The 45,892-nt window shown below is 71.0% G+C and carries 36 protein-coding genes; 9 read left to right on the top strand and 27 right to left on the bottom strand.

What is annotated here, in order from left to right:
• The coding region (locus IEZ31_RS48010; RefSeq protein WP_190256824.1) for an endo-1,4-beta-xylanase at positions 1–295 on the bottom strand (295 nt) is incomplete at its 3' end.
• 315 nt (positions 296–610) lie between these two features.
• Positions 611–1,594: a PaaX family transcriptional regulator gene (locus IEZ31_RS48015; RefSeq protein ID WP_190256825.1), complete on the bottom strand. Its 984-nt coding sequence runs from the start codon at positions 1,592–1,594 to the stop codon at positions 611–613.
• Between the two features lie 211 nt (positions 1,595–1,805).
• On the opposite strand from IEZ31_RS48015, the gene IEZ31_RS48020 reads away from it, so the two are divergent.
• On the top strand, positions 1,806–3,122 hold the full coding sequence (locus IEZ31_RS48020; protein ID WP_190256826.1) for an extracellular catalytic domain type 1 short-chain-length polyhydroxyalkanoate depolymerase: 1,317 nt from the start codon (positions 1,806–1,808) through the stop codon (positions 3,120–3,122).
• A gap of 80 nt (positions 3,123–3,202) precedes the next feature.
• Here the strand turns inward: IEZ31_RS48020 and IEZ31_RS48025 are convergent, their stop codons facing one another.
• Positions 3,203–4,000, bottom strand: a complete 798-nt coding sequence (locus IEZ31_RS48025) for a GNAT family N-acetyltransferase (protein WP_190256827.1) — start codon at positions 3,998–4,000, stop codon at positions 3,203–3,205.
• Positions 4,001–4,036: 36 nt separating this feature from the next.
• The gene (locus IEZ31_RS48030; protein ID WP_190256828.1) at positions 4,037–5,899 is read right to left on the bottom strand and encodes an elongation factor G; all 1,863 of its coding nucleotides are present in this window, start codon (positions 5,897–5,899) and stop codon (positions 4,037–4,039) included.
• A gap of 203 nt (positions 5,900–6,102) precedes the next feature.
• On the opposite strand from IEZ31_RS48030, the gene IEZ31_RS48035 reads away from it, so the two are divergent.
• Positions 6,103–6,987 carry a helix-hairpin-helix domain-containing protein gene (locus tag IEZ31_RS48035; RefSeq protein ID WP_229836994.1) on the top strand — a complete coding sequence of 295 codons (885 nt, stop codon included), beginning with the start codon at positions 6,103–6,105 and terminating at the stop codon, positions 6,985–6,987.
• 47 nt (positions 6,988–7,034) lie between these two features.
• Here the strand turns inward: IEZ31_RS48035 and IEZ31_RS48040 are convergent, their stop codons facing one another.
• The 6 genes from IEZ31_RS48040 to IEZ31_RS48065 all read right to left on the bottom strand — a co-directional run bounded on the left by IEZ31_RS48040 (position 7,035) and on the right by IEZ31_RS48065 (position 17,613).
• Positions 7,035–8,033, bottom strand: a complete 999-nt coding sequence (locus IEZ31_RS48040; RefSeq protein WP_190256829.1) for a hypothetical protein — start codon at positions 8,031–8,033, stop codon at positions 7,035–7,037.
• Between the two features lie 56 nt (positions 8,034–8,089).
• Entirely contained in the window at positions 8,090–8,440 is a 351-nt protein-coding gene (locus tag IEZ31_RS48045; protein ID WP_190256830.1) for a PadR family transcriptional regulator, read from the bottom strand.
• 126 nt (positions 8,441–8,566) lie between these two features.
• Positions 8,567–9,295, bottom strand: coding sequence for a DinB family protein (locus IEZ31_RS48050; protein WP_190256831.1), 729 nt, complete (start codon positions 9,293–9,295; stop codon positions 8,567–8,569).
• A 228-nt stretch (positions 9,296–9,523) separates the two neighbouring features.
• A complete protein-coding gene (locus IEZ31_RS48055) occupies positions 9,524–9,727 on the bottom strand; it encodes a cold-shock protein (RefSeq protein ID WP_190256857.1) in 204 nt (67 codons plus the stop codon).
• A 365-nt stretch (positions 9,728–10,092) separates the two neighbouring features.
• The gene (locus IEZ31_RS48060) at positions 10,093–14,895 is read right to left on the bottom strand and encodes a family 43 glycosylhydrolase (RefSeq protein WP_190256832.1); all 4,803 of its coding nucleotides are present in this window, start codon (positions 14,893–14,895) and stop codon (positions 10,093–10,095) included.
• Positions 14,896–15,075: 180 nt separating this feature from the next.
• On the bottom strand, positions 15,076–17,613 hold the full coding sequence (locus IEZ31_RS48065) for an Hsp70 family protein (RefSeq protein WP_190256833.1): 2,538 nt from the start codon (positions 17,611–17,613) through the stop codon (positions 15,076–15,078).
• Positions 17,614–17,854: 241 nt separating this feature from the next.
• Here IEZ31_RS48065 and IEZ31_RS48070 point away from each other — a divergent pair, with 241 nt between their 5' ends.
• A complete protein-coding gene (locus IEZ31_RS48070; protein ID WP_190256834.1) occupies positions 17,855–18,586 on the top strand; it encodes an IclR family transcriptional regulator in 732 nt (243 codons plus the stop codon).
• Positions 18,587–18,661: 75 nt separating this feature from the next.
• Here IEZ31_RS48070 and IEZ31_RS48075 read toward each other — a convergent pair whose 3' ends face one another.
• The 3 genes from IEZ31_RS48075 to IEZ31_RS48085 all read right to left on the bottom strand — a co-directional run bounded on the left by IEZ31_RS48075 (position 18,662) and on the right by IEZ31_RS48085 (position 22,919).
• Complete coding sequence (locus tag IEZ31_RS48075) at positions 18,662–20,350, bottom strand: hypothetical protein (RefSeq protein ID WP_190256835.1); 1,689 nt, start codon at positions 20,348–20,350, stop codon at positions 18,662–18,664.
• A gap of 55 nt (positions 20,351–20,405) precedes the next feature.
• Complete coding sequence (locus tag IEZ31_RS48080; protein WP_229836995.1) at positions 20,406–21,989, bottom strand: FAD-binding oxidoreductase; 1,584 nt, start codon at positions 21,987–21,989, stop codon at positions 20,406–20,408.
• Between the two features lie 240 nt (positions 21,990–22,229).
• Positions 22,230–22,919, bottom strand: coding sequence for a TetR/AcrR family transcriptional regulator (locus IEZ31_RS48085; RefSeq protein WP_190256837.1), 690 nt, complete (start codon positions 22,917–22,919; stop codon positions 22,230–22,232).
• A gap of 138 nt (positions 22,920–23,057) precedes the next feature.
• On the opposite strand from IEZ31_RS48085, the gene IEZ31_RS48090 reads away from it, so the two are divergent.
• The gene (locus IEZ31_RS48090) at positions 23,058–23,519 is read left to right on the top strand and encodes a hypothetical protein (RefSeq protein ID WP_190256838.1); all 462 of its coding nucleotides are present in this window, start codon (positions 23,058–23,060) and stop codon (positions 23,517–23,519) included.
• Between the two features lie 26 nt (positions 23,520–23,545).
• Here IEZ31_RS48090 and IEZ31_RS48095 read toward each other — a convergent pair whose 3' ends face one another.
• Positions 23,546–24,388, bottom strand: coding sequence for a hypothetical protein (locus IEZ31_RS48095; RefSeq protein WP_190256839.1), 843 nt, complete (start codon positions 24,386–24,388; stop codon positions 23,546–23,548).
• Between the two features lie 404 nt (positions 24,389–24,792).
• The gene (locus IEZ31_RS48100) at positions 24,793–25,914 is read right to left on the bottom strand and encodes a TDT family transporter (protein WP_190256840.1); all 1,122 of its coding nucleotides are present in this window, start codon (positions 25,912–25,914) and stop codon (positions 24,793–24,795) included.
• 71 nt (positions 25,915–25,985) lie between these two features.
• Between IEZ31_RS48100 and IEZ31_RS48105 the strand changes: the two genes are divergently transcribed.
• From IEZ31_RS48105 to IEZ31_RS48115, 3 genes are all read left to right on the top strand, one after another.
• Positions 25,986–26,897, top strand: a complete 912-nt coding sequence (locus tag IEZ31_RS48105; protein ID WP_190256841.1) for a LysR family transcriptional regulator — start codon at positions 25,986–25,988, stop codon at positions 26,895–26,897.
• Positions 26,898–27,144: 247 nt separating this feature from the next.
• Entirely contained in the window at positions 27,145–28,356 is a 1,212-nt protein-coding gene (locus tag IEZ31_RS48110) for an MFS transporter (RefSeq protein WP_190256842.1), read from the top strand.
• Between the two features lie 209 nt (positions 28,357–28,565).
• The gene (locus tag IEZ31_RS48115; protein ID WP_190256843.1) at positions 28,566–29,144 is read left to right on the top strand and encodes a TetR/AcrR family transcriptional regulator; all 579 of its coding nucleotides are present in this window, start codon (positions 28,566–28,568) and stop codon (positions 29,142–29,144) included.
• A gap of 46 nt (positions 29,145–29,190) precedes the next feature.
• Here the strand turns inward: IEZ31_RS48115 and IEZ31_RS48120 are convergent, their stop codons facing one another.
• The 4 genes from IEZ31_RS48120 to IEZ31_RS48135 form a co-directional block, all read right to left on the bottom strand.
• The gene (locus tag IEZ31_RS48120) at positions 29,191–30,225 is read right to left on the bottom strand and encodes a DUF2804 domain-containing protein (RefSeq protein WP_190256844.1); all 1,035 of its coding nucleotides are present in this window, start codon (positions 30,223–30,225) and stop codon (positions 29,191–29,193) included.
• A gap of 4 nt (positions 30,226–30,229) precedes the next feature.
• Positions 30,230–31,012: a carbohydrate ABC transporter permease gene (locus IEZ31_RS48125; protein WP_229836996.1), complete on the bottom strand. Its 783-nt coding sequence runs from the start codon at positions 31,010–31,012 to the stop codon at positions 30,230–30,232.
• A 122-nt stretch (positions 31,013–31,134) separates the two neighbouring features.
• Complete coding sequence (locus IEZ31_RS48130) at positions 31,135–32,058, bottom strand: carbohydrate ABC transporter permease (RefSeq protein WP_190256845.1); 924 nt, start codon at positions 32,056–32,058, stop codon at positions 31,135–31,137.
• A gap of 6 nt (positions 32,059–32,064) precedes the next feature.
• Positions 32,065–33,441: an ABC transporter substrate-binding protein gene (locus IEZ31_RS48135; protein ID WP_229836997.1), complete on the bottom strand. Its 1,377-nt coding sequence runs from the start codon at positions 33,439–33,441 to the stop codon at positions 32,065–32,067.
• Positions 33,442–33,647: 206 nt separating this feature from the next.
• Here IEZ31_RS48135 and IEZ31_RS48140 point away from each other — a divergent pair, with 206 nt between their 5' ends.
• Positions 33,648–34,721, top strand: coding sequence for a LacI family DNA-binding transcriptional regulator (locus tag IEZ31_RS48140; protein WP_190256846.1), 1,074 nt, complete (start codon positions 33,648–33,650; stop codon positions 34,719–34,721).
• 211 nt (positions 34,722–34,932) lie between these two features.
• Complete coding sequence (locus IEZ31_RS48145; RefSeq protein ID WP_190256847.1) at positions 34,933–36,768, top strand: glycoside hydrolase family 2 protein; 1,836 nt, start codon at positions 34,933–34,935, stop codon at positions 36,766–36,768.
• Between the two features lie 94 nt (positions 36,769–36,862).
• Here the strand turns inward: IEZ31_RS48145 and IEZ31_RS48150 are convergent, their stop codons facing one another.
• The 8 genes from IEZ31_RS48150 to IEZ31_RS48185 form a co-directional block, all read right to left on the bottom strand.
• Positions 36,863–37,576 carry an N-acetylmannosamine-6-phosphate 2-epimerase gene (locus IEZ31_RS48150; protein WP_190256848.1) on the bottom strand — a complete coding sequence of 238 codons (714 nt, stop codon included), beginning with the start codon at positions 37,574–37,576 and terminating at the stop codon, positions 36,863–36,865.
• Positions 37,573–38,568 (bottom strand): ROK family protein, encoded by a 996-nt coding sequence (locus IEZ31_RS48155; protein ID WP_190256849.1) that lies wholly within the window; start codon positions 38,566–38,568, stop codon positions 37,573–37,575. Before IEZ31_RS48155 ends, IEZ31_RS48150 begins: the two co-directional genes overlap by 4 nt.
• Positions 38,565–39,536 (bottom strand): dihydrodipicolinate synthase family protein, encoded by a 972-nt coding sequence (locus IEZ31_RS48160; protein WP_190256850.1) that lies wholly within the window; start codon positions 39,534–39,536, stop codon positions 38,565–38,567. The genes IEZ31_RS48155 and IEZ31_RS48160 overlap by 4 nt, the downstream gene beginning before the upstream one ends.
• A complete protein-coding gene (locus IEZ31_RS48165) occupies positions 39,533–40,582 on the bottom strand; it encodes an oligopeptide/dipeptide ABC transporter ATP-binding protein (RefSeq protein ID WP_190256851.1) in 1,050 nt (349 codons plus the stop codon). Before IEZ31_RS48165 ends, IEZ31_RS48160 begins: the two co-directional genes overlap by 4 nt.
• Positions 40,575–42,524, bottom strand: coding sequence for a dipeptide/oligopeptide/nickel ABC transporter permease/ATP-binding protein (locus tag IEZ31_RS48170; RefSeq protein ID WP_190256852.1), 1,950 nt, complete (start codon positions 42,522–42,524; stop codon positions 40,575–40,577). The genes IEZ31_RS48165 and IEZ31_RS48170 overlap by 8 nt, the downstream gene beginning before the upstream one ends.
• Positions 42,521–43,483 (bottom strand): ABC transporter permease, encoded by a 963-nt coding sequence (locus tag IEZ31_RS48175; RefSeq protein WP_190256853.1) that lies wholly within the window; start codon positions 43,481–43,483, stop codon positions 42,521–42,523. Before IEZ31_RS48175 ends, IEZ31_RS48170 begins: the two co-directional genes overlap by 4 nt.
• A 109-nt stretch (positions 43,484–43,592) precedes the next feature.
• A complete protein-coding gene (locus IEZ31_RS48180) occupies positions 43,593–45,179 on the bottom strand; it encodes an ABC transporter substrate-binding protein (protein WP_190256854.1) in 1,587 nt (528 codons plus the stop codon).
• A gap of 287 nt (positions 45,180–45,466) precedes the next feature.
• Positions 45,467–45,892, bottom strand: a 426-nt coding sequence (locus IEZ31_RS48185; RefSeq protein WP_190256855.1) for a FadR/GntR family transcriptional regulator, incomplete at its 5' end; no start/stop codon positions are given.

Raw genomic sequence — 45,892 nt, forward strand, 5'->3', positions numbered from 1 at the left:
AGTTGAACTGCCCCCGCTGGGGCTCCGTCGCGTCCGGCTTCATCTCGTTCTCGGCCGTCACCATGTTGAACTCACGGCCGGCGATCGTGCTGTACGTCGAGTCGCCGAGCCGGCTTGCGGCGATCGCCGTGCCGAAGTAGCGGCCCGACTGCGCGGCTGCCGCACCGAGCGTGCTGGCCGCGGCGTTCGCGTTGGGGATCATCATCATCACCGTGCCGGCCGCGACGACGGCGACGGCACCGCCGATCGCGGCTCTGAGCCGCAACGATCGTCTCCGCGGGGTGTTGGTTGCCACGAGGGCCTCCTTCTCGATGCTGCGGTCCGGACCGCCGGCCACCGCCCGCGCGGCAGGCGGGAGCCGCTACGTGAGCAGAAGGGTGTCGGCGGGATCGCACGGCCCGGACCGCAAGAGTGGTGGGCTTCAATGCCGAGCAATGCTGGCACGGCGGCATCGACGAGACAACATTTTTCGAAAAGATTCCGGAAGCTGTACCGCCATGACTCGCTGGCGAGTGCGTTCTCCTGAAGCATCGGCCGCCTGTCAGGGCTGGCAGGCGGCGTACGAACCGCCGGTACTTTCGGAGAATTCCCGGAAGTGCTTCGCGGCTGTTCACGGCGCGGACGCGGACGGTGCCGGGACGGACTCCACGCCGGCGAGGAGGTCGGCGACCGTGTGCGCCCGGACGCCGTCCGGCGATCCCATCGCATGGCTCGCGGCGACGGCACGGACGTGCTGCTCGGCGGTCCCGACCAGGCCGTCGTAGACCGCGGTGAACACCTCCAGGGCGGCCGGGCGCTGCCACCCCGGCGGCAGCAGGCGGACGGGCAGCCGTGGGTCGAGCACCGCGAAGCGCCGGAAGGTGTCCATGATCTCGGTGCGGGCCCGGATCGCCTCCGCCCCGCCGACGCGCCCGCCGCGAATCCGCGGCAGCAGCGAGCGCCATCGCCGGACGAAGGCGTCGTACTGCTCGGCGATGCCCGCGATGTCCCAGGCCTGCAGCGGATCGCGACCGGCGCCCGCGTCGAGCTCGACGTGCCGGGCCCGGAACACGGTCATCGCTCCCCCGGCGACCTGCGCGAGCTGCTCGGCGGCCGGCGCGGGGAGCGGATGCGGCGAGACCCACAGGCCGTCGTACAGCGGCGCGTACCCCTGCCACCGCAGCTGGCCGCGCAGCGCCCGGCGGCGCGTGCGCTCCTCCTGCGGCAGCGAGAAGGCGATGAGCGTCCACCACTCGTCCCACGGTTCGGCGCCGGCCATCGACGACACGATCCAGCGTCCGCCGGCCGAGATCTGGGCCGCGGCCGCCGGAGCCAGCCGGTACGAGCTGTGCTTGCCGTGCCGGCTGCCCTCCAGCACCCCGCGGCGCGCGAGCCGGCTGATCGCCGCCCGGGCGCCCGCCTCGCTCACGCCGGCCTCGGTGAGCAGCGCCACGACGGCCGCTGACGGCAGCCGCGCCCCGGTGCGCAGGGTGTAGTCGGCGAGCAGGGTGACCGCCAGGCCCTGCGGGGCCGCGCCCGCCTGCCGCCGGGGAAGCCGGACCGCCGCCGCGTCCTCGTCCGGGAAGATCTCCTCGATGTCGAACGCGTTGGCCACGGACGCTCCGGCGGTGTCAGGTCGGTCGGTCGCCCCGACTGTAGCCCTCTCCGGGAGTTAACAACATCGATTGACACTTTCGCGCTCCGGGGGCACACTATGTGCCGCGCGATAGGTGGGAGCCGCGCCGTTCTCGTCGATCGGACCCGCGGGCCGCACGTGCAGGCCCGCCGGTCCCTGCTGCCGTCCACGGCAGCGAAGGAGGAGGCGTATGAGATCCAAGCGGACCATCGTGCTCGGATCGGCCGCGTTGCTCGTGGTCGCCGGGCTGACCCTCGCCGCGCTGCGGCCCGCCTACGCGGCCACACTCACCGAGGTCACCAACTTCGGCACGAACCCGGGCGGCATGCGTATGCACGTCTACGTGCCCACGTCCCGGCCGCCCAACCCGGCCATCGTCGTGGCCATGCACGGCTGCGGCGGATCGGGACCCGGCTTCTACTCCGGCAGTGAGTTCGCCGGCCTGGCCGACCGGCACGGGTTCATCGTCATCTACCCGACCGCGACCCAGCAGGCCGGCTTCGGCAACTGCTTCGACACCTGGTCCGAGGCGGCCAAGCGGCGCGGCGGCGGCAGCGATCCGGTGTCGATCGTGTCGATGGTGACGTACGTGCAGCGGCAGTACGGCGGCGACCCGGACCGCGTCTACGCCACCGGCAGTTCGTCCGGCGGCATGATGACCAACGAGATGCTGGCCCTCTACCCCGACGTGTTCAAGGCCGGCGCGGCGTTCATGGGCGTGCCGTTCACCTGCTTCGCCAACGCCGCCGACTACCCGCCCGGCAGCAGCCGGTGCACCGGCGGCAGCATGGACCGCACGCCGCAGCAGTGGGGCGACGCGGTCCGCCAGGCCTACCCCGGCTACACCGGGCCCCGGCCACGCGTCCAACTCTGGCACGGCACCGGCGACACGCTCGTGCCCTACCGGCTGCTGCAGGAAGAGATCGAGCAGTGGACCGACGTGTTCGGCATCAGCCAGACACCGACCGCCACGGACACCCCGCAGGCCGGCTGGAACCGGCACCGCTACGCCGACGCGTCCGGCACCGTCCAGGTCGAGGCGTACAGCATCCAGGGCGCCGGGCACAGCCTTCCGTCCACGGGCATGGCCGCGTCCGCGATCGCGTTCTTCGGCCTCAACGGTACCGGTGGCACGCCGAGCGCCACCGCCTCGTCCACGCCGCCGGCGTCGAGCCCGCCTCCGGCCACCAGCGCGTGCCGCGTCAGCGACACCGTCAACGCCTGGAACACCGGGCTGACTGCGAGCATCACCATCACGAACACCGGCAACGCCGCCGTCAACGGCTGGACCCTGGCGTTCACGCTGCCCGCCGGGCAGACCATCACCTCCGGCTGGAACGCCCAGTTCAGCCCGACCAGCGGGGCGGTGACCGCGCGGAACGTCAGCTACAACGCCACCATCCCACCGGGCGCGTCGACGACCATCGGCTTCCAGGCCACACACACCGGCAACACCGGCCGGCCGGCGACGTTCACCCTCAACGGCGCCGCCTGCGCCGTGAGCTGACGACACGAGCCGCCCGGCCTCGGCGCCCGATCCCCTCCCTGGTGGGAGGCGACGGCCGAGCCGGGCGGTCCGCCGGCAGCTCAGCCGAGGCCGGGTGAGTAGACCCAGGTGACCGGCAGCTGCACGTCGGGAGTGTGCATCGCCAGGTCGTAGTCCTCGATCCGGAACCCGGCGCGGAGCAGCGCGTTCACGGCCGGATGCGGGCCGGGCAGGCAGAGGGCGACCGCCGCGGTGCCGAGGCATCGCAACGCGGCGGTGAGGGTCTCCGCCGCGTCCGGTCCGCCCGGGCAGGTCAGATGGGTGAGCGTACCGCCTTCCGCGACGCCCGCGGCCACCAGCTGCGAACCTCGGTGCACGAGCACGCCGGCGCCGGACCAGTAGTCGTAGGCGGCGGCACGCACGCCGCCGGTCAGCTCCCGGTCCGCTGCGGCCACGGCCGCGGCCTCGACGGCCGTCGCGACACACGACCCGTCGCCGCGGGCGGGCGCCGGCCCCGTGAGGTACAGCAACGGCCACGCCGGCCGCAGCCCGGCACGCACGTACAGCGGCAGTGCATGCGGGTGCCGGGAGCTGAACGTGAAACGCCCACCGGCCCGCTGGTCCGGCCACAGCTCGCGCAGCAGCGCTCCGCCGAGGCCGCGGCCGTGATGGTGCGGGTCGACGAAGAGGTCGGTGAGCATCCAGCCCAGCGGGCCGGTCGCGGTGGCGCCCCAGCCGAGCACGTTGCCGCCCTCATCGCGGGCCACCCGGACGGTACCGTTGCGCAGCAGATGCGACACGTACGCCGGGTCGGCGCCCGAACCGGCCTCCACCTGGCCAACCGCCCGGCTGATCCGGGCAATGGACGCCAGGTCGCCGGGCGTAGCCAGCTCGATCAACACCCGTTCCTTCTACCAGACTGCGCAGCACGCGGGTCATCCACGGCGCGGTGGCTTTCCGCGGACCGGGCGGTGACCGGCGAACGCGGCCTCGAGCACCCCTTCGCCGCCGGTCACCTCCGGCAGCATCCGGTGCAGCTCCTGAGCGTCCGCCGCGGTCAGCACCGCCACGATCACCATCTCGTCCGCCCGAACCACCTGGTCCTCCACCGTCGCCCCCAGCTTGCTGAGCAGGCTCAGCACTCCGCTGGTCGCCCGTGCGGGCACATCGAGGGTCACCCGGGCCAGCGGTTCGCAGACCACCGTCCCACCGGCGGCCAGCGCCTGCGCCACGACGATCGGCGTGAGCTTGCGGAAATCCTGCGCCGTGCTCGTCGGCCCGCGCAGCGACGGCGGCCCGTCGGCGACGCTGTAGCCCGAGTCGGTCATCGTCACCACGCAATCGGTCACCGGCCACCCGTGCGGACCGGCGGCGAGCGCGTCGCGTACGTAGCCGCCCATCGCCTCCTGGAACAGCTCCAGCGTCCGGTAGACGTACAGCGGCGCCAGCCGGTAGTCCACGGGCACGTGCACCGTCACGCCCGAGCCGGACGGCCCCGGCTCGACCCGCAACCCGATCGTGGCCTGATAGGGATTCGACGGCGTGTTCAGCCGCTGCAGCCCCTCGCCGGTCGCGTTCGGCCGCTCCACGCACAGGGTCGTGGTCTGCAGGAAGTCTGCGTCGACGCCGAAGTCGGCGGCCAGGGTGGTCTGGATGACCTCCTTCTGCACCTCGCCGTAGAGCGACACGGCCGTGCCGTCACGCTCGTCCGCGCGTACGTTGATCAGCGGATCCTGCTCGGCCAGCAGCATCAGCGCCGAGCGCAGCCGCCCGCCGTCCCCCGGGCGGCGGGCAACGGCGAGCGCTTCCAGCATCGGCGGCGCGAAGTGATGGTCCGTCTGCCTGGCGCCGTCGCCCAGGGTGTCTCCGACGCGAACGCCCGCGAGGCCGCGCAGCGCCGCGATCTGGCCCGCTGCCACCGTGTCGCGCCGCACCCACACGCCGCTGTCGAGCATGTGGATCGCCGTGATCCGGTCGCGGCCGCCGGTCGGATGATCGCGTACCTGGAGCTGGCCGTCGAACATACGCACGTAGGCCACCTTCTCGCCGGCGGGTCCTCGCTCCACCTTGAAGATCCGGCCCCGCAGCGGCCGGGCGGGCTCGCCGGCGGCCGTGGGCAGCAGCTCCGCCAGGCCCGCCATCAGCTCATCCACCCCGGCGCCGGTCATCGCCGAACCCTCGAACACCGGGTGCACGGCGCACCGGGCCGTCTGGGCCGCCAGCTCGGCGCGCAGCCGCCGGGCCGTGAGGCTCGCCTCATCCTCCACGTACTCCCGTAGCAGCGCATCGTCCGCACTGGTCAATGCGTCGGCCAGAGCCGCGGTGGGCGCGGTGGCGGGCACCACCGTCACGTCCAGGCGCCGCGCGATCTCCGCGTAGACGCGCTGCGCGTCGGCGCCGCGCCGATCCGTCTTGTTGATGAAGATCAGTGTGGGTACGCGCAGCCGCCGCAACGCCCGCATCAACAGGCGGGTCTGCGGCTGGACGCCCTCGACGGCGGACACGACCAGCACGGCCCCGTCGAGCACGCCGAGAACCCGGTCGACCTCGGCGATGAAATCCGGGTGCCCGGGAGTGTCGATGATGTTGACCTCGGTGCTGCCGATGCGCAGCGATGCGACGGCCGAGCGAATGGTGATGCCCCGCTGGCGCTCCAGCGCCAGCGAGTCGGTCTGGGTCGTGCCGGAGTCAACGCTGCCGAACTGGTCGATGACCCCGGCCGCGTGGAGCAGCCGTTCGGTCAGCGTGGTCTTACCGGCGTCGACATGTGCCAGAATCCCGAGGTTGAGCGTGCGCACAGCGCGCAGCGGATGCGAAGACAAACGTCACGTCCTTCGAGCGAATGGGCAACAGAGCTCCGAAAGAGATGAACGTCGCTCGCATGTCTGCTCCTTGCTCGATGGATGTGCTCGCGCGCCAGGAAATCACATCGAGTTTCCCGGGCACGACCGAATTATCCATCCGCCCGTGAGTTGAGTGGTACTTGAAGCTCCAGTGCGTCATGGCTGCCAACGCGCGGTGGCGTGTGCTGAACTGGGGCGTGCAGATTCGTCCCGAAGAACTGGCGGCGATCCGTGCCGGCGATGTCGACGTGGCGTTCCGCCGGTGGGAACGGCCTCGTGTCAGGGTCGGCACCCGGATGCGCACCGCGGTCGGCCTGGTCGAGGTCACGTCCGTCGATCGCGTGCTGGAGAGATCGCTGACCGCCGCGGACGCCCGCCGGGCCGGCGCGGCGTCGCTGGCCGCGCTCCGGCAGGGGTTGGACCGCCTCCACCCCGAGCGGCCGGTGTACCGGATCGGGCTACGGTACGCGGGCGTCGACCCGCGGCACGCGCTGCGGGAGGCGGTACCCGACGCTGCGGAGATCGACGCGATCGTCGCGTGGCTCGACCGGCTCGACCGCGCCTCGCCGACCGGGCCTTGGACCCGGGCGACGCTCCTGCTGATCGACGAACTGCCGGCTACCCGGGCACCCGACCTCGCACAACGGATGGGGCGCGACACCCCGTCGTTCAAACAGAACGTGCGCAAGCTGAAGGAGCGCGGCCTGACCGAGTCGCTCGACATCGGGTACCGGCTCTCGGCACGCGGCGCCGCCGTCCTGGACCACGAGGGCCATCCCCGGTTGGCCCAGCGCGGGTCGGCACCGGAGCCGGGCATCCCGCTGCCACACCTCGGCGCAGCCGCGACACGTGCGCTCAACGCGCTCGGCGTAGTCCGGCTCGAACAGGTGGCCGGACTCAGCGAGGGCGAGGTGCAGGCACTGCACGGAGTCGGGCCCTACGCCATTCGCCACCTACGAGCGGCGATGGACGCGGCCGGACTGGCGTTCCGCGACGATCCTGGCGCGTCCCGGCAGGCCGGCATCACACCGGAGACGTCCTGAATCCGCGCCACGGTCGTGGTTCGTGACCGCCGTCCGGCGCCGGAGTATTACGCCGACGCTGAGGGCGCGCCGCAGGTTGGGCAACGACCCGCGTCGGTGCGGACCGGCCGGCCGCCTGACGGCAGTCGGCCCCGCGCCGCGATGGCCAGCGGCATCGAAACCAGGCCGACCGCCATTACCAGCACTGACGCGGCCACCATGGATGACCACGCCGGGGTGACGGGCCTGCCGGGGCCGCTGTCGTCGAGCATCGCACCGAGCGAGTTCAATGCCAGCATTCCGATCGGCGTGAGCAGGATCAGCAGCGCCCAGACGCCGCGGTAGTCGTGCCGGGCGGCCAGGCCGAGCGCGAGCAGCGCCCCGCCGATCAGCAGTGTCACCGCAGCGGCAGGCAATGCCGTCGCGGCGGCTTCGTAGTAGTAGCCGCCGGCGAAGACGAAGCGCGGCGCGGCGCTGGCGGCGACCGGCACGCTCGCTGCCGCGGCGGCGAGCGGTATCAGCCGAACCCACCAGGGTTGCCGTCCGGCCGCGCCGAGCGCGACGATACCGAGCACGACCTGGGGCAGCAGCACCAACAACGGCGGCCGGGGCATTCCGGTCAGCACGACGCCCGCAGTCACCAACACGGCGAGGCCGACCGCCCACCGGAACCACCGGCCGGGCGCGACAACGTACACGACGACGGCCAGCAGCCAGGCTGCCCACACTGCGACGCCGAGCGACAAGAAAGGCCTGCGATACGGAAACCACGGCGCCCAGGGCACCACCGCCTCGAAGATCGCCCACCCAGTCGCGAGCGCGGCCAGCGTGGCCAGCGCGAGCACGCCGGCGAGCCGGAAACCGGGACCGAGGCCTTGCGCGACCCGCAGGTGCTGGCGCAGCCCACCGACCGCGAGGTCCGCGACGTCGTCTGCCGAGGGTCTCTTGCGGTCGGGCGCGGCCAGGGACAGGTAGGTGTCCACCAACTCCGAACCACGCTCCCGCCGATAGCCGGCCGGGTAGAACAGCGCCGCCCAGCGCGCATAGCGGCGTTCCAGATCGGTCATGGTCGAGCCTCCCTGGTCCTGCCCTTCCGGGCGATCATGCCGGCGTTCCGCCGGGCTCATGCGACCCCTCCACTGAGGCGGGGCGCAGCCTGGAAGGCGCGCAACCGAGCGGTTGCGGCATCGACGTTGCGGCGCATGCGTTCGGTCTCGGCGGCCAGCACCTCGCCGCCGGACTCGGCGAGCCGGTAGTAGCGGCGCAACCGGCCCTCGACGATCTCCTCGTGGTCGACGCGCACCAGGCCGGCGTCGACCAGCCGGTCGAGCGCCCCATACAGCGTGCCGGGCCGCAGCGAGATGCGGCCGCCGGACAACCGGTCCACCTCGGCAATCAAGCCGTACCCATGCAAAGGCTCGCCGGCCAGGGCAGTGAGGATCAAGAACGTGGGCTCGCGCAGCGGGGTCTCCACGCGAGCCAATATATCGGCTGCGAAGGTATGACGGAAGCTGGCCCCACCGCCGGACACAACCCGGATACAGCTGCGTCGTCACCGCAGGGTATCCACATGACCGCGACTGTCACGCTCAGAGTTCGCTCATGAACCCTGTAAAGAGCCCTGATGCGACAGTTTGTCCAGGTCACGCTTGCAGAACCGGTGGTGAGCCCATTCCTCGTCGAGCACAGTGCCGAGACATTGCCGCACTGTCCGCCCCTTGGCGTACGGGGGCCATCTGTCGTCGTCCGGGACCGGCGCGGTCTTCGCGAGCTGATCCGGCGTGACCTCGGCCAGCCAGGTCTCGATCTCTGAAGCCTGCCGGACTCGCACGGCGAGCACCTCGTCGAGGCTCGGCTGGGCGGACGGGTCGAGCCCGTCCGCCTGGTCCATGACGAACGGTGGACCCAGTCCCATGGCCGTGAACGGCTCGGTGAGCCCGAGCACGCAGCGCCGGAACCAGGAGTCGTGCACGAAGACAAGGTGGCGCAAGGTTTCGACCATTGACCACTCGCCGTCGACGCCGTGATGTTCGCTGTTCTCGGGCATGGACCGAACTCGCCCGGTAGTCGTCGCCCAATCGTCCCGCAGTTGCTGCCAGGCCTCTCGCAGGTCGTCCGGCCGATCTGAGCGGATCAGCAGCCGAACCGGGTGACGACGGTCGAGCTCCGCCTCGACGTACGACATCACCTCGACCCCGTTGACCACAAGATTGGTGACCAGGCCGTCGATCTCGGCGTCCTGCATGACCACGCCGACCATCCGCGCTCTACTCAGGTCGCACTCGCGGAATTCTGCGCCGGTGAGGTCCTCATCGTGGAAGCGTTGCATGCAGACAGGCTAGTTTGCACCGCACACGCCACGCCCGGATCTGCCGCGGCGGGAGTTGTGGCGTTCATCCCGAAGAGCGTGCGTCTGATCTTGTTTGGCGCTGGCCAGTCCGGTGCCCGCGGCCCCGATGAGAGGTTGCGCTTCGCAACATCACGCCGGAAAGCCGGGGCACCGCATGCTGGGCATGCGGCGCCCCGGCGGCGCTCAGGTCTTCTTGCCAGGACCGAGTCAGAGGCTGCGGACGTTCTCCGCCTGAGGACCCTTCTGGCCCTGGGTCACCTCGTACTCCACCTTCTGGCCTTCCGCAAGCTCACGGTATCCACTACTGGCGATGGCGGAGTAGTGGACGAAGACGTCCGGTCCGCCGTCATCCTGCGAGATGAAGCCGAAGCCCTTTTCGGAGTTGAACCACTTGACAGTACCGCTAGCCACACTTTCCTCCTGATAGCGGAAGCCGTTCCCTCGCCAATCGTCGGCGATGAACTTCCGCACCCGCCGTACCATACCTGCTTGCGGCATGAGCCTCGCTACCGAGGGTGTTCATCCACACTCCGACGATCGCGGACCGGGCTCGAGTTCGGAGCGGCGCTTGGGTCACAGGCCCAGTATCGGCGGTTGCCGGTTGGCCTCGACCGTGCGCAAGTCTGCTGGCCGCCGCGTCGTGGTCCCCGCGCTGCAGCGCGAGCCGGGCCAGGCAGAGCATCGCGTCTGCGCTGCCCGGCCATCGACGCCGAGCGACGATGGAACCCATCAGGAGGGCTGCCGGTTACAGTCCTCCTGATGGGGTCGGTCCAGCGTTACCGGAGCTTGAACCGCGCGGTGAGGCTCGACCCGTCGGCTGTCGTGGCCGATACCTCGTAGCAAGCGCCGGGGTTGGCGGGGGTCTTCCAGTTGTACCGGAAGTGGCCGCCGTTGTACGTCAGGGTGGTGTTACCGGTGCTGAGCGTCTCGACCTCGGACGTCGGTGCGCTGGCGTCGCACGAGACCTGCTTGACGTTCATCGTGACCAGCGCCGGGTCGGTCAGTTCGGTGGTGTTCGAAAAGACCTGGAACTTCATGGGTACGGTGCTGCCGCCCTTGACCGTGTTGACCACGCTGCCCATGTCGACCGGGCTGTCGAAGCCCTTCAGCGTCCACGGCAGCACGGTGTACGTCTGCTGGGCCGTTGCCACGTTGCCCGCGCGGTCGGTCGCCGTTGCGGTGATCGTGTGCGTGCCCACGTCGGTGCGGTAGCCGCTGACGACGCAGCCCGCCGGGCCGGAGGTGGCGTCGGCTGCGGTGCACGTGGGCGCGGCCGGGACCGAGCCGAAGTACACGATGCCGACCGTGGTGGAGAACGCCGCTGTCGGAGCGATCACGTCGACCTTGACGGTCAGGGACCACGGTTCACTCCACCAGAGGTTGACTCCCTGCGCCCGGTACTCGATGCGGTGGACGCCGTCCGGTAGTGCGACCGGTTCCCGGTAGGGGAACCAGCCTTCCCCGTCGAGCTGGTACTCGATCAGCCGTACCCCCGGGCCGGCGGTGAGTGTCAGGGCCGCGCCGGCGCCGTACCAGCCGTCGACGCCCGGGTTGGAGACCGTGGCCTCGGGCTGGCCACCTTCGTAGCGCAACGGCGCGACGCTGGTCAGCGTCGGGGTCACCGGCCGGATCGTGCCGTCTGCGTTGAAGTAGAGGCGGTCGATGGTGGTTTCCCGGTGTGTACCGTCGCCGCCCGGGATCGCGAAGCGGTGGTACGCGATGTACCAGTCGTCGGTGCCGGGGACCTGGAGGACGGAGTGGTGCCCGGTGCCGAGGATGCCCTGACTGACGTCCTTGGTGAGGATTTCGCCCTTGCTGGTGAACGGTCCCAGCGGGCCGGCGCCGGTGCCGTAGCCGACGCGGTAGTTCTCGCTGCGGGTGTCGTCGATGGACCAGGACAGGTAGTAGGTGCCGTTTCGCTTGTGCAGGAACAGGCCCTCACGGAAGCCGGTGAGGTTGGTCAGCTGTACCCGCTTGGCCACGTCGTAGGAGATCATGTCCTCGTTGAGCGGGACCACGTAGGCGTTGCCGTTGCCCCAGTAGAGGTAGCTGGTGCCGTCGTCGTCGGTGAAGACCGCAGGGTCGATCTGCTGGGCGCCGTTGTAGTCGGCCTTGTTCACCAGCGGCTTGCCGAGCGGGTCGACGAACGGCCCGAGCGGCGAGTCCGACACGGCGACGCCGATGTTCTGCGCCGCCGAGAAGTAGAAGTAGTACTTCCCGTTCTTCTCGACGGCCGCCGGGGCCCAGGCATTGGTGTCGGCCCATGCGATGTCCGGTCCGAGGTCCAGGATGGTGCCGTGTTCGGTCCAGTCGACCAGGTTCCGGCTCGACCACACCTTGAATGTGGAGCTGCTCCAACCGGGGTAGCCGTCGGTGGTGGCGTAGATGTAGTAGGTCTCGCCGAACCGGACGATGTTCGGGTCGGCGTTGAATCCGGGCAGGACCGGGGAGCGCATCGCCACGGCTCGCACGGTCCACTCGCGGGTAGCGCCGGATTGGCTGGTGACGGTCAACTTGACCGGCGACGAGTAGTCCCGCGGTCCGGCCGGCGTGATCGTGGAGGTCGGGGCGACCCGGTAGGCCGGGTCGAGGTTGCGCAGATCGGTGCCCGGCTTGACCGGGAGGGTGATGGTGCTCGTCGCCGAGTCGATCAGCGCGGCGACCTTCAGGCTGTCCAGCTGCACGGCGGTGACGCTGGTGCCGTTCGCGCCGAGCCCGGCGACCTCGGCGTCGGCGAGCGCCCGGCTGTAGATGGAGAAGTCCCGGACCCGGCCCTTGAGGTACCTGTCGGCGTTGTAGAGGGAACGGCCGATGTAGTTGGCTGTGGTACGACCGTTGCCGATGTCGCCGGGCCGGTTGACCACGCCGGTCTTCTCGGCCAGCTTCGCCCCGTCGAGGTAGATCCGGGCGGTACCGGTGGCATCGAGGGTGTATGTGAGCGTTTTCCACACCCCACGTGGCACGGCGCTCGATCCGGCGGCGGTCTCCTCACCGGTCCAGTTCTTCAGGCTGATGGAGGTCCGGTAGTTGTTGCCGGTGGTGAAGAGGTAGCCATTGCCGGCGCCGCCGGCGTCGGTGTTGCCGAGACCCCAGATGAAGTACGGCGTGGCCTGGTCCGCGGCGATGTTCACGTCCAGGGAGACGGTGATCTCGGTGAGGCCGGACATGATGTTGTCGGGGAGCCGGACGTGGCCGTTGCTGCCGCCGAGGGACAGGGCGCCGTCGCTCCAGCCGGCGCCCCCGGACAGGGTTGCGTGGTAGCCGTTGCCGGAGTCGTCGGTGACCGTGGTGCCCGCGCTCTGGTTGAGCGGATAGTGGGCGACGAGGCCCTGTTCGGTGCGCTTCACCGGGGGTGGTGCGTCGGTCAGGGCGTCGAGTTCCCGCTGGGTGACCGGGATGACCGTGCCGTGACGGGGGCTGGCGGGCAGGCTGTACGCCGCCGGCACGCGCCAGTTCGGGTTGGCGAGGTCGTTGGTGCCGAGCGGGATGTAGCCTCGGCCGCCGTATTCGTCGACGAAGAGGTAGTACGCCGAACCTGAGGTGTCGCCCGGATTCGCCTTGAACACGGTCGGTCCCTCGACGGCCGAGGTGCCGGCCTTGCGGCCGATGCACGAGTCGACCATGGACCAGGCGGGCTTGCCCGGCAGGTCGACGGCGGTCAGCGAGGAGGACTTCTCCTGGATGATGTCCGAGCAGCCGGTACCGCCACCGCCCTCGTCCTTGGTGAACCGGTAGTAGCTGTCGCCGGCCTTGATGACCGTCGAGTCGATGCGCGACTCACCCCGGTCCTGCCAGGCCATGGGTTCGCTGAAGGTGACGAAGTCGCGGGTGGTCGCGGCGAGCATCCGGTTGTAGGTGCTGCCGGTGTGGTTCGGATCGTTCGCGGCGTACAGCTTCGAGGCCCAGAACACCAGGTACTCGCCGCGGGTGTCGTCCCAGTAGGCCTCGGGCGCCCAGGTGTTGCCGGCGGCCGGCGGCGAGACCAGGACGTGCCGCTGCGCGGACCAGCTCACCAGGTCGGTCGATTCCCAGACCTCCAGGTATCGGCTGCCCTGGCGCTGGGCGAGATCCCAGTCGCCGTTGCGGCCGATGGAGAGGTCGGTGGCGATCAGGTAGAACCGGTCGCCTTCCGGGGAGCGGATGAGGAACGGGTCACGCAGTCCCAGCGTGCCGTAGCTGGACTCCAGTTTCGGCTGGCCGCCGTTGACCTCGGTCCAACGCAGGGCGTTGTTGCCGCGGCTGGCCGCGAAGTAGATCTTCTCCCCGGCGATCGAGTTCCCGGTGAAGTAGCTGAAGGCGTAGCCGGCGTACGGGGCGGAGGCAGGCAGCTCGCGGATCGTGAGTTCGACGGCCCGTTCGGCGGTCGCCGTGCCGACGGTGACGGTGGCGGTCACCGTCACTCGTGCATCGCCGGCGCCGTGGGCCGGTCGGCGGACCACACCGTCCGGGGTGACGGTCGCCGGCTGGGCGGAGCGCCACGTGACGGTGGCCCCGTGCAGACCGGTGGTGGGCATGGTCAGGTTGCCCCGCACGTCGTCGGCGTGGACCAGGGACAGCGCGGCCGCCGCCGCGTCGGCCCGGCTCTGGTCCGACTCGGTGGGTAGCACGGTGGCGGTGAATGTCCTGGTGCCACGTGCGGTGCCCCGGGTGAGCGTGGCGGTCATGGTTACCTGGACCGGCCCGGTGGAGGAGGCCGGGCGGGTCACCGTGCCGGCCGGACTGATCGTCGCCGGGTCGCTGGAGGACCAGGCGATCGTCGAGCCGTACGCGCTTGCGGTAGGCAGGGTCAGGTTGCCGGTGATCTTCGACAGATCGCCGAGGTCGAGGGCGGCGGTGTCGGCGGCCACTCGCTTGTCGTCCGGCAACGCGATCGCCGCCGCCTCGTCGGCGCTGAGCGCCCGGTCGTAGATCCGGAAGTTCAGCACCCTGCCCTTGAGGAACCGGTCGCTGGCGTAGTTTGACTTGCCGAGATTGTTGTTGACCGTCGTACCGTTGCCCACAGCGCTGGGCGGCACGGTGACGGCGGTGTTCCGGGCGACCTGCACGCCGTCCTCGTAGAGGGTGCCGGTGGTGCCGGTCTGGGTGTAGGTGATGGACTTCCACACACCGCGGGCGAGGTTCGCGCCCTTGCCGGTCACCTTCTCGCCGGACCAGTTGGTCGTGGTGACCCCGGCACGGAACGCGTCACCGCTGGTGAACAGATAGCCCGTGCCGGACGAGGAAGTTGCCGAGTTGCCCAGACCCCAGATGAAGTACGGGGTCTGCTGGGCCGGGTCGACGTAGACGTCGACGGCGACCGTGATGGACGACAGCCCCGCCATGAGGTTGTTCGGCAGCTTCACGTGGTCGTCGACGCCATCGAGTTGGAGCCCGTTCGCGCCGGTCCACGTGCCGCCGCCGTTGAGGGTGCCGTTGTTGCCGTTGCCAGATGTGTCGATGACCGTGGTACCGGACGTCTGGTTCAGGTCGTAGCGGACCAGCAGGCCGTCGGTGACGTCAGCGGGAGCTGCCGCCGCCGCGGCGGGGACGAGCCCGGTGACCAGCGCCAGCATCGTGCCGGTGGCGAGCAGACGGACCATCGAGCGCGGCGATATGAGGGCGAGAGATGATCGAGGGTGTCGGACGGAAACCGATGACATAGCATTCCTTAACTGGGGTGTTAGCGGTAACAGTGCCGGAACGCCGACGCAACAGTCAAGAGTCATCTTGTTCCCGCGCCCACGAGTGTGCGCGTTCACATGTCCAGATCGGGGATGGGGTCAGCGGGAGACGTACCACCTTCGCACCGTCTTGTCGGTACCCGTAGCGAGCAGCAGTTGCCCGTCCGGGCTGAACACCAAGTCGGTGTAGGTCCCGGAAGGGCCGGACAACTCCATCAGGCCTTGGCCGCTCGCCACATCGAACAGCGCCGGTAGGCCGTTCGTGTCCACGGCGGCGATGAGCTTGCCGTCCGGGCTGAACACCACGTCGCCTTGGGTCGGCACGGTCAGCGCCGCGCGCATCTTCCGGGTCGCCAGGTCGTAGAGCTGGACCATCCCCGCAGCGTTGGTGGCGTAGGTCTTGGAATCGGGGCTGAAGCCTGCGAAGGTTCCGGCATTGCCGACCGACGTGAGCAGCTTGCCATCGGGCACGCCGCGTAGCTCGAAGCCGCCCACGCTGCTGGGCCTGCCGTTGGCGGCGGTCGAGCCGTCGGCACTGATCCACACCGGGAACCAGGCGTTGTCGAGCGTCGCGACGGCCTTGCCGGCGGCCACGTCCCAGATCTTCACCACACCACCGGCCGCAGCGGAGACGAGCACCTTCCCGTCGCCGCTGAACGCCATGCTCTGGATCCCGTCGCTGCGGTTGGCCAGGGTTGTCAGCAGCGTCCCGTTCGCCGCGTCCCAGATGCGGACCGGCGCGTCGAAGGGATCACCGGAAGCGAGCGTGCTGGCGGTGGCGACGGTCTTGCTGTCGGGACTGAACGCCACGTACGCGCTGCCCTCGTGGCCCGGAAGCGAGGCCAACACTCTTCCGGTGGCGGTTTCGCGCAGCTCGACGGCGATGCCCCCGTCGCCGCCGAGGACACCCATCGGCGTCCCGCTGACGGTGGTGACCTCACGTTTGCCCGTGAACGTGGTGCCGGCGACGATCGTCCCGTCCGGGCTGAAGGTCACGCCGGAGTCGGTCTCGAAGGTGACGGTGGAGGCTCCGGTCGCCGCGTTCCAGATCACCGCGGTCTGCGCCGCGGCGGGGTCGGCCGGCTTGTCGATCGTGGCCACCCACCTGCCGTCCGGGCTCAGGTGGGCCGACTCGACGTCGTGATCGTGGTCCAGTGTGCGAGAGCTGAGCGCCTGGCCGAACGCCGGCGGGCCGCTGCTGGGTGAGTTGGTCCGGTCACGTTCGGTGAGGGTCGGGACGATGCCGATCGCGGTCGCTGCGGCGGCCACGACCCCGATTGCTGCGATGACCAGCGTCCGCCTTCGCCGCCGCGCGGGTCCAGCAACGGCCGGCGATGCGGTCTCGTCCGGCGGTGGTGCCGGGGCCGGGTCGTGGGCTGGATGTTCCGGCGGGTCGACGGGGATGGCTGTGGCGGCGTCGGGTGGCGGCGTGGGGTCGTCGGGGGTGCCCGCAGCCGTTGCCGTTGCTGCCGTGGCCGGCGGGGCGGGTGCCGTTGCCGGGGCGGTGGCGGGTGGTTGGCGCGGGTGGCCGGCGGGGTCGGTCGGGGGTCGGATGTGGAGGGTGGCCGGGGTGGGGGTTGTGTGGACGGCGCCGTCGGCGACGACGAGTTGTGGTTCTTCGATGACGGTGGCGGGTTGGCCGGTTGCCCGGTGCAGCATCGTGGCGACCAGCGGTGTGCGGGTGGCGCCGCCGACCAGGAACCAGCCCGCGACGCTGTCCGGCCGGACGCGGGCCTCCCGGACCGTTGCCAGGGTCGTCTGGACGGTCCTGTGCAGTACGTCCGTCGCGGCGTGTTCGAATTCGTGCCGAGTGATGATCACGTCGCGCCGGGCCTCCGCCACGTACACCGTCGCCGAGGACTCCCGGGTGAGGATCTCCCGGGCCTCGCGCGCGTCCTGCCACAGTTGCAGGCGGTGCCGGCCCCCGTGGGCGTCCGCCGGATCGTTGATGGTCCGCCACTCCTGCGGCGCCGAGCCGGCCAGCCGCGCCCCGACGTGCCCGACGACCAGCGCGTCGAGGTCGAGGCCGCCGATGTCGTCGAACCCGCGGTAGGCCAGCGTCTCGAACCCGTCCGCGGTGCGCTGTACGACGCTCACGTCGAAGGTGCCGGCACCGAGGTCGTAGACCACGACGCTCTGGCCGGCGGCGAGCCGGTTGCCCAGCACCGTGGTGAAGTAGGCCGCCGCGGCGACCGGCTCGGCCAGCAGCGCCGGCGCCGGCAACCCGACCCGTTGCGCAGCGTCCGTCAGTACCCGGCGCCGGGCCGGGCCCCACGCCACCGGGTGGGTGAGGGTGACCTGGCCGGCCGGACCACCGGCGATCCGTCGTGCCTCGGCGGCCACCCGGTCCAGCACCGCCGCGACCAGGTCGGTGAGCGTGTGGGCCCGGTCGCCGAGCAGCACGTCGAGCTCGTCGATCCGACGTTTCGGGTTCGGTTCGAACCGGGCCGGGTCGGCGCGGGCGGCCCGTTCCGCGTCGCGGCCGACCAGTAGCCGGCCGTCCGCGGCGGCGAACACCGCCGAGGGCAGCAACGGCGAACTGTCGAACAGCAACGGCCGGCTACGCCCGTCGGGCCAGCGCAGCACCGCGACGGTGTTGGAGGTGCCGTAGTCGATGCCCAGATGAAGATCCGCCACCTACACCAATCCTCCAGAGCGCATGCTTGGCCAGGTCACCGTTGCTGGCATCAGCTTCCCGGTGGTCTCCGCGCTCGGCCGGCCGCATCTCGGCCCGCCGCCCTGGTTACCGACGACGGCGGTGACGGCCACCGACCACAGTGCCCTGCCCGGCGTGTTCACGGGACCCGAGGATGCGCGACGATCGCCGGGCACGCCACAAACGTGTCACTCAGTGGCACGCGGATCTACCATCACCGGTGTGGACGACGGCACCGTCACCGGGCGGGTCCTGCTCATCCTCGCCACCGTGGGGCGGCGCGGGCCGATCAGCCTTGCCCGGCTCACGCAGGTCACCGGCGTTCCCAAGCCGACCGTGCGGCGCATCGCCAACGACCTCGCCGCGCGTGGCATGCTGGTCAGGACGGCCGAGGGGTACGACGCCGGGACCGACCTGCGGCGGCTCGCGCTGCGGGTCACGCGCGACGACGCGCTGCGCCGCACCGCTGGGCCGCAGCTGCGGGAGCTCAACCGGCGCACCGGGCAGTCGGCCTGGCTCAGCCTCATCGACGGCGACGACGTCCTCATGTTCGACGCGGCGCACGGGCCCCGGCCGGTCCCGAGCGTCGACTTTCCGTGGCCGACGAGCGAGAAGCTGCAGGGGTACATCGGGACCGCGACCGGACGGGTCGTGCTCGCGCACCGGCCGGACATCGCGGAGCGCTACGACCGGCTGCCGCTGCGGCCGGCGACCCCGCACGCGCCGTCGTCGCGCCGGCAGCTGGACGCGGAGCTGCGGCGGATCCGCGACAGCGGCGTGGCGATGGAGGAGGAGCAGTTCCGGCTCGGCTGGAGCTGCGTCGCCGCGCCGGTGCGCGACGCCGCCGGGACGGTCGTGGCCGTGGTCGGCCTGACCGGGCCGACGGCGGCCTACACGCCGAGCCGCCACGCGGACACGATCGCGCACGCGGCCGAACGGCTCAGCGCGGCGTGACCGCAGGCCGCCGTCCACCAGGGGCAGCCACCCGGAGCCGGCAGATGTCGCGCGGATCCCGGGCTGGCCGGGTGTTCACGCGAGCCATGTGAACGCGACGGCCGTTGCTGAGACGGCCACCCAGATCAGGTACAGCGGCCACGGGCGTCGTGGCGCTGGAAGTCCAGGCGGCGGGCCTACCCGGCCCGTGTCGAGCGCGACGCGTCGTGCGTGCCGCAGCGCGGCGGCCAGCTGCCGGGGCGAGCGGGCGACGCCGGCCGCCGGTCGGCCGCCTGCCGCCGGGACCGCGAACGTGATCTCGCCGTCGGTCAGCAGCACCTCGCCGTCCTCGGTGATCTCGATGGCGGTGCCCGGCGTCCAGGCCATACGGCGGCATCCCCACGGTGTCAGTACCGAGACGCCCCCGACGCTCCAGCATGCGCGAGGTCGTAGGTAGTACCGCCATGCCAGCTCGCATGCCACGCCCGCGCTCACGACGCCGAGGACCGCGAGCGCCATGGCCGGTGCGGTCCCGGCGGCGGCAGCCATCGTGACCGTCACGATGGCTGCCGCCTGCACCGCCGTGCCCGCCCAGGAGCGAAGTGACGCGGCGCGGTGCTCCCGGACGGTCGACGGATCCTGGTCGTCCGGCAGGAGATCGGCCGGGTCGACGGCAGGCTCGCCGTCGTCCTCGATGCCGGCCGGCAGACCCCGGCCGCTGTCGTACGGAACGGTCTCCACCTCGGCGACCGGCCTGGTGGGAACGCGGACGCGACCGTCGACCTCCACCGCGCACCACCGCCCGGCGTGGGGATCGCCGAACAGGGTAGCGGGCACCGTGTGCACCCGCGCGCGGACATCGGAGTCCTCGTCGTCCAAGCCGTGCGGCGGGCGTTCGTGAACAACGACGACGTTGAACTGCCGTGCGCTTCCCGGTGGGCCCGGGAGCAGCACGGCGATCTCATCACCGTGGTCAAGCACCCGCACGGCATGGACCGCTTGCGGCTCGGCGAACAACCGGCGCAGCATTCGCCGTCGTCCGTAGGCCTGGGCGAGCAGCCCCACCCCGCCGCCGACGACCGGTACCAGCGGCAGGAACAGCACCGTGATGTCGTACGGTTCGGTGCTGAGCTGCCGCAGCCCTGCGTCGTCCATCAGCACCTCGACCCGGAGCCCGACCGGGTAGTCGGAGGCGGAGAGCACCTCGGCGACGAACTCCGTGCCGTCCGCGAGCCTCAGGCGGACAGCGTCGGCGTCGTCCACGTGCTCAAGGACCTCGGCGGTCAGACGGTCGGCGGCGGCCTGCTGCGCATCGACCTGGTTCTGCCGCCACAGGGTCAGGCCCATGGCCGCGAGACCGGCGGCCACCAGCAGCGCTCCGGCGATACCGCTGAGCGTGCCCACCGCCGGCAGCCGGTGCGGTGCCGGCGGCTGCCGCCGGACAGCACTCGCGAGCGGCTCTTGCCACCGCAGCCGTGCGACGCCGACCGCGGCGACGACCAACGCCAGCGGCAGCAACGCACGCCAGCCGAGCTGGGAGTCGTCGACCCGGTCGGCGATCGGCCACAGCACGGCGCACACCACCGCCGCGCCCACGGCCGCCCACCGGTGCAGGTAGGACATCACCGCGGTCGCGGCGAGCACGCCCACCGCGATGGACATGACCGGCTCCGGATCGCACCGATCGGCGGTGCAGGGAACGTCGGGCACCGTGAAGACGGTCAGCAGCAGGACCGTCGCCGCGGTCCCGGCGACGAGGTGATCAGCGCGGGGGTACGGACGCATGCCCGTGATCATGCCCGATACCAGCGTCAACCACCGACCAGCACAGTGCCGGGGCTCAGGCCGGTTGGACGGACAGCCGGTGCTGGAACACGTTGCGGGGGTCCCAGCGGGCCTTCGCCCGTTGCAGGCGGGGATAGTTGGCGCCGTAGTACAGGGTGGGCCAGGGCACGCCGGAGGTGTTCCACGCCGGGTCGGCGAGGTCGACGTCCGGATAGTTGATGTACGAGCCGTCGTTGATCGCGCCGGGCACCGGCACCCCGCCGGTGTCGGCGTACACGTCGCGGTAGAACTCGCGGATCCAGGCCAGATGCCGGGCGTCCTCGGCCGGGTCGGCCCAGCCGGCCAGGTAGAACAGCTTGACCACCGAGTCGCGCTGGGCCGTCGCGGTCGCCGCCGGTGACACGGCGTTGATCTGCCCGCCGTACGTGTTGAGACTCAACGACCCGACCGGGTTCTCGTAGTCGGCGCGGGTCAGGTGATGGTGGACGGCGGCGAGTTGCCGGTCGGTGAAGCCGCCGCGCAGGTACCCCGCCTTGGTCTTCAGCCGCCACTGCTTGCCGTCGTCGCCGTTGCCCCGCAACGCCGACGCGAGCCACGGCACGGTCTGCCGGGTCACGACCGGTGTGACGCCGACACCCCGGCTCAGCGCCGCGACGTGCTCGTCGAGCAGCCACGCGCCGTCGGCGCCGCCGGCCACCTGACCGATCAGCGAATGACCGCCGGCGGGCCGGCGCGACAGCACCAACTCGCCGTACAGTCTGGCCTGCGGCGCGCCGGGTGCGCCGTGCCGCACGCACCAGTCGGTGAAGTTCCGGGCCAGCCTGGCGAAGCCCCGCTGGTCCATGCCCTCCCACGGCCACCACACCGTGAAGGTCAGCACCGACGCGGGCGGCCGGGGCAGGAGGCGGCCCGGATCGTTGCCGGTGGCGCCGGGCGACCGGAACCAGTACCGCGTGACGACACCGAAGTTGCCGCCCCCGCCGCCGGTGTGCGCCCACCACAGGTCCCGGCCGGGGTCGGACGGCTCGCGGGTGGCCACCACGGTGCGGGCCGTGCCGGCGCGGTCCACGACCACCACCTCGACGGCGTACAGGTGGTCGACGACCAGGCCGTGCAGGCGGGACAGCGGCCCGTACCCGCCGCCGGCGACATGGCCGCCGGCACCCACGCCGGGACACGAGCCGCCGGGCAGGGTCACGCCCCAGCCGAGGTGGAGCCTGCGGTACACCTCACCGAGCGTGGCGCCCGCCTCGACGGCGAACGCGCCCCGCAGCGGGTCGTAGTGGACGCCGGTCATGCCGGACAGGTCGATGACCGTCCGGACGCTCGGGTCGTCGACGAAGTCCTCGAAGCAGTGACCGCCGCTGCGGACCGCGACGCGTCGCCCGGCGCGCACCGCTTCCTGTACCGCCGCCGCGACCTGCGCCGTCGAGCCCACCACCCGGACCTCGTCGGGCGTGCCCACAAACCGCCGGTTGCCCCGGCTGACCAGATGCTCGTAGCGCGGATCGTCCGGACCCACCCGGACCGGGCCCAGCGGTGGCGGGCAGTTGCCCGGTGGAGCGGCGAACGCGGGCGCCACGCCCCGATCGGTGACCACCCCGGCGGCCATGGCCGCGACGGCAGTGGCGCGAAGCACGTCCCTACGGCGGTGTTCAACCATCTCGCGGACACTCCGTTCCAGTTGTCGGCGCCTCGCGGCGCCGGGCCCCGCCGACAACGCTATGGACGCCGGTCGGCGGACGACATCCCGCTGACCACCGTGTCGGTGCTGAGGAAAGCCCCACCCGAGCCCCGGTGGGTCAGCCGAAGAGCGCCGCGTCGACCGCGCGGAGGCCGTTGGTCCGACTTCCGGCGATCGCCCTGTGCCGTTGGTGCGTCAGGTCCGAGCGACCGACGGACCCTGTCCACCCTGTGCCCCGGTTGCACCCCCGGCGATGCCGGCCAGCACCGTTTCCAGCGTCCGCTCGAACTCAGCCTCACCACCGAACCCCGCTTGCAGGGGAGCCAGGGCGGCCAGGGTCGGATACACGGCCGGATCGAACGCCGGTTGGGCCGCGCCCGTTGCGGGGTCACCGGACACGTCGGGATCCGCGCTCACGGTAGCGAGCAGATACCCGTTGAGGAATCCGAAGAGCGTCATCGGGGCGTCCGCGATCGTCTGGTCTGCGATCTCGGCGCGACGCATCGCCGCGGTCAGCCGTTCGAGCGCCGCCAGCGCCACCGCTGAGGTCTGCGCTCGGGTTGCCAGCAACGGGAAGATTCGGGGATGGCGTATTGCCATGTCCCGGTAGCTGCGGGCCATGGTGCGGGCGATGTCCATCCAGTCGTCGGGCCACTGCGGGGTGGTGGCCGAGACCTCGGTCAGGACGGCTTCGGAAACGGCGTCCAGCAGCGCGGCCTTGCCCCTGATGTGGTTGTAGATCGACATCGGATCGACGCCGAGTTCGGATGCCAGGCGGCGCACCCCGAACGACTCCAGACCGTGGCGATCGACGAGGTCCGCCGCCGCAGCGACAATCCGCTCGCGGCTCAGCCCGGCCGGTTTGCCCTGTGTGCGCTTCGCCACTCGTCGCCCTCGCGCCTTGTCCAACCTACACCGTAGATCTAGATTCTACACGGTAGGCAATACCTACGGTGTAGGTAGCGCGCGTCAGCGCGTTGCTTCAGACACGGACGTGCGATCCACTCTCCAAGGAGAAGTTCGATGACGAGGACCCGTCATGAGCAATCAGCCATCGGCACGATGTACGCGGGCCTCGGGCTCACCGTCGTCGCAATGATCGTGCCGTACATCGCGCGCACGAGCCTGGCCGACCACATCAGGGCCGGCTATCCGACCTACGCGCAGGGACCCGTCGACACCGCCGTCATGACCTATCTCATCTACCTGACAGTCCTCGGAGCACTCGGCATCGCGTGTTGGTTCGGCGCCATCTGGGCGGTCAGGACGGGCAAGCGGTGGGCCCGCAGCGTCGCGACCCTGGTGTTCGCGCTCGGCGCTGGCATCGCGCTGTTCAACCTGCTCGTGAAGGACACCTCCGGGGACACGGGCCTGCCGCCGTTGCTCGGTTGGGTCGGGGTGTTGCCGTGCCTGGCAGGGCTCCTGGTGGTCACCTTGCTGTGGAGGACATCGCGACCGACCTCGCAAGCGCGACAGAACGCGTGACCTCACGCGCCGTCGCGGTCGGCATGTCAGGTCGGCCGGCGTAGCTGGTTGCCGGGCGGCGGTGGACCCTGGTCGGCTTCTTGCGGGAGGAGGCGCGGGTCGGCCAGCAACTGCGGAATTCTGCGGTACCAGCTGCGGTGGTTGCGCCCCATCCGTGCGTCGTCAGCGGCGGCTGCGGCCGCGGCGGCGAGCCGCTGCCGATCGAGCACCCCGGCCAGAGCCAGGCGAACCAATGCGACCCGCCAGGTGTTGGCCGGGTTCCAGTACCGCTCGGATCCCAGCAATGCCTTCTGCACACCGGGCGAGGGCTCGAACAGCGACCAGACGGACCGTTCGGCCAGATCCGGGTCCGCACGTATCGCGCCGGTGATGGAGTCGCTGAACAGCAGGCCCCTGACCATCAGCACGAGATAGTCCCCCGACGTGCTGTCCGGCTGCAATACCCCGGCCAGCTCCAGGTGCCGCAGCCGTCGCCAGATGTCCCACCAGATGGGGCCGAACAGGCCGACCTCGGTCTCGGCCGCCTCCGCGCGCAAGGTGGCCTCCGTGAACGCCTGCCGCCACTCGGGCGTCCGCGAGGTGAGCACCCGGTCGATGTCGGACGCCGGTGGATGCAGGAACACGAACGAGCCCACCCGCCGCACGACGTCGACGGGACCCACGGCCAGGGCCAGGACGGCACGCGTCCGGACGCGTTCGCTCCAGGCCTGCGCGGTCAAGCCCTGCCGCTGCTCCGGGCCGGGCACCGCGCACAGCCGTCGACGCAGCGCCTCCCACGTCCCCGCCCGCACCTCGTCGGACAGGCCGGAAAGGGCCGCGAGCACACCGTCGCTGTCATCCGCCTCGAACGACGCGACCACGGCAGACACTGAACGCACGTCGGACACAAGACCAGGATGCCGTACCTCGGACATCCGAGCGGTGCCGATCAGGGCCCTGCAGGTGGTCGGGGCCGATGGCGGGCGCCTTCGGGCCAGTCGGTCAGCTCAGCAACGCGCCGTGCGCGAGGTCCCGGGAGATCTTTCGGTAGTAGGTGGCCAGGTCCGCGTCGATGCCTGGTTGGTGGCGTCGTCGAGGTCCTGCGTGGCTGGGGCGGGCGGCCGCGCGCCCGGCGCGGCATCGCGCCGGGGCAAGCCGTTCGTAACCCTCCAAAGCGCCACAACCGGCATTCTTCCAGCAACGGACCACAAGGACACACCCGCACTACCCGCCACTAGGTGGCGCCTCGGACCGCGTCTTGCTCGTCTGGCGGGCCGGCGGCGGCTCTCGCTGATCACATTTCCGCCGGGGGCCGGAGCAGATCGCCGCGGCGGGCACCGCGCACCGTGCGAACGGCGGCGGTGCTCCATGCCGCGACCAGCAGCAGGTAGAGGGTCACGGCCAGGGCACTGAGGGTGGCGGCGTGGCTGCGGGCGGCGAGGCCGGCGGTGCCGGTGACGAGGGTGCCGACGGGGAAGACGAAGCTCCACCAGGCCAGCGTGAACGGCAGGCCCTCGCCCGATCTCGCGGTGCGGATCGAAATGGCGGCGGCCAGGACCAGCCACAGCATGGCGAACCCGAACGCGGGCATACCGTAGAACATTGCGAAGACCTGCGCGCCGGTGCTGTACGGGGCCGGCAGTACGGTCGTGGCGGCGACGCCGAGCAGGTGGGCGGCGGTGATGGACTGGCCGATCGGACCGAGCACGATCCACAGCGTCGGCACCAGGCGGGCCGGGCCGACGTGGTGGCGCACGAGCCGGGCCCACAGCTGGGGCAGGATGATCAGTGTGGCGACGAGGCTCATGCCGAACAGGGCGTAGCCGGCGAGCAGCAGGTCGAGGCGGAGTTGCCCGGCCGGCAGGTGCGGCACCAGCAGCGCGCCGTTGGCGGCCGACACCATGGGCGGCACGACCGGCATGAGCCACCCGCCGAATGCGCCGTCCGGGCCGGTCCGATGCCGGGTCATCATGAGGTACGGGATCGCGACCGCCGTGACCAGGCCACCGGCCGTGCCGGCCACCCACAGCACGGCGTCGACGACGACGGCGGTGTGACCAAGCCAGTCCTGCCCCAGCAGCAGCGCGCCGCCGCCGACCGTCATCGCGGCCATCGGCGGCGCACCCCAGAACTGAGCCATCACCGGGTCGGCGGCGTGCCCGAGCGCGGTCGCGCGGTGCCGGCGCAGGTGCACCGCCCACGCCACCGTGAGCAGCACCAGCAGCCCGGCCGCCAGCGCCCACACGAGGGTGGCGGCGGGTCGCAGGCCGGGCAGGCGCAGCGGCAGCACCCCGGCGGCGTTGGCGACGATCCCGGTCCCCATGACGGTGGCGAACCAGTTCGGCCCGAGATACCCGAACGGGTCACGGCGTTCCGGCGCGCGGGCGGCGTTCGGGGCGGCGAGCACAGCGGTCATGGGTTCGACGGTCCCCCGGCCGCGGCGGCCCCGGTAGGCGGCGATCGCGTCTGACGTCATAGTCTGGCGTTATGCCCTTGCCGCCGCTGGTGACGGATCTGAGCAGCTTCGACCTGCTGCTGTCCGTGGTCCGGCTCGGCAGTGTCGGCCGGGCCGCCGCGGCGCACCGCATCTCGCAGCCCGCGGCCAGCGCCCGCCTGCGGCAGCTGGAACGGCAGCTCGGGGTCACTCTGCTGGATCGCACCCCGCGCGGATCCACGCTCACGGAGGCCGGCGTCCTCGTGGCTGACTGGGCCCGGGCCGCCGTCGACGCCGCGGCCGCCCTGGCCGTCGCCGCCGCCGCGCTGCGCAGCAGCATGGACAGCCGGCTCGCCGTCGCGGCCAGCCAGACCGTCGCCGAGTACCTCCTGCCGGGCTGGCTCGTGACGCTGCGCCGCGACCACCCCGACCTGACCGTCGCGCTGCGGGCCGGCAACTCCGCGCAGGTGGCCACCGCGGTCCTGGACGGCGAGGCCGGGCTCGGGTTCGTGGAGGGGCCGGACCTGCCGGCCGGGTTGCGCGCCGAACCCGTCGCGGAGGACCGGCTTGTCGTACTCGTGCCCCCGGGGCATCCGTGGAGCCGCCGCCGACGCGGCATCACCCCGGCCGAACTGGCCGCCACCCCGCTGGTCGCCCGGGAGGCCGAGTCCGGCACCCGCCGCGCCTTGGAGGAGGCACTGCGCACCAACGGATGCGGCCCGGCCGCGGCGCCGATGCTCGAGCTGTCGTCGACCACCGCGATCAAGCACGCCGTCGCCGCCGGCAGCGGTCCGGCGGTGCTGAGCTCCCTCGCCGTCGCCGGCGAGATCTCCGCCGGCACGTTGGTCGCCGTTCCCGTCACCGGGCTGCCGCTGCGGCGCAGCCTGCGGGTGGTGTGGCCGGTCGGACGGCAGCTCACCGGACCGGCGCGGGACCTGTACGCGGTCGCCCGGCGCGCCACATAGCAAGGACGCGGTCGCCCCTTCGACGAGACGTCGCGACGCGGACTGCGGGCACCGCGCGGTGTCGTGTGCGCGCCGACGGCCGACACCCGCCCGGGTTCTAGCGAAACCAACCAAGCGCTTGCTACGCTGCGGTGGCTGGTCGCCCCCGGTGCCTGACCGGCGTGCCTGGCTACTCCCCTGCGGCCGCGCGTCGCCAGGTGTCCCCGACTGGCTCCAACGAGGCCACCCCAGGAGGGCGAACAGCCTGATGTTCCGGGCGCTGCGACACCCTCCGTTCCGGACGCTGTGGACGCTGGTCGTCCTGGGTCAGCTCGGCTACTGGTTCTCGTCGATCGCATTCCAGTGGGAGGTCGCCCACCACACCGGCAACGACCCGCTGGCCCTGGGCGCGCTCTACTTCTGCGGCCTCGCCCCGTTCCTGCTGTTCTCCCTGCCGGCCGGGATCGTCGCCGACAGTTGGGACAGACGCAGGCTGATCATCCTCGTCCAGGCCGCCGCGTCACTCCTGGCCCTGACCGCCACCCTGCTGGCCGCGCTGACAACCATGTCCGTCCTGGTGTTGATGACACTGAGCTTCCTGTCCGGATGCGTCGCCACCGTCCTGTCCCCGGCCAGCCACGCCCTCATCGCCACGGTCGTCCCCCTGGAGGACATGGTGAGCGCGGTACCGCTGCAGTCGACGGGCGTCAACCTGGCCCGCATCACCGGACCGGCGCTCGTCGGGCCGATCCTCATGGTCGGTGGACCGGTCGGCGCTTTCGGCGCGTACGCGGTCCTGTCCATCGGCGCCGCGGCTCTGGCCGGACGGCTCGCCGCGTCCGTGGGTCCTGCCGCGCCGGTACCGGCCGAGACGCTCCGGCAACGACTGACGGCCGGCATCAACCACGTGCGCCAGCGGCGCCCGATGCTGGCGGCACTCGCCGTCGTCTCGGCGACCTCCCTGTTCGGCTCCTCCTACATGGCGCAACTTCCGCTGATCGGGGCGCGCGTCTCCGACAACAGCGACACAGCGTTCCTGAGCCTGGTCACCCTGGGCGGCATCGGATCACTCCTCGGAGTGCTCTCCGTCGCCCGGCGCGGCCGCAACCTCGGCGTGGCCGCGGCGGCGGGCCAACTGGCGGCGCTGGGAGTGGTCGTGGGACTGATCGGCGTGACGCGATCGTTCCCTGTGCTCACGGTCCTCATGATCCTCGGCGGCGCACTGGGCTTCTCGATCATGACGTCGATCAACTCCATCCTGCAGCACGTCGTCGACGACGCCCAGCGCGGGCGGGTGATGAGCCTGTACTTCGTCTGCTGGGGTGGCCTGCTTCCGCTCGGCGGCCTGGGCCTCGGGAGCCTGGTCCGAACGGTCGGCGTCGGCTGGGCGTTCGCCTGCAGCGGGTGCCTGGCCGTCCTGGCCGGGCTCGGCATCGCGTGGCACAGTCGCCGATCCGCGAGCCGCCCGGCCGGCGACTGACGCGTCCGCCCGTCCGGGCGACGCAGCAGGGCGAGAGGTCACGCGGAGGTCACCGACCAAACGGACACACCGGCGTAACAAGCGCTTGGTAGAACTGACAGGTACCGCATGCCGCCGACCCGACACCGTCAGCGGCGACCACCCGAGGATGCTGTGATGGTGCAACCCATCGAACCGGACGTCGAGCTGCGAGGAACACGTTGACGCGAGTGCTGAAAGACCGACGCGAGACGATTCTCGACAGTGCCGCCGCCCTGTTCGCCAGCAAGGGTGTGGCGGCCACCACCGTGCGTCAGATCGCCGACGAGGCCGGCCTTCTCTCCGGCAGTCTCTACCATCACTTCGACTCCAAGGAGGCGATGGTCGACGAGATCATCTCGTCGTACCTGACGGACCTCCAAGCCCGGTACGAGACCGTACTGGCGCGAGAGGCCGGTTCCCGCGAGCAGCTGCACGACCTGATCATGGTGTCGCTGGAGGTGGTCGAGGCGCACCCGCACGCCACGGAGATCTACCAGAACGACGTCAACTACCTGCTGCAGTTCGAGCGGTTCAGCTACCTCAGGAGCGCCGGCCGGGCGGTCCAGGACGCCTGGCTCCGGGTGATCCAGGCGGGCATCGCCGAGGGAGCGTTTCGCGCCGATGTCGACCCGAAGATCCTGTACCGGCTCATGCGCAACTCCCTGTGGCTGTCGGTGCGCTGGTTCAAGCCGAGCAGGGCATATCCGATAGCCAAGCTGGCCGAAGACTGCACGTCGCTGTTCCTCGACGGTCTCGCCGTTCGCTGATCGCGCAGCACCGACGTCGGCCGCTGATCCTGTTTCGGCTCGGACCTCACCAGCGGCGTTCGACCTCCTCGACGTGCCCGTAGACGTCGTCGAAGCGGACCGTGCGGCCATCCGCCAGCGTGATCTCGCCGCGGTAGTGCCCGAAGCAGGTGTCGCCCCGGCTCATCACGATCCAGCGGTTGAACACGTGCCGCACGTGCCGCTCCGGCGTGAAGGTCACCCGGACCGACGGTCCGGTGAGGGTCCACGGGGTGAGCAGGTCGCCCGGATCGTATTGCCAGTCCAGGTGTTCGCTGATCTTGTGCAGCCTCCCGTCCACGCGGAGCCAGTTCTCGGTGGAAGGCGTGCCGTCGGTCCACTTCCCCCCGAACTGCAGGCCGATCTCGCGCCCGTCGGCGCTGGTCCCGTTGCCGGATCCCCAGTTCCAGAAGGTGAAGTACGGCCAGCGTCCCCGGCCGCGGTCGTGCACCGCGAACGACGAGCCGGCACTCACCTCGTGGCGGACACCGTCGACCGTCACCACGCCCTCGGCGCGCAGGCAGTTGTCCTTCTTCGTGTACTGGAAGACGGTGTCGCTCCATGGCACCACCACACCCATCGACTCATGCCCGGGAGCGGCGAGGATGCGCAGGTCGACGTCGATGCGTGGGGACCGGGCGAACAGCACGGTGCCGGCGCCGTCCGGTGTCAGCCGGATCAGCACAGGGCCCCGGCTCGCCTGCATGGGTTCCTGGTTCAGCGGATCGCGCATCCCGGCGTGGCCGGGGAGCCACCGGTTGCCACCCTGCCGGATGCCCTGGTGCGTCAGGCGGTCCTCGTAGGTGACGGCCACGTTCGCCCGGTAGTCGTGGTGCGAGATGTTGAGCGAGACGACGGCGGTCGGCGTGGTGATCGCCCAGTACTCGAATCGCTTGTTGCGGCCCCAGCCGCGCAGGTTCGTGCGGTGCAACGCGGATCGGGTCCAGCCGACCGCTTCCGGGTTCAGCCTGCCGGACGGCAGGCACAGATCCACCGGCTCGGTGATCTCCCGCTCGGGGACGCGTTCGCCCCCGCGTGGCACCGTTGTCACAGGCAGTCTCACCGGGTCAGCCTTTCGTCGCGCCGTCGGCCAGGCCGCGGATCAGCCACTTCTGCACCAGCAAAGCGACCACGACCACCGGGATGACCGTGATCATGCCGGCGGCCGCGAGAGCGCCCCAGTTGGCGCCCTTGTCGGTGTCGCCGACCATGCCCGCGATCGCCACCGGAACGGTGACGGCGTGCCGGCTCGTCAGCACCATGGCGAACAGCAGTTCCTCCCACGCCAGGACGATGCTGAAGATGAAGGTCGCCAGCAGGCCCGGGATCGAGATGGGGAGGATGACGCGGAAGAAGGTGCCCATGCGCGAGCAGCCGTCGAGCATCGCCGACTCCTCGAGTTCCTTCGGCAGCGCCAGGAAATAGCCGCGGCTGAGCCACATGACATAGGGGATGATGAACGAGCAGTACGCAAGGATGAGTGTGGCGTGCGTGTCGGTCAGGCCGAGGTTGCGCGCCACCAGGAACATCGGCACCGCGAGGGCGATTGGCGGCACCCCGCGTGACGCCAGGATCAGCACCCCGATGAGGCCTGCCCCGCGGATTCTCAGCCGGGCCAACGCGTATCCCGCCATGGCACCGGCGGCCAGCGACAGCACGGACGAGCCACCGGCGACCAGGGCCGTGTTGAGCATCTTGCCCGCCAGCCCGGCGCTGGTCATTGCCTCGGCGTACTGGGTCCCGGTAGGGACGAAGAGGAATGTCGGCGGCGTGGTGAAGATGTCCCGTTGCAGCTTCACCGAGGTCAGCAGCATCCAGCCCAGCGGCAGCAGGAACAGCGCGCACACCACGACGCCCGCGGCGACCCTGACCCGGTGGGCGGTCCGGGGCCGCGAGCGGCGCGCCGCGGTCGCGTCGCTCGCCGCGGGCTTGTCAGGCATGGCCGGGACGGCGGACGTGGCCTGCGTGGTGGTCACAGCCGGTTCTCCAGTCTCCTGCTGCCCAGTAGGAAGACAGCGGTCAGCGCCATGGTGATCACCAGCACGATGATCGCCATCGCGGCGGATTCGCTGAACTTGAGCAACTGGAACGCCTGCCGGTAGATGTACAGGTTCACCACATTGGTTGCCTGGCCCGGTCCGCCGTTGGTGGTCGAGACGATGATGTCGAACATCTTCACCGCCCCCAGCCAGCGGACCACGAAGGTGGCCGCGATGATCGGCGAGAGCATCGGCAGACTGATCGACCTCATGGTCTGCCACCAGTTGGCGCCGTCGACGGCCGCGGCCTCGAACACGTCCTTCGGCAGCGCCAGCAACGCGGCCGAAGCGATCAGCGCCACGAACGGGACGGACCGCCAGGTGTCGATGATGACGATCGTGATCATGGCGATCCCGGAGTCGCCGAACCACTCGACCGGCCCGACTCCGAACAGCCCGATGAACCACGTCACCACGCCCCACAGCGGGTCGAGCATGATCTTCCAGATGCCTCCGGAGACCACCGGTGCCACGACCATGGGGATGAGGAAGAGCGCGCGGACGATGCCGCGCCCCCTCCACTCGGCGTTGATCAGGAAGGCGACGCCGAAGCCGAGCGCGATCTGCACCGGCAGGGCAAGCACCAGATAGACCCCGGTGACCTGCAACGAGTTCAGGAACGACTCGTCCTCCAGGACACCGCGGTAGTTGTCGAACCCCACCCAGTCCGACGGAGCGAACGTCGCCAGGCTGAAGGACCTGAAACTGATGTCCAATGTGTACAGCAAGGGGTAGGCCAGGACCGCGGTCAGCAGGACGGTGGCCGGCGCCAGGAAGGCCCAGCGGCTCGCACCGTCGCGCAGTCGCGACCACGCTTTCGCCCTGGATCGGCGCAGGGGCGGGGATTCGACCGTCATGGTTCGCTACTTCTTCAGCAGGGATTTGATCTGTTGCTCCGCCTTGGCGATGGCATCGGCTGCGGACGTCTGGCCCTGCACCGCCGCGCTGGTCTGGTCGGCGAGGACCTCCTGGATCGCGTTCGACTGCGGCGTGCGGGGCCGCCACATCTCGCCCTTGGCCGCGGCGTTGAATCCGCTCTGGATGGCCGCATAGACCGGCACCAGCCACTGCTCGCTGGGCGTCGTCGACAGGGTCGACTTGCGGGCCGGGAACGAGCCGAGGTTGTTCGAGGCCCAGAGCTCGCCCTTCTTCGAGCTCATCCACTGCAACAGCGCCCAGGCGGCCTGCGGATGCTTGCTGTTCTTGAACACCGAGCCGCTCCAGATGCCGCGGTGCGCGCTCGGTCCCGCGCTGCCCGCCGGCATGGTCTGGATCCCGACCTGGTCCGGCTTCAGGGTGGTCACCGCACTGTCCACCGCGGCGCTCTTGTAGGCGCTGCCCCAGGTGAAGATGGTCGCGATCTTGCCCTGCCGGAACGCGTCGAGCGGTTCGGTGTAGTTGTACGTCTTCGCGCCCGGCGGTGCGTACTTGAGCAGGTCCACCTGGACCTGCAGAGCGTCGATGCCGGCCTGGGTGTTGAAGGTCGGCTTCAGGTCCTTGTCGAACAGGGCGCCGCCGTTGGCGTTCAGGACCGTCTGCCAGAATGGCGGTGACAGCACTCCGCGCACCCACGTGAGGCCCACCGCCCAGGAGTCGGTCTTGCCGTCGCCATCGGTGTCCTGGACGAGTTTGGGTGCCGCCTGCAGGTACTGATCCCAGGTGAGCGCCGGGGTCGGCTCAGCAACGCCGGCCTTCTGGAAGAGGGTCTTGTTGTAGAACATCAACAGCAGGTTCGACCGGAGCGGTACTCCGTACTGCTTGCCCTGCCATGCGCTGGAGGCCAACGGGGCGCTGTTGAAGTCGTCCCAGTCAAAGTCGCTCTGGGTCCACGCGGCGGCATCGTTCTTCAGGTCCAGCAGGACGCCGGCATCCGCGAGTTGCGGGGTCCACGGGTCGTCCAGGGTGATCAGGTCGTACTCCGGGTCGGTGCTCGTCCCGTTCAGCATGCCCTTGGCCAGCAGGCTGTCGTAGGGCGTGGAATCGATGGTGACGTCGATGTAGGGGTAGTCCTTGTTGAACTCGGGAACCAGCCGATCCTGCCATTGCTTGGTGAAGGCGTCGTTCGCCATCATCGTGATCTTCACGTGCTGATCCGCGGTCCCGAGACCGCCGCCGTCCTTCGACGGCGAGCCGCTGTCCGATCCGCAGCCGCTCAGCGCGACAAGGCTCAGGCCGATGACGGCGGCCGTGAGGCTGTGCATGCCGGGCAGCTGGCGGCGTCCGTGTCGTGGTCGCGCCATCCGAACTCATCTCCTCATCATCGTCCGGGACACCGGCGGCGCAGTGCGCCGGCTCGAACCATGACGTCCCGGACAGGGTCATATGTGGCAAGGCGGGGTGCTCAGAGGCTGAGTGGTGTGAACACTAAAGCAGACCCCCCGGAATGTTGCAACGTGGAAATACCCCGGCCGCACCGCCGGAACAGCCGGGGCCTAGGATGAGCGCCATGGCGGGCGATGGTGAGCACTCGGAAGCGCCACGACGGACCGGCCGCCCGACGATCAAGGACGTCGCCCTGCTCGCCGGCGTCTCCTGGCGGACCGTGTCCAACGTCATCCACGGGCACAAGTACCTGCGGGCCGAGACCAGGGCCAAGGTGGAGGCGGCCATCTCCGAGCTGGGATACCGGCCCCAGCAGGCGGCGAGGCAGCTGCGCAGTGGGCGCAGCGAGCTGCTGACCCTCGCCGTGCCATACATCGCGCACCCCTACTTCGCCCGCCTGGCGCACGCGGTGGCGCAGGAGGCCGAGCGACACGGCTATGACGTGCTGATCGACGAGACCCGCGGGATCCGCGACCGGGAGCTGCACGTCGCCGCCGGCTACCGCAAGATCCTCACCGACGGCATCATCTTCAGCCCCATCACGATCGACCGGCAGGAGCTGGAGGCGGCGCGCAACGAAACGCCCATCGTCCTGCTCGGCGAGCACATCAGGACGCGACGGATCGACAGCGTCATGGTCGACAACGTCGCGTCGATCCGCGCGCTGATCGACCATCTGGCCGGCCTCGGGCGTCGTCGCATCGCGTTCCTCGGCTACGTCGCCACCGGCGGGCTGGGCTCGTCCGACCTGCGGGTGCAGGGATACCGGGAGGGGTTGAGCGCCGCGGGCCTGGACGTCGACCCCGCATGGATGATCTCCGTGGCGCACGGCGCGCGCGCCTCGACGATCGAGGGCGACTACTCGCGCGAGGCGGGGTATGAGCGGACCAGGGAGTTCCTGCCCAGGATCGGTGAGATCGACGCGCTGGTGTGCGCCAACGACCTGCTGGCGATCGGCGCGCTGCGGGCGTTGCGGGAAGCCGGTGTCCGGGTGCCGGCCGACGTTGCCGTCACCGGCTGGGACGACATCCCGGACGGCGCATACGCCGCACCCGCGCTGACCACTGTCGCTCCCGACCTCGAAGGCATAGCCCGGCTCGCCGTGCGTGCGGTGCTGCGGCGCCTCGACACCCCGGATGCCCGGCCCAGGGCCACGACCGCCAAGCACCGGCTGGTGCTGCGGGACTCGACCGCCTGAGCCGCCCAGGCGGTCCGCCACAGAACCTCCTGACCTCACCACCTCACTCGACCGCCCGAACCGCCCAGGCGGTCCAGCACAGAACCTCCTGACCTCACCACCTCACTCGACCGCCCGAACCGCCCAGACGGCCCGGCACAGAACCTCCCGGCCTCGCCGCCACCGCTATTTCCACGTTGTAATAACGCGAGCCCCCTGCTGTAATGCAGCCATGACGATCCCCCGGCCGGAGCACCCACGACCCCAACTGGTCCGCGACGCCTGGCTCTCCCTGAACGGAATCTGGCAGTTCGAGATCGACCAAGGGGACAGCGGACTGGAGCGTGGCCTGCCGGACCGGGAGCTGGAGTCCACCATCGTGGTCCCGTTCGCACCGGAGTCGGCCGCCTCCGGCATCGGCACTTCCGACTTTCTCGAGGCGGTGTGGTACAGGCGAACCGTGCGCATCCCCTCGGAATGGTCAGGGCGCCGGTTGCTGCTGCACTTCGGCGCGGTCGACCACGACGCGACGGTGTGGGTCAACGGCGTCGAGGTGGCACGCCACCGGGGCGGATTCTCCTCGTTCACCGCCGACCTCAGCGACTGCGCCAAGGCCGGTGGACAGGCGGTCATCGTGGTCAGGGCCCGCGACTCGCGGCACGGCGTGCAGGCCCGCGGCAAGCAGGCGACCTGGTACGAGAACACGTTCTGCTGGTACACCAGGACCACAGGTATCTGGCAGACCGTCTGGCTTGAGGCGGTGCCGGCCGTCTCGATCCGGACCCTGCGCGTCACACCGAATCTGGGAGCTGCCCGATTCGAAGTCGTCGTGCCGCTGACCGCCAACCGTCCGGGGCATGCCGTGCTGCTCGAGCTGTCCGACGAGCACGGGACGGTGGCCACCTCCCGGGTTCGCGCCGACCTGGACCTCGCCCCGCACCTGACGCTCGACATTCCGGCGGACCGGGTGCGGCCGTGGTCACCGGCCGATCCCCACCTGTACAGCCTGCGGGCACGTCTGGTCGACGGCTCCGGAGACCTCGTCGACGCCGTCGACAGCTACACCGGGCTGCGCTCGGTCGCCGTCGATGGCCAGCGCCTGCTGCTCAACGGCCGGCAGGTGTTCCAGCGCCTGGTGCTCGACCAGGGCTACTGGCCCGACACTCTGATGACGGCGCCGTCGGACCAGGCGCTGGTCACCGACATCCAGCTGGCCATGGACGCCGGCTTCAACGGAGCCCGGCTGCATCAGAAGGTCTTCGAGGAGCGTTACCTCTACCACGCGGACCGTATGGGGTTCCTCGTCTGGGCGGAGTTCGGCGACTGGGGAGCCAGCGGGCAGGGGCCGACGGGGGCGAACCAGCAGCCGACAGCGTCGTTCGTCACCCAGTGGCTGGAAGTGGTCGAGCGGGACGCGAACCACCCGTCCATCGTCGGCTGGTGCCCGATGAACGAGACGCACCAGCTGCTGCACGACCGCATCACCGTGCTCGACGACGTCACCAGGGCGATGTTCCTCGCCACCAAACTGGCCGACCCGAGCCGCCCGGTGATCGACGCATCCGGATATTCGCACCGCGTTGCCGAGGCGGATGTCTACGACTCCCACAGCTACGAGCAGGATCCGGCGGCCTTCGCGGCACAGCAGGCCGGCCTGGCGGACGGCCACCCGTACCGCAACCGGCACGCCGAGGGCGAGTACTCGGTGCCGTACCGGGGGCAGCCCTACCTGGTCTCGGAGTTCGGCGGGATCTGGTGGAACCCCGACGCCCCCGGCGCCGGCGAGAACCGCGACGACAGTTGGGGTTACGGACGGCCGGTGGCCGACGAGGAGGAGTTCTACGAGAGGTTCGCCGGACTCGTCGCCGTGCTCAGGGACGACCCGCGGATGTTCGGCTACTGCTACACCCAGCTGACGGACGTCTTCCAGGAGCAGAACGGCGTGTACCGCTTCGATCGCAGCAGCAAGCTGGACGTCGACCGGATCCGCGCCATCCAGTTGGTCCCGGCGGCGTACGAGCGGCAGGACGAGCGCCCGGACTCCGGTGGGCGCGGTCCGGCAGTGTAGGGGGCACCCAGGTCGACGTTCGGCAGTGTCGACCTGGGTGCGCGCTGCTGGTGTGAGCAGGCGAAGGGCGGCCGCCGCGGCGGGGCCGACATCGTCAGTGGCCCGTGGTCACGGGTGCGGGCCGGTCGGTCGCGTCGGCGAACCTTCGGGTGATCCAGACCGGGTCGGTGATGGCGGTGCCGACGACCACGGCGGCGGCACCGGCCTCCAGGGCTTCGCGGACGTGGTCGAACCGGTGGTAGCGCCCCTCGGCGACGATCGGCACGGTGGACAGCTCAGCGGCCAGGTGACGGACGAGGGCGAGGTCCGGTCCGGCGGTCTGCGGGCTGTACGGGGTGTACCCGGACAGGGTGGTCGCGACCAGGTCGGCACCGGCCGAGGCCGCCGCGACGCCCTCGGCCACCGTGGACACGTCGGCCATGACGATGCCGCCGGCGTTGTGTACCGCCTCGACCGTCTCGCGCAGTCCGGCGCCGTCGGGGCGGGGACGCGTCGTGGCGTCGGTCGCCACCACGGCCGCGCCGGCGGCGAGCACCTCCAGGGCGTCGGCAACGGTCGGGGTGATGAAGACCCCGCTGGTGCCGCGCTTGGTCAGGCCGATGACCGGCACCGTGACGGCGGCGGCCACGGCACGCACGTCGGCGATACCGCCGACCCCTCCGCAGCGCACCGCGGTGGCTCCGCCGGCCACCGCGGCCTCCGCGAGCCGCCGGATCGTGGACGTGTCCCGCAGCGGATGCTCGTGTCCGGCCTGGCAGGAGACGATGAGCCCGCCGTGGATCGTGGCCATGAGGTCCGTGAGGTTCATACCTGCTCCTGTGCGAGGGTTCCGTCGTTGACTGCGTCGTTCCGGCCGTTTCCGGCCACGGCCCCGCGCGCCAGGCGCGCCGCGCCCAGCAGCGCGACGTCCACGCCCGCGGCCGGGACGAGGACCGGCACCGACCGCAGGGGTGGGAGCGCCTCGGCCCGCAACGCCTCGCGGGCCGTGTCGGTGAACTCGGCGATGTTGAGCGCGACGCCACCGCCGAGGGTGACGGCGTCGACGTCGACCGCCGCGACCAGGCCGGCCAGGGCGCGGCCGAGCAGCTGCCCGGCGGCGCGGATCACGGCGTCCGCAACGCGGTCGCCCGCCCGCATCCGTGCGGCTACCTCCGTGAGTGGCAGCACGCCGCCACCGGTGTGTTCGGCGTAGGCGGCGGCGATGGCGGGACCAGCGACGACGGCCTCGAGATGGTCGTGGCGGCCGCAGCCGCACGGCATCGCACCGCGGGCCGGCACCAGCAGATGGGCGAGCTCGCCGCTGCTGGCGTGCGGGCCGGACCACGCGGCACCGTGCCGCAGCAGCGCTCCCCCGACGCCGGTGCCGATCGAGACGTGCAGCACCTCGCGGTGCGGCGCCACCGCCGGATCGCGTGCGGTGCCGATGGCGGCGACGCGGACGTCGTTGGCGACGGCGAGCGGCAGCCCGGTGCGGTGGCGCAGTTCGTCGCCGAGCGGGGTGCCCGCCCAGCCGGGCAGGATGTCCGTGGCCGAGCGTACCGCCCCTGTCGCCGGGTCGATGACGCCCGGCGCGCCGACGCCTGCGGCGCGCACCGTAACGCCCAGCCGGTCGGCGTGGCGGCGCAGGTCGTCGACGAGCCCGGCGACGGCGGCGAGGACCGCCGGCGTGCCGGCGGGGGTGGCGACCCGCGTCCGCCGCAGGATTCGGTCGGCGTCGTCGACCAGCCCGGCCGCGATCTTCGTACCGCCGATGTCGACCGCGATCCACGCACCGCGGCCCGATGCGTTCGCGTCGGTCACAGCAGTCCCGTCGCCACCAACGTGTTCCGCACGAGGTCGACCTCGGCGTCGTCGAGCGGGATCTGCGGCGGTGCGGTGACCGCGTGGTCGATGACACCGCGCAGCCGCAGGGCCGTCTTGAACGCGCCGAGTGCCGACGAGCCGCGCCCCATCCGCGTCGGCGAGCCGGCCTGCACGATGCGCATCAGCCGCAGCAGCCGCTCCTGTTCCCGTCCGGCCCCCTCCCAGTCACCGGCGCAGGCATGCCCGTAGAGCTTCGCGTAGCCGTGCGGGTCGACGTTGCCGAGGCCGGGGACGACGCCGTCGGCGCCCATCCGCAGCGCGCTGTCCACGGTCAGCTCCGAGCCCGTGAGCACGCTGAAGCTCGTCAGCCCGGCGTCGCGGCGCGCGACGAGCAGGTCCCGCAGGGCCGCGTCGTCGCCGGTGGAGTCCTTCAGCCCGGCGAGCACCCCGTCGGCCGCGAGCCGCAGGATCATCTGCGGGTCGAGCTTGGTGTGCACCGAGACCGGCAGGTCGTAGGCGTACAGCGGGGCGTCGCACCGCTCGGCGATGCGCCGCAGGTGCAGCTCCACCTCGGCGGGGTGGGTCCGGGTGTAGAAGGGCGCGGTGGCGACGATGCCGGCGCATCCGGCGCGCACGGCGCGATCGGCGTGGTCGAGCACCCGCAGCGTCGTCATGTCGATGACCCCCACCAGCACCGGCACCTGCCCGGCGACGTGGCGCATGACCGCGTCGACGACCACGGCACGGTGCCGGTCGGGCAGGAAGGCCACCTCGCTCGAGGAGCCGAGCACGAACAGCCCGTCCACGCCGCCGTCCAGCTGGAAGTCGACCAACCGCAGCAGCGACGCGACGTCGACCTCCAGATCGGGGGTGAGTGGCGTGCACACCGGCGGCACCACGCCGGTGAGTCCCCGGGGTACCAGGGGTTCCGGCGCGGTCGCGGACGTGGCCGTGCTGATGGTCATGCGGGCTCCTCAACTGGTCGGGCCGCGCCGGGCGCTGGAACAGCGCCACGGTGCAGGTCCGAGGGGTCGGTGACGGGATGGAAGCAGCGATAGCGGTGGGATGTGGTGGCGGCGTCGCCGGTGTACGGCGGCATGGCCGTGGCGCACGCTTCGGTCGAGCGCCAGCATCGGGTGCGGAACGGACATCCCGACGGTGGATGCACCGCGGACGGGACCGGACCGCTCAGCGGGATGGGTTGCATCGGCCGCAGCAGGCCCGGCGTGGCGGAGAACAGCGCCTGCGTGTACGGGTGCCGGCCGTGCTCGATGCGCGCGACCGGCAGCTCCTCCACCACCCGGCCGAGGTACATGGTGACGATCCGGTCCGACACGCGCCGGACCGTCTGCAGGTCGTGCGACACGAACACCATCGCGAGCCCGAGCCGCTCGCGCAGGTCCATGAGCAGGTTGAGGATCTGCGCCCGCACCGACACGTCGAGCGCCGAGGTGGGCTCGTCGGCGACGAGCAGCGCCGGTTCCAGGGCCAGGGCGCGCGCGATGGCCACCCGCTGCCGCTGTCCACCGGAGAGGTGCGCGGGCAGCGCGTCGCGCGCGGACGCCGGCAGGCCGACGAGGTGCATCAGCTCGGTGACCCGTCGCATGCGGTCGCGCTGGCCACGCCACCGTTGCACGTCGAGCGGATCGGCGATGATCCGTTCGACCGGCAGGCGGCGGTTGAGCGACGTCGAGGGATCCTGGAAGACCATCCCGACGGTCCGGCCGATGTGCCGCCGACGCTGCGCGGTGCTCATCTGCCAGATGTCGCGGCCGCCGACGCACACCGTTCCCGAGGTCGGCCGCTGCAGACCGACCAGCACCTTCACCAGGGTCGACTTGCCGCAGCCGGACTCGCCCACCACGCCGACCGTCTCACCGGCGGCAACGGTGACATCGGCGCCGGTGAGGGCGTGCACCCGGTCGCGGGTCAGGAAGGAACTGCCGGGGGCCCGGTGTTCGACGCTGACCTCGCGCAGCTCGGCCAGGATCGCGGAGGGTCGGTCACTCATGGACGGCCGCCTTCACATCGGTGTCGCGTGGTGCGGGGTGGTGGCATGCCGTGAGGTGGCCGTTGAGCTCGGCGAGCGGGGGCCGCACCCGGGCGCAGATCTCGGTCGCGCTCGGGCAGCGGTCGGCGAAGCGGCAGCCGGCCGGGAAGTCGGCCGGCGAGGGCACCGTCCCGCTGATCTGCACCAGCCGCGGCGCCTGGGACTCCAGCGACAGCACGGAGCCCAACAGGCCGCGGGTGTAGTGATGGGCCGGCGCGGCGAGCACCGCCGCGGTCGCACCCTGCTCGACGATGTGCCCGCCGTACATCACCGCGATCCGGTCGCAGACGTCGCTGACGAGGGCCAGGTCGTGGGAGACGAGGATGAGCGCGAAGCCGAGCTCGGCACGCAGCCGGAGCAGCAACTCGATGACCTGGGCCTGGACGGTGACGTCGAGCGCGGTGGTCGGTTCGTCGGCGACGACCAGCTTGGGGTCGCGGGCCAGCGCCATCGCGATGACGACCCGCTGCCGCTGCCCGCCGGACAGCTCGTGCGGGTAGGACGACAGCGTCCGGGCCGGGTCCAGCCCGACGAGCGTCATCAGCTCCTGCGCGGTGCGGGTGCCGCCGCGGCGGACGACCTGCTTGAGCTGCGACCGGACGGTCATCGACGGGTTGAGCGCGGACAGCGCGTCCTGGTAGATCATCGCGATCTGCCGGCCCATCACGGCCCGCCGCGCGGAGCCGCGCATGCCGAGCAGGTCCGTCCCGGCGAAGTCGAGGGTGCCGCCGACCCTGGCGCCCCGCGGCTGCAGGCCCATCACCGTCAGCGCGGTCAGCGACTTGCCGCAGCCGGACTCGCCGATGAGCCCGAGCACCTCGCCGGGCCGGACGTCGAAGCTCACCCCGTCGACGATGTCGACGCCGTTGTGGCTGCCGGGAAAGCCGACGCGGAGGTCGCGGACGGACAGGATCGGCGCCGCGGTGATCGGCGGGCGCGCCGCAGCGGCGAGCCTCGCAGCGGCCTCGGCCAGGCCGGGCAGCCCGACGGGCGGCCGGTCATCGGTGGTCGCCGTGTCGATCGGCTCCCCGGCGCCTGGGCGGCGCCGACCGGTCGGCGCCGCCCAGGCGTCGGAGATGCCCTCGGCCAGGATGTTCAGGCTCAGCACGGTGCACAGGATCAGCGCGCCCGGGAAGAACGTGGCCCACCAGCCGCGGCTGGCGAGCATCTGCTGTCCGTAGGCGATGACGCTGCCCCACGACGATGGGCCGGCCTCGGGCTGGAGGCCGCCGCCGATGAACGACAGCGACGCTTCGAAGACGATCGCGTTGGCCACCATGATCGTGGCGTACACGAGGATCGGCGCGGCGCAGTTGCGCGCGACGTGCCGCACGACGATGTGCCAGCGCCCGGCGCCGATCACCCGCTCGGCGGCGACGTAGTCCTCGTGGTACTGAGCGGCCACGTTCGCCCTGACCAGCCGCGCGATCTGCGGGGTGAAGACGAACCCGATGGCACCCACGAGCACCGGGACGCTGTCGTGGCCGTACGCGACGACCAGGATCGCGGCGAGCACGATGGTGGGGAACGCCATCACGACGTCCAGCGCGCGCATGATGATCTCGTCGACGAGGCGGCGGCTGGTCGCCGCGACCGCGCCCAGGACCGCGCCGACGAGCAGCGCCAGCCCCGCGGAGCAGAAGCCGACGACCAGGGAACGGCGGGTGCCGGCGACCAGGCGGGAGTAGATGTCCCTGCCGAGCCGGTCGACGCCGAACCAGTAGTCCCCGTTCGGTCCGGTCGACGGCGCGGCGAGTGCGACCTGTGCGGGGTCGTGCCTGACCAGCCAGGGTGCGGCGATCCCGACGGCGACGACCACCAGCAGGAAGCCGAGGCAGATCTTGGCCAGCAGTGGCAGGCGCCGGTATCCGGCGCCGGCGGCGTGGACGGCACGCGCGATCATCCGTGCGCTCCTCGGAGACGGGGATTGGCCGCCAGATACAACAGATCGACGACAAGGTTCACGATCACGAAGCCGAGCGCGATGGTGATCACCAGTCCTCGTGCCAGACCGATGTCGTTCTGCTGTACCGCGCTCATGATCTGGGTGCCCATCCCGGGCAGCGTGAAGATGGTTTCGATGATGATCGCGCCACCGATGAGGTAGCCGACCTGCAGGCCGAGCACGGTCATCGGGGTCAGCAGGGCGTTGCGCAGCACGTTGCGGCCGACCACCACGACCGGTGGCAGCCCGGCGCCGATCGCGGTGCGCACGTAGTCCTTGTCCAGTTCCTCGACCATCGAGGTCCGCACGACCCGGGCCAGCGCGCAGCCGGTCGGCACCGCCAACGCGACGGCGGGCAGGATGAGATGCTGCAGCCAGTCGCCCACCGACTCCGACGGCGGCACGTAGTGGCCGCTGGGCAGCGATCCGCCCCCGATGGTCGACAGCCGCTGGATGAGCAGGATCGCCAGCCAGAACGACGGGATGGAGATGCCGGCCATCGACAACAGCCGGGTGAGCTGGTCGGGCCAGCGGTCGCGGTAGAGCGCACCGGTCACGCCCAGCACGAGCGCCACGACGATCGCGCCGAGGACACCGAGGAACGTCAGTTGCAGCGTGACCGGCAGCGCCTCGGAGATCACCGAGCTGATCGGCACGTTCAGTGAGAAGGTGTTGCCGAGGTCGCCGTGCAGCAACGCCCACAGGTAGTCCAGGTAGCGCACCAACAGCGGCCGGTCCAGACCGTTCGCCCGGTTGAACGCCGCGATCTGCTCGGCCGTCGCCTGGTTGCCCAGCACGGAGATGGCGGCGTTGTTCGGCGACATCGCCATGATGAGGAAGATGAACAGGATGATGCCGAGCATCAGCGGGATCAGTGCCGAAAGCCGGCGCAGGACGATGCCGAGGAGAGCATTCACCCGCCGCTCCTTCCGTTGTCGGTGTGCGCCGCCGGGGTCGGGGCCGGCTCGGTGAACCCGGGCCGGCCGTCGCCCGACGGCGCACGGTCACACTCGATGGGACGGCGGTTCACGCCCGCGACGCACCGAGGAAGTACAGGCCGGTGGTCGCGGCGCCCTGGAAGTCCTTGAGCTTGGCCGGGTCGTAGGCCGTCACCATCTTGACGTGGAAGACCGGGTACAGCGGCGCCTCGTCGGCGATGAGGTCGAGGGCCTGCTTCCACAGCGCGGTCTGCTCGGATCCGGAGGCCTTCGCGGCCGACTCGATGAGCTGGGCGCACTGCTTGGCCGCGTCGTTGGTCCACCGGTGGCGGTCCTTGGTCCAGGTCTGGTTGACGTAGAACCAGCGCAGCAGCAGGTCCACGTCGGGGCCGAACACGGTGGGGTCGCCGGACGCGGCGAGCACCCGGAAGTTCGGGCCCGGCACGACGTTGCCGTAGATCGCCGACGACGGCATGGTGTTGAGCGTCGCGGTCACACCGATCGCCTTCCAGGCGTCGATGATCACCGGGGCGCTGTCCTTGATGAACGCCGCGTCGGTCGTGTGCAGCTCGAACGACAGGTTGCTCGCGCCGGCCGCGGCGAGCAGGCTCTTGGCCTTGTCGGGGTCGTAGTCGTAGACGGTGGCCGCCTTCTGGTAGCCGGCGTTGCCGGCGTCCAGGTAGCTCGACGCCGCCGTCCCGTAGCCCTGCAGCGCCGTCTTCACGACCTTGTCCGCGTCGATGGCGTAGTGCAGCGCCTGGCGGACCCGCTTGTCACTGAACGGCGCGGCGGCGCAGTTGAACATCAGGAACAGGTGGTTGAACGCCTGCTTCTCCTCGACCTTGCGGTCGGCGCCGACGCTCTTGACGTCGAGGTACGGCACCGCCTCGATCACCTGGGACGAGCTGCCCCGCAGGTCGTTGAGGCGGGCGGTGCCGTCGGTGCTGGTCCGCAGCGTGATCTTCTCGACCTTCGCCGGGCGGGGACCGTTGTAGTTGGTGTTGACGCCCATCACGACGCCGGCGGTGGCGTTGGCGCTCATCACGGTGAACGGCCCCGAGCCGATGGGTGCGGTGTCGAATGCCTTGGACGCGGCGGCGTCGCCGGTCTTCGCCTTCGGAACGATCTTGATGACCGCGATCCGCTGCGGGAACAGGCTGAACGGGTGCTTGAGGGTGAACTCCGCGGTGCGCTGGTCCTTCGCGGTGACCTTGTCGACGAAGGTGATGAAGCCCGCCATCAGCGCCTTGTTGGCCGGGTCGAGCGCCCGCTGGAACGACCACGCCACGTCGTCGGCGGTCACGGACGAACCGTCGGAGAACTTCGCCCCCTCGCGGAGCTGCACGGTCCAGGTCAGCCCGTCCGCGCTCACCGTCGGCTGGGCGGCGGCCAGCGCCAGGTACGGCTGCCGGGTGATCGGGTCGAGGTCGATCAACGCTTCGAAGACGTGCTGGTTGACCGCCGTGGCCACGGCGCTGGAGGCGTTCATCGGGTCGAAGCCGCTGGACAAGGTGAAGGCGAGGGTGGCCTCGATCGTCTTGCCGGCGGCGCCGCCGGAGTCGCCGGCACCGCCGCCGCACGCGCCCAGTCCACCGGTGATGGCGGTCGCCGCGCCGAAGATGCCCGCGTAGCGCAGGACGTCACGGCGGGACAGGCCGCCAAGGCTTTGCTTCATGCCCACTCCCGAAGATGTAAGACGTCGTACGTCTGATTAATCGTAGGCGGTACGTTAGGAGCCCGGCCCGGAAGGGGTCAAGGGCGGCGGCGGAACCATCGGTAACGGATCTGCAACGTCGATCATGACCGCGTCGCCGCTGCCGCCGACGCCACCACCAGCGCGTTTTCGCGGGCGCACCGCCTGAACGCGGCTCGCGCACCCGGGCGTCGACCGGGGCATCGAGCGTCACGCCACGCCATCTCGGAGCGCGTCAGGCGAGCACGCCGACTCGGCGCGGCGGCGGGTCAGGTCCGTTCGGCGGCGGCGATGCGCCTGCGCACCGGCGCGTAGTGGGCCACCACGGCGGCGGCGAACGCGCCGGCGTCACGGCCGCGGGCCGCCTCGACCATGGCGCGATGGGCGGCGACGGTGTCGGCGTCCTCCTCCGGGCTGGACACGCCGAGGTACGGCGCGACGATCGCGTGGACGTCCCAGAATGCCGCGGTGAGCTGGCTGACGAGCTGGTTGCCGAGGGGTTGCATGAGCAGCCGATGGAACGTCCGGTCGGCCTCCACCTGCGCCGCGCTGCCGGGTGGGCACTGCTCCAGGTTCACCATGGCCTGCTCCAGGTCGGCCAGGTGCTCCTCGTCGAGGCGCTCGATGATCCGTGCGGCCATGCCTTCTTCGAACAGTTGGCGCACCTCGACGAGGTCGAGCAGGGCCCGGACGTC

It is taken from the genome of Dactylosporangium sucinum, assembly GCF_014647515.1.
In the GTDB taxonomy this organism is placed as follows: Bacteria; Actinomycetota; Actinomycetes; order Mycobacteriales; family Micromonosporaceae; genus Dactylosporangium; species Dactylosporangium sucinum.

Coding starts and splice junctions, on each gene's coding strand:
- IEZ31_RS48105 (WP_190256841.1), top strand. CDS start 25,986: ATGCCCTTGCCGCCGCTGGTGACGGATCTGAGCAGCTTCGACCTGCTG.
- IEZ31_RS48145 (WP_190256847.1), top strand. CDS start 34,933: ATGACGATCCCCCGGCCGGAGCACCCACGACCCCAACTGGTCCGCGAC.
- IEZ31_RS48075 (WP_190256835.1), bottom strand. CDS start 20,350: ATGCGTCCGTACCCCCGCGCTGATCACCTCGTCGCCGGGACCGCGGCG.
- IEZ31_RS48160 (WP_190256850.1), bottom strand. CDS start 39,536: ATGACCATCAGCACGGCCACGTCCGCGACCGCGCCGGAACCCCTGGTA.
- IEZ31_RS48020 (WP_190256826.1), top strand. CDS start 1,806: ATGAGATCCAAGCGGACCATCGTGCTCGGATCGGCCGCGTTGCTCGTG.
- IEZ31_RS48040 (WP_190256829.1), bottom strand. CDS start 8,033: ATGACCGATCTGGAACGCCGCTATGCGCGCTGGGCGGCGCTGTTCTAC.
- IEZ31_RS48110 (WP_190256842.1), top strand. CDS start 27,145: ATGTTCCGGGCGCTGCGACACCCTCCGTTCCGGACGCTGTGGACGCTG.
- IEZ31_RS48140 (WP_190256846.1), top strand. CDS start 33,648: ATGGCGGGCGATGGTGAGCACTCGGAAGCGCCACGACGGACCGGCCGC.
- IEZ31_RS48150 (WP_190256848.1), bottom strand. CDS start 37,576: ATGAACCTCACGGACCTCATGGCCACGATCCACGGCGGGCTCATCGTC.
- IEZ31_RS48130 (WP_190256845.1), bottom strand. CDS start 32,058: ATGACGGTCGAATCCCCGCCCCTGCGCCGATCCAGGGCGAAAGCGTGG.
- IEZ31_RS48100 (WP_190256840.1), bottom strand. CDS start 25,914: ATGACCGCTGTGCTCGCCGCCCCGAACGCCGCCCGCGCGCCGGAACGC.
- IEZ31_RS48060 (WP_190256832.1), bottom strand. CDS start 14,895: ATGGTCCGTCTGCTCGCCACCGGCACGATGCTGGCGCTGGTCACCGGG.
- IEZ31_RS48050 (WP_190256831.1), bottom strand. CDS start 9,295: ATGCAACGCTTCCACGATGAGGACCTCACCGGCGCAGAATTCCGCGAG.
- IEZ31_RS48135 (WP_229836997.1), bottom strand. CDS start 33,441: ATGGCGCGACCACGACACGGACGCCGCCAGCTGCCCGGCATGCACAGC.
- IEZ31_RS48165 (WP_190256851.1), bottom strand. CDS start 40,582: ATGAGTGACCGACCCTCCGCGATCCTGGCCGAGCTGCGCGAGGTCAGC.
- IEZ31_RS48090 (WP_190256838.1), top strand. CDS start 23,058: ATGACGAGGACCCGTCATGAGCAATCAGCCATCGGCACGATGTACGCG.
- IEZ31_RS48035 (WP_229836994.1), top strand. CDS start 6,103: ATGGCTGCCAACGCGCGGTGGCGTGTGCTGAACTGGGGCGTGCAGATT.
- IEZ31_RS48180 (WP_190256854.1), bottom strand. CDS start 45,179: ATGAAGCAAAGCCTTGGCGGCCTGTCCCGCCGTGACGTCCTGCGCTAC.
- IEZ31_RS48170 (WP_190256852.1), bottom strand. CDS start 42,524: ATGATCGCGCGTGCCGTCCACGCCGCCGGCGCCGGATACCGGCGCCTG.